Annotated in this window: 54 protein-coding genes and 1 tRNA gene (1 of these 55 only partly in view); 18 read left to right on the forward strand and 37 right to left on the reverse strand. The window is 72.1% G+C overall.

Going from position 1 to position 56,037, the window contains the following annotated elements:
• Positions 1-1,482, reverse strand: a 1,482-nt coding sequence (locus ACWDCZ_RS15100; protein WP_449816136.1) for an MFS transporter, incomplete at its 3' end; no start/stop codon positions are given.
• Positions 1,483-1,686: 204 nt separating this feature from the next.
• Between ACWDCZ_RS15100 and ACWDCZ_RS15105 the strand changes: the two genes are divergently transcribed.
• The gene (locus ACWDCZ_RS15105) at positions 1,687-2,679 is read left to right on the forward strand and encodes an Lrp/AsnC family transcriptional regulator (RefSeq protein WP_449816125.1); all 993 of its coding nucleotides are present in this window, start codon (positions 1,687-1,689) and stop codon (positions 2,677-2,679) included.
• 64 nt (positions 2,680-2,743) lie between these two features.
• On the opposite strand, the gene polA is transcribed toward ACWDCZ_RS15105, so the two are convergent.
• Entirely contained in the window at positions 2,744-5,431 is a 2,688-nt protein-coding gene (gene polA, locus ACWDCZ_RS15110) for a DNA polymerase I (RefSeq protein WP_449816137.1), read from the reverse strand.
• Between the two features lie 224 nt (positions 5,432-5,655).
• Here polA and ACWDCZ_RS15115 point away from each other — a divergent pair, with 224 nt between their 5' ends.
• The 6 genes from ACWDCZ_RS15115 (at position 5,656) to ACWDCZ_RS15140 (ending at position 12,515) form a co-directional block, all read left to right on the forward strand.
• Complete coding sequence (locus ACWDCZ_RS15115) at positions 5,656-6,156, forward strand: PaaI family thioesterase (protein ID WP_259316554.1); 501 nt, start codon at positions 5,656-5,658, stop codon at positions 6,154-6,156.
• Between the two features lie 601 nt (positions 6,157-6,757).
• Positions 6,758-7,984: a branched-chain amino acid ABC transporter substrate-binding protein gene (locus ACWDCZ_RS15120; protein WP_117487391.1), complete on the forward strand. Its 1,227-nt coding sequence runs from the start codon at positions 6,758-6,760 to the stop codon at positions 7,982-7,984.
• Between the two features lie 130 nt (positions 7,985-8,114).
• Entirely contained in the window at positions 8,115-9,044 is a 930-nt protein-coding gene (locus tag ACWDCZ_RS15125) for a branched-chain amino acid ABC transporter permease (protein WP_049651559.1), read from the forward strand.
• A gap of 5 nt (positions 9,045-9,049) precedes the next feature.
• On the forward strand, positions 9,050-10,981 hold the full coding sequence (locus ACWDCZ_RS15130; RefSeq protein ID WP_449816138.1) for a branched-chain amino acid ABC transporter permease: 1,932 nt from the start codon (positions 9,050-9,052) through the stop codon (positions 10,979-10,981).
• An 8-nt stretch (positions 10,982-10,989) separates the two neighbouring features.
• On the forward strand, positions 10,990-11,802 hold the full coding sequence (locus ACWDCZ_RS15135; RefSeq protein WP_449816139.1) for an ABC transporter ATP-binding protein: 813 nt from the start codon (positions 10,990-10,992) through the stop codon (positions 11,800-11,802).
• Positions 11,799-12,515, forward strand: a complete 717-nt coding sequence (locus tag ACWDCZ_RS15140) for an ABC transporter ATP-binding protein (RefSeq protein ID WP_049651557.1) — start codon at positions 11,799-11,801, stop codon at positions 12,513-12,515. The genes ACWDCZ_RS15135 and ACWDCZ_RS15140 overlap by 4 nt, the downstream gene beginning before the upstream one ends.
• Before the next feature lie 59 nt (positions 12,516-12,574).
• On the opposite strand, the gene ACWDCZ_RS15145 is transcribed toward ACWDCZ_RS15140, so the two are convergent.
• Positions 12,575-13,231 carry an ANTAR domain-containing response regulator gene (locus ACWDCZ_RS15145; RefSeq protein WP_049651556.1) on the reverse strand — a complete coding sequence of 219 codons (657 nt, stop codon included), beginning with the start codon at positions 13,229-13,231 and terminating at the stop codon, positions 12,575-12,577.
• A 100-nt stretch (positions 13,232-13,331) separates the two neighbouring features.
• Between ACWDCZ_RS15145 and ACWDCZ_RS15150 the strand changes: the two genes are divergently transcribed.
• A tRNA-Leu gene (locus ACWDCZ_RS15150) sits at positions 13,332-13,404 on the forward strand.
• 74 nt (positions 13,405-13,478) lie between these two features.
• Here the strand turns inward: ACWDCZ_RS15150 and ACWDCZ_RS15155 are convergent.
• The 3 genes from ACWDCZ_RS15155 to pyk form a co-directional block, all read right to left on the reverse strand.
• A complete protein-coding gene (locus ACWDCZ_RS15155; protein WP_117487392.1) occupies positions 13,479-13,778 on the reverse strand; it encodes a helix-turn-helix domain-containing protein in 300 nt (99 codons plus the stop codon).
• Complete coding sequence (locus ACWDCZ_RS15160; protein ID WP_117487393.1) at positions 13,775-14,134, reverse strand: type II toxin-antitoxin system RelE/ParE family toxin; 360 nt, start codon at positions 14,132-14,134, stop codon at positions 13,775-13,777. The genes ACWDCZ_RS15155 and ACWDCZ_RS15160 overlap by 4 nt, the downstream gene beginning before the upstream one ends.
• Before the next feature lie 110 nt (positions 14,135-14,244).
• Entirely contained in the window at positions 14,245-15,675 is a 1,431-nt protein-coding gene (gene pyk, locus ACWDCZ_RS15165; protein WP_049651553.1) for a pyruvate kinase, read from the reverse strand.
• 334 nt (positions 15,676-16,009) lie between these two features.
• Between pyk and ACWDCZ_RS15170 the strand changes: the two genes are divergently transcribed.
• The 5 genes from ACWDCZ_RS15170 (at position 16,010) to ACWDCZ_RS15190 (ending at position 22,040) form a co-directional block, all read left to right on the forward strand.
• Entirely contained in the window at positions 16,010-17,098 is a 1,089-nt protein-coding gene (locus tag ACWDCZ_RS15170) for a substrate-binding domain-containing protein (protein ID WP_049651552.1), read from the forward strand.
• Positions 17,095-18,750: a vWA domain-containing protein gene (locus ACWDCZ_RS15175; RefSeq protein WP_380778192.1), complete on the forward strand. Its 1,656-nt coding sequence runs from the start codon at positions 17,095-17,097 to the stop codon at positions 18,748-18,750. The genes ACWDCZ_RS15170 and ACWDCZ_RS15175 overlap by 4 nt, the downstream gene beginning before the upstream one ends.
• On the forward strand, positions 18,737-19,291 hold the full coding sequence (locus ACWDCZ_RS15180; RefSeq protein WP_380778190.1) for a hypothetical protein: 555 nt from the start codon (positions 18,737-18,739) through the stop codon (positions 19,289-19,291). Before ACWDCZ_RS15175 ends, ACWDCZ_RS15180 begins: the two co-directional genes overlap by 14 nt.
• A gap of 267 nt (positions 19,292-19,558) precedes the next feature.
• On the forward strand, positions 19,559-21,394 hold the full coding sequence (locus ACWDCZ_RS15185) for a bifunctional metallophosphatase/5'-nucleotidase (RefSeq protein WP_380743651.1): 1,836 nt from the start codon (positions 19,559-19,561) through the stop codon (positions 21,392-21,394).
• A gap of 76 nt (positions 21,395-21,470) precedes the next feature.
• Positions 21,471-22,040, forward strand: a complete 570-nt coding sequence (locus ACWDCZ_RS15190) for a Uma2 family endonuclease (protein ID WP_375873966.1) — start codon at positions 21,471-21,473, stop codon at positions 22,038-22,040.
• Positions 22,041-22,095: 55 nt separating this feature from the next.
• On the opposite strand, the gene ACWDCZ_RS15195 is transcribed toward ACWDCZ_RS15190, so the two are convergent.
• The 20 genes from ACWDCZ_RS15195 to ACWDCZ_RS15290 form a co-directional block, all read right to left on the reverse strand.
• The gene (locus ACWDCZ_RS15195) at positions 22,096-23,553 is read right to left on the reverse strand and encodes an aldehyde dehydrogenase family protein (RefSeq protein WP_049651207.1); all 1,458 of its coding nucleotides are present in this window, start codon (positions 23,551-23,553) and stop codon (positions 22,096-22,098) included.
• Positions 23,554-23,603: 50 nt separating this feature from the next.
• Positions 23,604-24,470, reverse strand: coding sequence for a helix-turn-helix domain-containing protein (locus ACWDCZ_RS15200; RefSeq protein WP_049651208.1), 867 nt, complete (start codon positions 24,468-24,470; stop codon positions 23,604-23,606).
• A 324-nt stretch (positions 24,471-24,794) separates the two neighbouring features.
• A complete protein-coding gene (locus ACWDCZ_RS15205; protein ID WP_049651209.1) occupies positions 24,795-26,255 on the reverse strand; it encodes a glutamate synthase subunit beta in 1,461 nt (486 codons plus the stop codon).
• Positions 26,248-30,849: a glutamate synthase large subunit gene (gene gltB, locus ACWDCZ_RS15210; RefSeq protein WP_198959309.1), complete on the reverse strand. Its 4,602-nt coding sequence runs from the start codon at positions 30,847-30,849 to the stop codon at positions 26,248-26,250. The genes ACWDCZ_RS15205 and gltB overlap by 8 nt, the downstream gene beginning before the upstream one ends.
• A gap of 416 nt (positions 30,850-31,265) precedes the next feature.
• On the reverse strand, positions 31,266-31,991 hold the full coding sequence (locus tag ACWDCZ_RS15215; protein ID WP_107418648.1) for a VIT1/CCC1 transporter family protein: 726 nt from the start codon (positions 31,989-31,991) through the stop codon (positions 31,266-31,268).
• Positions 31,992-32,150: 159 nt separating this feature from the next.
• Entirely contained in the window at positions 32,151-33,242 is a 1,092-nt protein-coding gene (gene lgt / locus ACWDCZ_RS15220; protein WP_449816126.1) for a prolipoprotein diacylglyceryl transferase, read from the reverse strand.
• Between the two features lie 50 nt (positions 33,243-33,292).
• A complete protein-coding gene (locus ACWDCZ_RS15225) occupies positions 33,293-34,225 on the reverse strand; it encodes a DsbA family protein (RefSeq protein ID WP_449816127.1) in 933 nt (310 codons plus the stop codon).
• A 51-nt stretch (positions 34,226-34,276) separates the two neighbouring features.
• Complete coding sequence (locus ACWDCZ_RS15230) at positions 34,277-34,786, reverse strand: MauE/DoxX family redox-associated membrane protein (protein ID WP_449816128.1); 510 nt, start codon at positions 34,784-34,786, stop codon at positions 34,277-34,279.
• A gap of 128 nt (positions 34,787-34,914) precedes the next feature.
• A complete protein-coding gene (locus ACWDCZ_RS15235; RefSeq protein WP_049651214.1) occupies positions 34,915-35,118 on the reverse strand; it encodes a hypothetical protein in 204 nt (67 codons plus the stop codon).
• A gap of 260 nt (positions 35,119-35,378) precedes the next feature.
• Positions 35,379-36,188, reverse strand: a complete 810-nt coding sequence (gene trpA / locus ACWDCZ_RS15240) for a tryptophan synthase subunit alpha (RefSeq protein WP_375873970.1) — start codon at positions 36,186-36,188, stop codon at positions 35,379-35,381.
• A 2-nt stretch (positions 36,189-36,190) separates the two neighbouring features.
• A complete protein-coding gene (trpB, locus tag ACWDCZ_RS15245; RefSeq protein WP_074000949.1) occupies positions 36,191-37,459 on the reverse strand; it encodes a tryptophan synthase subunit beta in 1,269 nt (422 codons plus the stop codon).
• 53 nt (positions 37,460-37,512) lie between these two features.
• Entirely contained in the window at positions 37,513-37,662 is a 150-nt protein-coding gene (gene trpM, locus ACWDCZ_RS15250; protein WP_188296911.1) for a tryptophan biosynthesis modulator TrpM, read from the reverse strand.
• 10 nt (positions 37,663-37,672) lie between these two features.
• On the reverse strand, positions 37,673-38,479 hold the full coding sequence (gene trpC, locus ACWDCZ_RS15255; protein WP_049651216.1) for an indole-3-glycerol phosphate synthase TrpC: 807 nt from the start codon (positions 38,477-38,479) through the stop codon (positions 37,673-37,675).
• A gap of 341 nt (positions 38,480-38,820) precedes the next feature.
• Complete coding sequence (locus ACWDCZ_RS15260) at positions 38,821-39,270, reverse strand: DUF2752 domain-containing protein (protein ID WP_049651217.1); 450 nt, start codon at positions 39,268-39,270, stop codon at positions 38,821-38,823.
• 110 nt (positions 39,271-39,380) lie between these two features.
• Positions 39,381-39,644, reverse strand: a complete 264-nt coding sequence (locus ACWDCZ_RS15265; protein ID WP_049651218.1) for an HGxxPAAW family protein — start codon at positions 39,642-39,644, stop codon at positions 39,381-39,383.
• A 156-nt stretch (positions 39,645-39,800) separates the two neighbouring features.
• Positions 39,801-40,388 carry a TIGR02234 family membrane protein gene (locus ACWDCZ_RS15270; RefSeq protein WP_074000947.1) on the reverse strand — a complete coding sequence of 196 codons (588 nt, stop codon included), beginning with the start codon at positions 40,386-40,388 and terminating at the stop codon, positions 39,801-39,803.
• 95 nt (positions 40,389-40,483) lie between these two features.
• Entirely contained in the window at positions 40,484-40,936 is a 453-nt protein-coding gene (locus tag ACWDCZ_RS15275) for a Uma2 family endonuclease (protein ID WP_053111997.1), read from the reverse strand.
• Positions 40,937-40,956: 20 nt separating this feature from the next.
• Positions 40,957-42,480, reverse strand: coding sequence for an anthranilate synthase component I (locus ACWDCZ_RS15280; protein WP_049650355.1), 1,524 nt, complete (start codon positions 42,478-42,480; stop codon positions 40,957-40,959).
• A gap of 40 nt (positions 42,481-42,520) precedes the next feature.
• Positions 42,521-42,892 carry a phosphoribosyl-AMP cyclohydrolase gene (gene hisI, locus ACWDCZ_RS15285; protein ID WP_074000946.1) on the reverse strand — a complete coding sequence of 124 codons (372 nt, stop codon included), beginning with the start codon at positions 42,890-42,892 and terminating at the stop codon, positions 42,521-42,523.
• Between the two features lie 57 nt (positions 42,893-42,949).
• Positions 42,950-43,519, reverse strand: coding sequence for a hypothetical protein (locus tag ACWDCZ_RS15290; protein WP_449816129.1), 570 nt, complete (start codon positions 43,517-43,519; stop codon positions 42,950-42,952).
• A gap of 574 nt (positions 43,520-44,093) precedes the next feature.
• Between ACWDCZ_RS15290 and ACWDCZ_RS15295 the strand changes: the two genes are divergently transcribed.
• Positions 44,094-44,738, forward strand: coding sequence for a TIGR03085 family metal-binding protein (locus ACWDCZ_RS15295; RefSeq protein ID WP_449816130.1), 645 nt, complete (start codon positions 44,094-44,096; stop codon positions 44,736-44,738).
• A 77-nt stretch (positions 44,739-44,815) separates the two neighbouring features.
• Here the strand turns inward: ACWDCZ_RS15295 and ACWDCZ_RS15300 are convergent, their stop codons facing one another.
• On the reverse strand, positions 44,816-45,406 hold the full coding sequence (locus tag ACWDCZ_RS15300; protein ID WP_449816131.1) for a PASTA domain-containing protein: 591 nt from the start codon (positions 45,404-45,406) through the stop codon (positions 44,816-44,818).
• Complete coding sequence (locus tag ACWDCZ_RS15305; protein ID WP_255357401.1) at positions 45,406-45,945, reverse strand: SigE family RNA polymerase sigma factor; 540 nt, start codon at positions 45,943-45,945, stop codon at positions 45,406-45,408. The genes ACWDCZ_RS15300 and ACWDCZ_RS15305 overlap by 1 nt, the downstream gene beginning before the upstream one ends.
• A 219-nt stretch (positions 45,946-46,164) precedes the next feature.
• On the opposite strand from ACWDCZ_RS15305, the gene ACWDCZ_RS15310 reads away from it, so the two are divergent.
• Entirely contained in the window at positions 46,165-46,944 is a 780-nt protein-coding gene (locus ACWDCZ_RS15310; RefSeq protein ID WP_449816132.1) for a VOC family protein, read from the forward strand.
• 71 nt (positions 46,945-47,015) lie between these two features.
• Here the strand turns inward: ACWDCZ_RS15310 and hisF are convergent, their stop codons facing one another.
• Genes hisF through hisD form a run of 8 tightly spaced genes read right to left on the reverse strand, consistent with a single transcriptional unit; the run spans position 47,016 to position 52,891 of the window.
• The gene (gene hisF / locus ACWDCZ_RS15315; RefSeq protein WP_049650364.1) at positions 47,016-47,786 is read right to left on the reverse strand and encodes an imidazole glycerol phosphate synthase subunit HisF; all 771 of its coding nucleotides are present in this window, start codon (positions 47,784-47,786) and stop codon (positions 47,016-47,018) included.
• Entirely contained in the window at positions 47,783-48,331 is a 549-nt protein-coding gene (locus ACWDCZ_RS15320) for a RidA family protein (RefSeq protein ID WP_117487408.1), read from the reverse strand. The genes hisF and ACWDCZ_RS15320 overlap by 4 nt, the downstream gene beginning before the upstream one ends.
• On the reverse strand, positions 48,328-49,053 hold the full coding sequence (gene priA / locus ACWDCZ_RS15325) for a bifunctional 1-(5-phosphoribosyl)-5-((5-phosphoribosylamino)methylideneamino)imidazole-4-carboxamide isomerase/phosphoribosylanthranilate isomerase PriA (protein ID WP_107086387.1): 726 nt from the start codon (positions 49,051-49,053) through the stop codon (positions 48,328-48,330). Before priA ends, ACWDCZ_RS15320 begins: the two co-directional genes overlap by 4 nt.
• Positions 49,054-49,072: 19 nt before the next feature.
• Complete coding sequence (gene hisH, locus ACWDCZ_RS15330; protein ID WP_049650366.1) at positions 49,073-49,708, reverse strand: imidazole glycerol phosphate synthase subunit HisH; 636 nt, start codon at positions 49,706-49,708, stop codon at positions 49,073-49,075.
• A 31-nt stretch (positions 49,709-49,739) separates the two neighbouring features.
• Positions 49,740-49,877, reverse strand: coding sequence for a hypothetical protein (locus ACWDCZ_RS15335; RefSeq protein WP_049650367.1), 138 nt, complete (start codon positions 49,875-49,877; stop codon positions 49,740-49,742).
• A gap of 11 nt (positions 49,878-49,888) precedes the next feature.
• The gene (gene hisB, locus ACWDCZ_RS15340; RefSeq protein ID WP_049650368.1) at positions 49,889-50,482 is read right to left on the reverse strand and encodes an imidazoleglycerol-phosphate dehydratase HisB; all 594 of its coding nucleotides are present in this window, start codon (positions 50,480-50,482) and stop codon (positions 49,889-49,891) included.
• 4 nt (positions 50,483-50,486) lie between these two features.
• A complete protein-coding gene (locus ACWDCZ_RS15345) occupies positions 50,487-51,587 on the reverse strand; it encodes a histidinol-phosphate transaminase (RefSeq protein ID WP_074000936.1) in 1,101 nt (366 codons plus the stop codon).
• On the reverse strand, positions 51,584-52,891 hold the full coding sequence (hisD, locus tag ACWDCZ_RS15350) for a histidinol dehydrogenase (protein ID WP_074000935.1): 1,308 nt from the start codon (positions 52,889-52,891) through the stop codon (positions 51,584-51,586). The genes ACWDCZ_RS15345 and hisD overlap by 4 nt, the downstream gene beginning before the upstream one ends.
• A 91-nt stretch (positions 52,892-52,982) precedes the next feature.
• Between hisD and ACWDCZ_RS15355 the strand changes: the two genes are divergently transcribed.
• The 3 genes from ACWDCZ_RS15355 to ybaK all read left to right on the forward strand — a co-directional run bounded on the left by ACWDCZ_RS15355 (position 52,983) and on the right by ybaK (position 55,911).
• Complete coding sequence (locus ACWDCZ_RS15355) at positions 52,983-54,563, forward strand: hypothetical protein (protein WP_049650370.1); 1,581 nt, start codon at positions 52,983-52,985, stop codon at positions 54,561-54,563.
• Between the two features lie 75 nt (positions 54,564-54,638).
• On the forward strand, positions 54,639-55,376 hold the full coding sequence (locus ACWDCZ_RS15360; RefSeq protein ID WP_181970799.1) for an LON peptidase substrate-binding domain-containing protein: 738 nt from the start codon (positions 54,639-54,641) through the stop codon (positions 55,374-55,376).
• A 40-nt stretch (positions 55,377-55,416) separates the two neighbouring features.
• The gene (gene ybaK / locus ACWDCZ_RS15365; RefSeq protein WP_449816133.1) at positions 55,417-55,911 is read left to right on the forward strand and encodes a Cys-tRNA(Pro) deacylase; all 495 of its coding nucleotides are present in this window, start codon (positions 55,417-55,419) and stop codon (positions 55,909-55,911) included.
• Positions 55,912-56,004: 93 nt separating this feature from the next.
• Here ybaK and ACWDCZ_RS15370 read toward each other — a convergent pair whose 3' ends face one another.
• Positions 56,005-56,037, reverse strand: the final stretch of a protein-coding gene (locus ACWDCZ_RS15370) for an ABC transporter permease (RefSeq protein WP_449816134.1). 765 nt of this gene lie beyond the right edge of the window; only the last 33 of its 798 coding nucleotides appear in the window; the start codon falls outside the window, past its right edge; it ends in the stop codon at positions 56,005-56,007.

Raw genomic sequence — 56,037 nt, forward strand, 5'->3', positions numbered from 1 at the left:
TGCTGCTCGCCGTCGCCCTGGTGGCGGTGGTGGGCCTGGCCAAGGGCGTGTCGCCAGCAGGGCGAGCGAGGCCGACACGACCAGGCAGAGCTGGAGGCCGTCGAGGAAGGAGCCGCTGAGCGCGCTCAGGGCCGGCCTGGTGGCGGGGCCGAGGTCGAGCCCGGCGACGGCGCCGAGGCCCTGTTCCCGGGCGACGGCGAGGACGTGGCCGCCGGTCTCCGTGGGCACGCCGGCGTCGGTGAGGCGGCCGGGCAGGGCGTCGAGGGCGCGGGTGGTCAGCAGGGTGCCGAGGACGGCGGGGCCGAGGGCGCCGCCGAGCTGGCGGAAGGCGTTGTTGCCCGCCGCGGCCATGCCGGCCAGGTGGTGCGGTACGGAGGAGACCGCGGAGGCCGTCATCGGGGTGAGGACGGCGCCGATGCCGAGGCCGAGCAGGACCAGGCGCCAGGCGAGCGACCCGTACGAGGTGGCCGCGTCGACGCCGGTCAGCGACAGCAGCGAGCCCGCCATCACCACCAGACCGGTGGTGATCATGACCCGGGGGGAGACCCGGTGCATCAGCCGTCCGACGGGGACGCCCGCGACCAGGGACGTCCCGGACACCAGGACCATCCGCAGTCCGGCCTCCCACGTGCTCAGGTGCTGCACCAGGCCGAAGTACAGGCTCAGGACGAAGAAGAAGCCGATCAGCCCCAGGAAGCTGATCATGGCGACCAGTGACGTGGCGGCGAAGGCGGGGCTGCGGAACAGGGCCAGGTCGAGCATCGGGCTGTCGCTGCGGCGCTCCACGAGGACGAACGCGACGGCGCTGACGGCGCCGATCACCAGGGCCGCCACCACGGAGGGCGTGCCGAAGCCGTCGGCGCCGCCCTCGATCACGCCGTAGACGACGGCGGTGACCGTGACGGCCGCGCTGATCTGCCCGGGCCAGTCGAGCCGCCGGCCGTGCGGCGCCCGGGAGTCGGGCAGCAGGAAGGCCGCGACGACCAGGACGACCAGGGACACCGGGATCGGCAGGAGGAAGATCCAGCGCACCGCGACGTGCTGCTGCAGCAGCCCGGCGATCAGCGGTCCCATGGCCAGCGAGGCCAGCATGGACATCGCCCACAGGCCGATGAACCTCCCGCGCTCCCGGTGGTCGGGGACGGCGTGGCTGATCAGGGCCAGCGTGGTGGGCAGCAGGGCCGCCGCACCCAGTCCGGAGGCCGCCTGCCCGACCCACAGCGACTGCACCGAGTCCGCGGTCAGCGAGACGGCCGCGCCCAGGGCGCAGAAGGCCATGCCCGCCTGGAACACCCGCTTGCGGCCGTGGACGTCGCCCCACACCCCGGTGGTCAGGATCAGCGCGGCCATCGGCAGCACGAACGCGTCCGAGACCCAGGACAGTTGGGAGGTCGAGGCGCCCAGCACCCGCTGGAGCGCCGGCAGGCTCACGGACACGGTGGTCACGGGGAGGTAGGCGACGAAGACGCCCAGGCAGGCCATGACGAGCGTGACGCCTCGTCCGGCCACGGGGCGCTGCACCGTTGCGGAGTTCACGGGGTGGTTCCTTCGACTGCGGGATGCCGCGCGGGCACCGGTTGCTGGGGCACCGCAAAGCTTCGGCCCCACGGGCGGGGAATCCCCAAGCGATCCCGGCAGACGTACCAGAACCTCCGTTCTGGCCCGCGCCTGTGTCAGGATTCCTCCGTGCCTGACGATCTGGACCGCAAAATCATCCACGGGCTCTACAGCGCCCCCCGGGTCTCCTTCCGCCGCCTCGGCGAGGTCGTGGGGGTGTCCGAACAGACCGTGGCCCGCCGCTACAACGCGCTGCGGCGCGGCGGGATCCTGCGCGTCATCGGGCAGCGGAGCCCGTCCGCCCACGGGCAGGCGGAGTGGGTCGCGCGGCTGCGCTGCCGCCCGGAGGCCGTGGGGCCCGTCGCCGACTCCCTGGCCCGCAGGCCCGAGGTCGGCTACGCCAGCATCGCCTCCGGCGGGTCGGAGATCATCTGCACCATCCGCTCGGCCGCCGGCACCGGGCGCGACGACGTCCTGCTGCGGCAGCTCCCGCGCGCCGCCTCGGTCCTCGACATGAGCGTCGACCTCCTCCTGCACGCGTTCGGCGCCCCGGACGCGGTCGGCTGGGCCGGCGGGGAGCGCTCCCTGACCGACGAGCAGGTGCGACTGCTGACGGCGGAGCGCCCCGTGGCCGCCGGGCCGCCGCTCGCCCCGGCCGACGAGGACCTCCCGCTCTTCGAGGCCCTGGCGGAGGACGGCCGCGCCTCCCACACCCGCCTGGCGGAGGTCACCGGCTGGTCCACGCCCCGGGTCGCCCGCCGGCTGGAGGCCCTGGAGACCTCCGGCTCCCTCGCCTACGGCATCGACATCCTGCCGGAGCGCCTCGGCTACGAGCTCAACGCCGTCCTCTGGCTCCAGGTCGACCTGCCCGGACTCGACCGGATCGGCGAGGAGCTCGGCCGGCACGACGAATGCGCCTTCGTCGCGGCGACCAGTGGCAGGCACAACCTCATGGCCGTCGTCATCTGCCGGGACACCCCCGACTTCTACCGCTACCTCAGCGGCCGCCTGGCCCGCATCGAGGGCATCAGGGGCTACGAGATCAGCATCCGCGTCCGCCGCCTCAAGCAGTCCGTGTCCCTGATCCACCACGGACGGCTGATCCACCCCCCGCTGGGCTGACGCGGGCGCGCCGGAGAACGGGCCCGGACGCCTCGCGCGCCCGGACCCGCCCGAAGGCCACCCGTCAGTGCGCGGCTGCCTCCCAGTTCGGGCCGACGCCGACCGAGACGTCCAGCGGGGCGCGCAGCGGGTAGGCGCCCGCCATCTGCTCGCGGACGACGGCCTCGACCCGCTCGCGCTCGCCGGGGGCCAGCTCCAGCACGATTTCGTCGTGCACCTGGAGCAGCATCCGGGAGGTGAGGCCGGCCGCGCGCAGCGCCTCGTCGACCCGGAGCATGGCGATCTTGACGATGTCGGCGGCCGAGCCCTGGATCGGGGCGTTGAGGGCCATCCGCTCGGCCATCTCGCGGCGCTGGCGGTTGTCGCTGTTGAGGTCCGGCAGGTAGCGGCGGCGGCCGAGGAGGGTCTCGGTGTAGCCGGTGGCCCGGGCCTCGTCGACGACCCGGCGCAGGTAGTCCCGGACGCCGCCGAAGCGCTCGAAGTAGGTGTCCATCAGGCCCTGGGCCTCGGTCGGCTTGATGCCGAGCTGCTGCGAGAGCCCGTACGCGGACAGCCCGTACGCCAGGCCGTAGGACATCGCCTTGATCTTGCGGCGCATCTCGGCGTCCACCGCCGCGCCCGGCACCTCGAAGACCTGGGAGGCGACGGTGGTGTGCAGGTCCTCGCCGGAGGCGAAGGCCTCCAGCAGCGCCTCGTCCTCGGACAGGTGCGCCATGATCCGCAGTTCGATCTGCGAGTAGTCGGCGGTGAGCAGCGACTCGTAGCCCTCGCCGACGATGAAGGCGCGGCGGATCGCCCGGCCCTCCTCGGTGCGGACCGGGATGTTCTGCAGGTTCGGGTCCTGCGAGGAGAGCCGGCCGGTGGCGGCGACCATCTGGTTGAAGGTGGTGTGGATCCGGCCCTTGGGCGAGACGGTCTTGAGCAGGCCCTCGACGGTGGTGCGCAGCTTGGCCTGGTCGCGGTGGCGCAGCAGGATGACCGGCAGTTCGTTGTCGGTCTGGGTGGCCAGCCAGGTGAGCGCGTCGGCGTCGGTGGTGTAGCCGGTCTTGATCTTCTTCGTCTTGGGGAGCGCGAGCTCGCCGAAGAGGATCTCCTGGAGCTGCTTGGGCGAGCCGAGGTTGAACTCGCGGCCGGCGGCGGCGTGCGCCTCCTCCACCACGCGCTGGATCTCGGCGGCGAACTGCGCCTCCAGCCGGGTGAGCCACTCGCGGTCGGCGGCGATGCCGTAGCGCTCCATGCGGGCGAGCAGGGCGGCGATGGGCAGTTCCATGTCGCGCGTCAGCTCGACGGCGCCGACCTCGGCGAGGCGGGTGTCGAAGAGCGCGGCGAGGTCGAGCACGGCGCGGGCCTGGAGCATCAGCGACCGGGCGGCGGCCGTCTCGTCCTCCTCCGGCGCGTCGAAGGAGAGTTGGCCGCTCTCGGTGGCGGGGGCCGGAGTGAGCGAGCGGCCCAGGTACTCCTCGGCGAGCACCTCCAGGGTGAAGGTGCGGCGGCCGGGCTTGATCAGGTAGGCGGCGAGCGCGGTGTCGGCGACGACGCCGTCGATCGTCCAGCCGCGCTCGGCGAAGGCGCGCATGACCTGCTTGGCGATGTGCAGGGCCTTGGGGGCGGCGGCGTCGGCGAGCCAGCCGGCGAAGGCCCGCTCGTCCTCCTCGGCGAGCAGCGCCGGGTCGAACCAGGCGGCCGTCTCTCCCGCGGCGAGGGCGACTTCGGTGACCTCGCCGGTGCCGAGCGCCCACTGGTAGACGGCGGCGAGGGCGACGGTGGTCTTGCCGTCGGAGGCGTGCTCGGCCAGCCAGGCGGCCAGGGTGCCCGGGTCGGTGAGGAGTTCGCCGTCCACCTCGACGCCGGGGGCGAGCTCGGCCTCGGCGGTCTCCGATCCGGTGGACGGGTCGATGCCGAAGACGCGGTCGCGGAAGTTGGCGTTGCGGAACTCCAGCGACTCCATCAGGGTGCCGACGGCGTCCTTGTCGAACGGCTTGCGGTCCAGGTCGGTGACGCCGAGCGGGAGTTCGACGTCGCGGACCAGCTCGGTGAGCACCCGGTTGCGCTTGACCGAGTCGAGGTGGTCGCGCAGCTTCTCGCCGATCTTGCCCTTGACCTCGTCGGCGCGGGCGACGAGTTCGTCGAAGGAGCCGAACTGGTTGACCCACTTGGCGGCCGTCTTCTCGCCGACGCCGGGGATGCCGGGCAGGTTGTCGGACGGGTCGCCGCGCAGGGCGGCGAGGTCCGGGTACTGGCGCGGGGTGACGCCGTACTTCTCGGCGACCTTCTCCGGGGTGTAACGGGTGAGCTCGGAGACGCCCTTGGTCGGGTAGAGCACGGTGACGTGGTCGGTGACCAGCTGGAGCGAGTCGCGGTCGCCGGTGACGATGTCGACGTCGTAGCCGGCCGCCTCGGCGGCGGTGGCCAGGGTGGCGATGATGTCGTCGGCCTCGAAGCCCTCGGCCGTCAGCCGGGGGACGTGCATGGCGTCGAGCAGTTCCCCGATCAGGCCGACCTGGCTCTTGAACTCGTCCGGCGTCTTGGCGCGGTTGGCCTTGTAGTCGGGGAACTCGACGGAGCGGAACGTCTGCCGGGAGAGGTCGAAGGCGACGGCGAGGTGGGTGGGCTGCTCGTCCCGGACGGTGTTGGCGAGCATCGAGGCGAAGCCGTAGACCGCGTTGGTGGGCTGGCCGGTGGAGGTGTTGAAGTTCTCCACGGGCAGGGCGTAGAAGGCCCGGTAGGCCATCGAGTGCCCGTCGAGCAGCATCAGCCGGGGCCGCGGGCCGGCCCCGCCGCCACCCGTCGCGCCCTTGTCCGTACTCTGCGTAGCCACGTCAACGTCCGTTCCTGCCGATTCCACTACCGGCCACCGATCCTATGGCCCGGCACCGACAAAAAGGACGCCGCGCCGGTCCGGCCACCGCTGCTACCTATGAGTAGGACGGTCGTACGATCACAGGCGGCACACCCCCGAGCGGCAGGAGTTCCCCCATGACCGACGCGGTCCCCGACACCGCCCCCGAGACCGTCCCCGACAGCGCGCACGACGGCACGCCCGTCCTGAACGTCCCGCAGGACGTGCTGGACCACTTCGCCAAGCTCGGCGTGAACGCGCAGACCTTCTCCGGCGGCCACCTCGGCGAGAAGCTCGGCATCCGGATCGTCGAGGCCTCCGGCGACCGCGTGGTCGGCACCATGCCGGTGGAGGGCAACCAGCAGCCGTACGGGCTGCTGCACGGCGGCGCGTCGGCGGCGCTGGCCGAGACGCTGGGCTCGATCGGGGCGATGCTGCACGCCGGCCCCGGCCGCTACGCGGTCGGCGTGGACCTCAACGCCACCCACCACCGCTCGGCCACCTCCGGGCTGGTGACCGGGGTGGCGACGGCCGTGTTCAAGGGCCGCACCGCCGCCACCTACGAGATCGCGATCACCGACGACACCGGCCGGCGGATCACCAGCTGCCGGCTGACCTGCATGCTGCGCGACCTCTGACCGAACTCCGAGGCGTGACAACGTCCGCACAGCGGACCGGAGTTCACTCCGGACAACATCAAGTCCCTTTTCCGCCCCCTTGTTTGACCTTCCGCCACCTTGGGCAGGCGTTGGTCTGGACAAGGGGGCGTTCACATGTCCGGGCGCGGTCGGCACACATCCCGCGCTCGTAACGCTGCGTAACAAGTAGGAAATCCGATCAATTGCCGGTTCCGAGGCCTTCAGGCGCCCCGGGACCACTCGGCCGCGCCCCCGTTGTCCGCAATGCGGACGCTCAAGGCCGGAAGCAGGGCATCGGACACGAGCGTCCGATAATCGGCGCTGCCAGCTGCAACCCCCATTTCTGGGCCTTACATCGCCCTACCAGCGCGTAAACGCCCGCCATCTCGGGATCGATCGAACCGGAACGACCACATGGTGAGACAAATACTCCGTGTGCTCATAACAAGAGAATCACAGCCTGCGCCCAGTACTGCCCGAGTCGCCCAAGGGCATCTAGAGTCACGGCCAGTCACCGCGCCATTCGATTGGGCCAGGCCCTCCGCGCACTCCGGCTCCCGCCACTCCGGCGCGGGCGCCTCCTGAACCGAAGGGGACCCTCGTGCGTCACCGTTCAGCAGTTGTCGTGAGCATTGCCGTTATCGGTGCCCTCAGCCTCAGCGCCTGCGGCTCCCGCGGAGAGAAGAAGGCCGACGGCGGCAACTCCAACTCCGGCTCCACCACCGTCGTCATCGGCGTCGACTCCCCGCTCACCGGCGACCTCTCCGCCCTCGGCCTCGGCATCCGCAACTCCGCCGACCTCGCGATCAAGAAGGCCAACGAGACCAACGAGGTCCCCGGCGTCAAGTTCGAGATCAAGGCCCTCGACGACACCGGCAAGCCCGCCCCCGGCCAGCAGAACGCCACCCAGCTGGTCGGCGACCCCAAGGTCCTCGGCGTCGTCGGCCCGCTCAACTCCAGTGTGTCGCAGTCGATGCAGCAGATCTTCGACGACGCCAGCCTGGTCCAGGTCTCCCCCGCCAACACCGGCGTCGCCCTCAGCCAGGGCGAGAAGTGGGCCAGCGGCGAGAAGAAGCGCCCGTTCACGTCCTACTTCCGCACCGCCACCACCGACGCCGTCCAGGGCCCGTTCGCCGCCCAGTTCCTCTACAGCGACGCCAAGAAGACCAAGGTCTTCCTGATCGACGACCAGAAGACCTACGGCGCGGGCCTGGCCGGCACCTTCAAGGGCGAGTTCACCAAGCTCGGCGGCCAGCTCGTCGGCGAGGAGCACGTCAACCCCGACGACCGCGACTTCGCCGCCATCGTCACCAAGGTCAAGAGCTCCGGGGCCGAAGCCGTCTACTACGGCGGCGAGTACCCCGCGGCCGGCCCGCTCTCCCTCCAGCTCAAGGAGGCCAACGTCAACATCCCGCTGATGGGCGGCGACGGCATCCAGAGCGGCGACTTCATCAAGCTCAACCCCAAGAGCCAGGGCGACTACGCCACCGCCGTCGGCCTGCCGGTCGAGAGCCTGGACACCGCCAAGAAGTTCATCGCCGACTACAAGGCGGCCGGCTACAAGGACGCCTACGAGACCTACGGCGGCTACTCGTACGACAGCGCCTGGGCCATCATCCAGGGCGTCAAGCAGGCCGTGAAGGACAACAACGGCAAGGTCCCCGACCGCAAGGCCGTCCGCGACGCCGTCCAGAAGGTCAGCTTCGCCGGCGTGACCGGCACCGTCTCCTTCGACGAGTTCGGCGACACCACCAACAAGCAGCTCACCGTCTACACCGTCAAGGACGGCAAGTGGGCCGTGGAGAAGTCCGGCACCTTCAAGGGCTGACACCCAGTCACCACCATTACCACAGGCGCCACTTCACCACCACCACGCGCGGGGGCGCCACGAGTGCCCCCGCGCGCACCCACATCCACCACCCACGCGGACACCCCGAACGCACTACGGAGGCCCAGCGGTGCACGACCTACCGCAGCAGCTGGCCAACGGCCTGATCCTCGGAGCCCTCTACGGGCTCGTCGCGATCGGCTACACGATGGTCTACGGCATCGTCCAGCTCATCAACTTCGCCCACGGCGAGATCGTCATGGTCGGCGGCTTCGGCGCCCTGACCGCCTACCTCGCCCTCCCCGGCGGCACCACCCTGTGGCTGGCCCTGCCGCTCATGCTGATCGCCGGCATCCTGGTCTCCACCCTCACCGCCGTCGCCGCCGAGCGCTTCGCCTACCGCCCGCTGCGCAACGCCCCACGGCTCGCCCCGCTGATCACCGCGATCGGGCTGTCCATCCTGCTCCAGCAGCTCGTCTTCTCCTTCTACCCGGACGCCAAGAAGGCCCGGGTCTTCCCCAAGATCCCCGGCGACCCGTTCAGCCTCGGCTCCGTCACCATCCAGCGCAGCGACCTCTTCCTGATCATCGCCGCCCCGCTGTGCATGCTCGCCCTCGGCTGGTTCGTCACCCGCACCCGTTCCGGGCGCGCCATGCAGGCCACCAGCCAGGACCCGGACACCGCCAAGCTGATGGGCATCGACACCGACCGCATCATCGTCATGGCCTTCGCCATCGGCGCCGCGTTCGCCGCCGTCGCCGCCGTCGCGTACGGGCTGCGCAGCGGCCAGGTCGACTTCCGGATGGGCTTCATCCTCGGCCTCAAGGCCTTCACCGCCGCCGTCCTCGGCGGCATCGGCAACATCTACGGCGCCATGCTCGGCGGCCTCGCCCTCGGCCTCGCCGAAGCCCTCGCCACCGGCTACATCCAGCACCTGCCCGGCATGCACCTCTTCGGGGGCGGCGCCTGGAAGGACGTCTGGGCCTTCGTTCTCCTCATCCTCGTCCTCCTGATCCGGCCCCAGGGCCTGCTCGGCGAGCGCGTCGCGGACAGGGCGTGACCACCATGACCACCACCCACACCGAGACGACCCCGGTCATCCCGCTGCCGGCCCGCGCCGCCGCCGCCGTCACCGGACTCGGCGCCCTCGCCACCGCCGCCTCCGCCGCCATGTCCTGGACCTGGACCTCCGACTTCCCCGGCGACCTCACCTACTACGGCTCCCCGGCCGGCCTCCAGTGGCTCGCCCTCGCCGCCGGCCTGCTCACCCTGGTCCTGCTGCTCGCCGCCCAGGGCGTCCCCGGCCTGCGCTGGGCCGCCCCCACCCGCAGCAACAACGCCGTCCTGTACGCCGCCACCGGCGCCCTCACCGTCGCCGTCTACGCGGTCGCCGCCATCTCCTCCGAGCTCGGCGGCACCACCAACCTCGAACCCGGCGGCTGGGTGCTCGCCGCGGGCGGCCTGCTCGCCGTCCTCGGCGCCCTCGGCCTGCCCCTCGACCGCCGCACCGCCGTCCCGCTGCGGATCCTCGACAGGCGCCTCTTCCTGCTCGTCCCGGTCGCCCCCGCCGCCTGGTTCGGCGCCCACGCCATCCCCGGCGACAAGCCGGTGGCCCCGGTCATGACCGCCCTGGCCGGCGGCCTCGCCATCGCGGCCGGCGTCGTCCTGCTGCTCCAGCTCGGCCACCTCGCCAACAGCGGGCTGCGGCTGGGCCGGATCGACCGCCCGCTGGCCGCGCCGCGGGCCCTCCCCTCCTGGGTCGAGGTGCTGCTGATCGTCCTCGCCTTCGGGACCGGACTGTTCGCGATCACCTTCGGCATCGACACCGAGTACGGCGAACTCTTCACCGGCTACCTGCTGTTCGTCGCCCTCGCCGTCCCCGCCCTGACCAGGTCCGGCCTGCTCGCCCGGCTGCGCGCGCTGACCGTCAAGCACCGCCCGGTCACCACCGGCGCCGCCTTCGCCGCCGCCGCCGGCTTCCCGTTCACCCAGACCAGCGACCAGTACACCTCGGTCGCCACCAACATCCTGATCTTCGCCACCGTCGCCCTCGGCCTCAACATCGTCGTCGGCCTGGCCGGCCTGCTCGACCTCGGGTACGTCGCCTTCCTCGGCGTCGGCGCCTACGCCGCCGCCCTGGTCTCCGGCTCCCCCGCCTCGCCCATCCACGTCCAGTTCCCGTTCTGGGCCGCGATGCTCACCGGCGCCGTCGTCTCGATGGTCTTCGGCGTCCTGATCGGCGCCCCCACCCTGCGGCTGCGCGGCGACTACCTCGCCATCGTCACCCTCGGGTTCGGCGAGATCTTCCGCATCACCATGCTCAACCTCAACGGCACCACCGGCCCCAAGGTCACCAACGGCTCCAACGGCATCCCGCGCATCCCGGACCTGCAGATCCTCGGCTTCGACCTCGGCAAGCCGCACACCGTGGCCGGCGTCGAACTCGGCCGCTTCTCCAACTACTACCTGCTGATGCTGCTGGTCACCGCCCTGGTCGTGCTGGTCTTCGCCCGGGTCGGCAACTCCCGCATCGGCCGCGCCTGGGTCGCCATCCGCGAGGACGAGACCGCCGCCGAGGCCATGGGCATCAACGGCTTCCGGCTCAAGCTGCTCGCCTTCGCCCTCGGCGCCCTGCTGGCCGGCCTGGCCGGCACCGTCCAGGCCCACGTCAGCTACACCGTCACCCCCGACCAGTACACCTTCGCCGAGGCCCTCCCGCCGAACTCCGCCTTCCTGCTCGCCGCCGTCATCCTCGGCGGCATGGGCACCATCAGCGGCCCGCTGGCCGGCGCCACCCTGCTCTTCCTCATCCCGAAGAAGCTCGAGTTCCTCGCCGACTACCAGCTCCTCGCCTTCGGCGCCGCCCTCATCGTCCTGATGCGGGTCCGCCCCGAGGGCCTCATCCCCAACCGGCGCCGCCAGCTGGAGTTCCACGAGGCCGCCGTCCCGGCCCAGGCCTCCGGCGAGCCGACCGCACTCACCAAGTCAGGGGCGTGACCGACCCGATGACCACCACCACCGCCGCACCCCTGCTCGAAGTCACCGGCGTCACCATGCGCTTCGGCGGCCTCACCGCGGTCAACGACGTCTCCCTGACCGTCGGCGAGGGCGAGATCATCGGTCTGATCGGCCCCAACGGCGCCGGCAAGACCACCTTCTTCAACTGCCTCACCGGCCTGTACGTCCCCACCGAGGGCGCCGTCCGCTACCGCGACACCCTGCTGCCGCCCAAGCCCCACCTCGTCACCCAGGCCGGCATCGCCCGCACCTTCCAGAACATCCGGCTGTTCGCCAACATGACCGTCCTGGAGAACGTCCTGGTCGGCCGGCACACCCGCACCAAGGAGGGCATCTTCTCCGCCATCCTGCGCGGCCCCGGCTACCACCGCGCCGAGGCCGAGAGCCGCGAGAAGGCCATGGAACTCCTGATGTTCACCGGCCTCGTCGAGAAGGCCGACCACCTCGCCCGCAACCTCCCGTACGGCGAGCAGCGCAAGCTGGAGATCGCCCGCGCCCTCGCCTCCGAACCCGGCCTGCTGCTGCTCGACGAACCCACCGCCGGCATGAACCCCCAGGAGACCCGGGCCGCCGAGGAACTCGTCTTCGCGATCCGCGACAAGGGGATCTCCGTCCTCGTCATCGAGCACGACATGCGCTTCATCTTCAACCTCTGCGACCGCACCGCGGTGCTCGTCCAGGGCCAGAAGATCGTCGAGGGCGACCGCGAGACCGTCCAGAACGACGAACGCGTCATCACCGCCTACCTGGGCGCCCCGCTCGAAGGCACCACCCCCGCCGTTACGGAGTCCGACCAGTGACCGCACTTCTCGAGGTCGAGGACCTCCGCGTCGCCTACGGCAAGATCGAAGCCGTCAAGGGCATCAGCTTCACCGTCGAACAGGGCGAGGTCACCACCCTCATCGGCACCAACGGCGCCGGCAAGACCACCACCCTGCGCACCCTGTCCGGCCTGCTCAAGCCCACCGCCGGACGGATCACCTTCGACGGCCAGGACCTCTCGGCCGTCCCCGCCCACCGGATCGTCGCCCTCGGCCTCGCCCACTCCCCCGAGGGACGGCACATCTTCCCCCGGATGACCATCGAGGAGAACCTCCTCCTCGGCGCCTTCCTGCGCACCGACGCGGCCGGCATCACCGCGGACGTCGAACGGGCCTACACCCTGTTCCCGATCCTCGGCGAACGCCGCCGCCAGGCCGCCGGCACGCTCTCCGGCGGCGAGCAGCAGATGCTCGCGATGGGGCGGGCCCTGATGTCCCGGCCCAAGCTGCTCATGCTGGACGAGCCCTCCATGGGGCTCTCCCCGCTGATGATGCAGAAGATCATGTCCACCATCGTGGAACTGAAGTCCTCCGGTACGACCATCCTCCTGGTCGAGCAGAACGCCCAGGCGGCCCTCTCCCTCTCCGACCGCGGCTACGTCATGGAGACCGGCCGCATCGTCCTCTCCGGAACGGGCGCCGACCTCCTGCACGACGAGTCCGTCCGCAAGGCCTACCTCGGCGAGGACTGAGCCCCTGCACGCGGAAGGGCCCGGCAGAAACGTTCTTCTGCCGGGCCCTTCCCGCACGCCTACTCGGGCTTGGCCTCTTCCGCCTTCTTGCGGTCCTGGGCCTCGCCCTCCTCGATGACCGCCTCGGCCACCGCCGCCATCGTCATCCGACGGTCCATCGACGTCTTCTGGATCCACCGGAAGGCCGCCGGCTCGTTCAGCCCGAACTTGGTCTGCAGCACGCCCTTCGCCCGGTCCACCAGCTTCCGGGTCTCCAACCGCTGGCTGAGATCCCCGATCTCCTTCTCCAGCGCCCGCATCTCGGCGTACCGGGACACCGCCATCTCGATCGCCGGCACCAGGTCCGACTTCGAGAACGGCTTGACGATGTACGCCATCGCTCCCGCGTCCCGCGCCCGGTCCACCAGCTCCCGCTGCGAGAACGCCGTCAGCATCAGCACCGGCGCCAGGTGCTTGTCGTGGATCTGCTCGGCCGCGGACAACCCGTCCAGCACCGGCATCTTCACGTCGAAGATCGCCAGATCCGGCTTCAGCTCCTCCACGAGGCGCACCGCCGTCTCCCCGTCGCCGGCCTCACCGACGACGGTGTACCCCTCCTCCTCCAGCATCTCCTTCAGATCGAGACGGATCAGCGCCTCGTCCTCGGCGATCACAATCCGGGTGATCTGGGGCGTATCGGTCTCAAGCGGCTGCGCCTGCTCGTCGGCGGTGCTCACGGGGCTCCTAGTTCCGGCGGGGTACTGCATGCACGAGGGTACCTAGACACGGTATGTTTAGGGCATTCAGGGTCGGGGGCAACCTTCGATTCTGCGGTTGGCCCCGATAGCCCAGCGGTAGAGGCAGTGGTCTCAAACACCATCCAGCGTGGGTTCGAATCCCACTCGGGGTACCTCTCCTTCATTTCGAAGGATCGTCGACATGGCATGCCTTCACCAACTGTGGATGAAGAGCCGCTGATGTGACTCAGCTCGCCTTGTCCAACGGCTCCAGCTCGACAGTGAGCCTCATGCCGAGTGCTTCGGCGAACCTCTCCAGGACCACGATCGTGGGCATCGTCCCGCCCGCCTCGAAGCGGGCCACGGCCGGCTGCTGCATGCCGAGGGCCACCGCCAACTGAACCTGCGTCATTCCGAGGGCCTCGCGGCGCAGGCGGACGGCCTCACCGAGCTCGAAGCGGATCCGGGCAGCCTCGTACGCGGCACCGGCTCCGGGACGGTTCATGATCTCCTCGCGCATGGCCCGCCAGGACGTGCGTTCGCTCATCCCACCCACTCCTCGTCCTCGTCCACGGTGTGCTGCTCGACGACGCACCGACGCATCGCCCGCCTCGCCCGCTCGACCTCGCCGACCTCCCGCATACGCGTCTTGCGGAACACCGTCAGCAGGATGATCCTCCTACCGGTTGCGATCCAGTAGGTGATGCGCATCTCCAGTTCGTTCAGATGGAAGCGCAGTTCCCTCAGCTTTCCGTCCAACTGCCGGGTGTGCGGCTCTCCGAGCAGCGGCCCGCGGACGGCGAGCAGTTCGATGTAGAAGGCGACCGTTTCCTGGTCGTCCTGGCCCATCCCGAGGATCCAGTCCCGGACCTCCGGTTCGAGTTCCACCTCTCCCCAAGTCATAACACGAATGTTATGGACGCACCAGGCGCCTCCCACGCCGTTCCGACGGCGGGCGGGCGACGTCCCGTCGAATGGGGGACGCCGCCCGCGGACAGCCGTACGAGGATCGCTCAGGCGTCCAGCGTCCCCACGTGGTGGACGCGGACGAGGTTGGTGGAGCCGGCCAGGCCGGGGGGTGAGCCGGCGGTGATGACGACGATGTCGCCCTTCTGGCAGCGGCCGAGGGAGAGGAGGGCCGCGTCGACCTGTTCGACCATCTGGTCGGTGGTCGGGGCGAACGGGCCGAGGAAGGTCTCCACGCCCCAGGTGAGGGCGAGTTGGCTGCGTACGGCCGGTTCGTAGGTGAAGGCGAGGACGGGGATGGGCGAGCGGTAGCGGGTGAGCCGGCGGGCGGTGTCGCCGGACTGGGTGAAGGCGATCAGGTACTTGGCGTGCAGGAAGTCGCCGATCTCGGCGGCCGCGCGGGCGACGGCGCCGCCCTGGGTGCGCGGCTTGTTGCCGGTGGTGAGCGGCGGGAGGCCGGCGGCCAGGATGTCGTTCTCGGCGGCCTCGACGATCCGGGCCATGGTCTTGACCGTCTCGACGGGGTACTTGCCGACGGAGGTCTCGCCGGAGAGCATCACCGCGTCCGTCCCGTCGAGGACGGCGTTGGCGACGTCGGAGGCCTCGGCGCGGGTCGGCCGGGAGGTGTTGATCATCGAGTCGAGCATCTGGGTCGCGACGATGACCGGCTTGGCGTTGCGGCGGGCGAGCTTGATGGCGCGCTTCTGGACCAGCGGGACCTGTTCGAGGGGCATCTCCACGCCCAGGTCGCCGCGGGCCACCATGATCCCGTCGAAGGCGTCGACGACGGACTCCAGGTTGTCCACCGCCTGCGGCTTCTCGATCTTGGCGATGACCGGGACGTGCCGCCCCTCCTCCGCCATGATCCGGTGGACGTCCTCGATGTCCCGTCCGCTGCGGACGAACGAGAGCGCGATGAGGTCGGCCCCGGTCCGCAGTGCCCACCGCAGGTCGGCGACGTCCTTGTCGCTGAGTGCGGGGACGGAGACGGAGACGCCGGGGAGGTTGAGGCCCTTGTGGTCGGAGACCAGGCCGCCCTCGATGACGAGGCACCGTACGTGCGGCCCGTCGACGGCGACGACCTCCAGGGTGACCCGGCCGTCGTCGACCAGGATGCGCTCCCCGCGGCCGACGTCACCGGCGAGCCCGGAGTAGGTGGTTCCGCAGCGGTCCTTGTCCCCCACGACGTCCTTGTCGGTGGAGATGGTGAACTCGTCGCCGCGTTCGAGAAGTACCGGCCCGTGGGCGAAGGTGTCGAGCCGGATCTTCGGGCCTTGAAGGTCGACGAGGACGCCGACGCTGCGGCCGGTCTCGTCGGCGGCCTTGCGGACGCGGCGGTAGCGTTCCTCGTGCTCGGCGTGCAGGCCGTGGCTGAGGTTCAGTCGGGCGATGTCCATCCCGGCGTCGACCAGGGATTTGATCTGGTCGTACGAGTCGGTGGCGGGCCCGAGGGTACAGACGATTTTTGCTCGGCGCATAGTGCTGAGACTAGGCATTACCGACGCGTAACCTCGACGCGGGTCCGGACTGCGGGATGACCGTTGCCGTAAGGCGAGTTGAACAATCTGACACATCCTCGGACCGCTGTGCGAACACCCTTCCCCACGCCCCTCCCGCGCTCCCTCCGCACGCCTCCCGCGCCGCCCGCCGCCGCGATGCCGATGCGATTCCGTGAAGGCCTGTTCACCCCTGGTTCATCGCCGCTTCCGCCCCCGCTCCCCGCCCGGCGGGACGCTCGTCACCCCCGGGTCGCGGCCCGGGCGTCCGGGCCACCACCCGGACGAAGGAGCGGGCGAGGGGGAGGCGTTCGGTATGCGACGCGCACTGGGGGTGGTCGCGGCCCTGGTCCTGCTGGGCGGGGTCGGCTACGCGCTGATCGACCACAACGGACCGGACACCAAGACGGTCACCGTCACCGGCCTGATCGGCTCGGAGAAGCGCGCCTTCTTCGAGAACGACGAGGTCAAGGCCGAGTTGGCGAAGCAGGGCCTGCTGGTCCGGGCGGACTCGACCGGCTCCTGGACGATGAGCGACCAGGCGGCCAAGACCCCGGGGCTGGACTTCGCCTTCCCGGCGAGCGCGGCACCGGCCCGGGAGATCCAGCGCATCTGGAAGCTGCAGGACTCCCCGCTGGTGCCGTTCTACTCGCCGCTGGTGATCGTGGCCCACCCGTCGGTGGCCGAGGTCCTGCAGAACAACAAGCTGGCCGAGCTGGACCCCGTCAGCGGCGTCTGGACCTTCCGGATGGACGAGTACGTCAACGCCCTGAAGGGCGGCCGCAGATGGGAGGGCCTGTCCGGCGCCGACAAGCACCCCGAGCTGTCCGGCCAGCTCTTCGTGACCACCACCGACCCGGAAAGTTCGTCCTCCGGCGCGATGTACCTCGCGCTGCTCTCCTACGTCGCCAACAACCACCAGGTGGTGTCGGACGACGCCGGCGTCGCCGCCGTCAAGGACGTCCTGCACACCGCGAACGCGCTGCAGGGCATCCAGAAGAGCAGCAGCGACGAGCCGTTCCGGGACTTCGGCGCGGGGATCGGCAACCCGCTGATCTTCGCGTACGAGTCGCAGGCCGCCACCCTGGCGCTGCAGAACAAGCCGACCGGGGACATGGTGGTGCTGTACCCGGACACCACCGTCTACTCGGACCACACCCTCGTGGCCCACACCGACAGCGGCCGCAAGCTCGCCGACGTCCTCCAGAACGACGAGGTGCTGCGCAACCTGGAGGCCCGGTTCGGCCTGCGGCCGCAGGCCAAGCCGGAGGCCTTCGCGAACCTGATGCGGGAGAAGAAACCGACCTTCGCACCCGATCTGACCGCCGCCAGGATCAAGCAGGCGACCCTGCCCTCGCTGGACAACCTGCAGAAGCTGACCGCCGCGGCGAAGGGGACCAAGTGACCAACCCGACGAGGCGCCGCGGCTGGCTCACGGCCGCGCTGGCCGCCGTGCTCGCCGCGGCCACCGCCTGCACCTCCACCGGCGGCGGCGACCCCGCCCCGAAGCCCACCGACCCGCCCGCCGAGACGGCCCGCCCCGGGGTGCTGCGCGTCCTGGCCGGCAGTGAACTCCAGGACCTGGCACCGGTCCTGGAGGACGCCCGGAAGGCCACCGGGGTGACCGTGCAGTTCTCCTGGACGGGCACCCTGGACGGCGCGGACACCGTCGCCTCGGGCCGGGCCGACGGCAAGTACGACGCCGTGTGGTTCCCGTCCAACCAGTACCTGCGGCTCGATCCGGCCGGGAAGTCCAAGCTGGTCTCGGAGACCCCGGTGATGGTGTCGCCGGTGGCGATCGGGGTGCGCTCCTCGGCGCTCGGCGAACTCGGCTGGGGCGACGGGTCGAAGGTCACCTGGGCGCAGGTCGGCGCCGCGGCCTCGGCCGGCAAGCTGCCGTACGGGATGGCCGACCCGTCCCGCTCCAACTCGGGCTTCTCCACCCTCGTCGCGGTGGCCTCGGCCTTCTCCGGCGCGGGCGCGGCGCTGACCGACGCGGACGTGCAGAAGGCCGCCCCGCAGCTGAAGGAGTTCTTCAAGGGCCAGAAGCTGACCTCGGGTTCGTCCGGCTGGCTGGCGCAGGCGTACACCCGGGCCGAGTCGGGCGTGGTGGGCGCGCTGGTGAACTACGAGTCGGTGCTGCTGTCGCTGAACCGGACGCTGTCGCCGCAGCAGCAGCTGACCGTGGTGCGGCCGGTGGACGGCGTGGTGTCGGCGGACTACCCGCTCTCGCTGATGTCCTCCGCCGCGCAGGAGCAGCGCGACTCCTTCCAGCGGCTGACCGCGTACCTGCTCAAGGAGGACGTGCAGAAGCGCATCTCCGAGCTGACGCTGCGCCGCCCGGTGACGGCGGGCGCGGCCCCGGCCGCCGGGCTGCCCGCGGACCGCCGCCGGGAGCTGCCGTTCCCGGGCACCAGGGCGGTCGCGGACGGCCTGCTGGCCTCGTACCAGAACGAGCTGCGCCGCCCGTCCCGGACGGTGTACGTGCTGGACACCTCGGGCTCGATGGAGGGCTCGCGGATCGCCGCGCTGAAGAGCGCGCTGGGCCGGCTGACCGGGTCGGACGACACCCGCGGGGTGCGCCGCTTCCGGGACCGCGAGGAGATCACGCTGCTCTCCTTCGCCTCCGCGGTGAAGTGGACCAGGACCCACGTGGTGCCGGCCACCGGCGGCAGTCCGGGCCCGGAGGCGGAGCTGGCGTCGATCGACGCGGACGTGCAGTCGCTGGCCGCCTCGGGCGGGACGGCGGTGTACTCCTCGCTGGAGGAGGCGTACCGGGTGATCGAGCGCCAGCAGGCCGCGGCCGGCGACGACCGGTTCACCTCGATCGTGCTGATGACCGACGGGGAGAGCAACGCCGGTGCGACGGACGGCGACTTCAAGCGCTTCCACGACGCGCTGCCGGCCGGGGAGAAGGCGATCCCGGTGTTCCCGATCAGGTTCGGGGAGGCGGCGGTGAACCAGCTCCAGGGGATCGCGGACCTGAGCGGCGGCAAGCTGTTCGACGGGACGGGCTCGCTGGACGGGGTGTTCGAGGAGATCCGTGGCTACCAGTAACGGGTTCGGCCCCCGGGCGCTGCGCTACCTGGAGTCGGCCCGCAACCTGGTCGGCTGCGCGGGCGGCGCGGTCGGCCTGGGGCTGCACTTCGCCGGGCTGGGCGGGGTCTGGTGGCCGGGGGTCGTGGCGGGGCTGTACGGGGTGGGCGCGCTGCTGACGCCCGCCCCGAAGCCCCGGCCGCCGCTCCCGCCGCGGCCGGAGCCGCAGCCGCCCGAGGTCTCCGCGCCTCCGGCCCCCAAGCCGGAGCCGGTCCCCGCACCGGAGCCCGCCCCCGCGCCCGACCCGGAGCTGGTGGCGCTGGCCGCCTACCTGGACACCGTGCCGCTGCCGCCCTCCGCCGGGGTGGACGGCCTGCTGGCGGCGCTGCGCGCGGCCGGCCCGGGCCCGGTGGCGGAGCGGATCGTCCGGGACCGGCTGCCGGTCGCGGTGGCCGGCTACCTGCGGGCGCGGACCTGGCAGCCCTGGGCGGGGCCGGACGATCCGGACCCGGCGGTCCAGCTGGGCCGCGAGGTCGACCGGTTGGCGGGCGAGCTGGCCTGACCCGGCATCGGCCGGCCCGCGCCCTTCGCACCTCCGCCCCTCAGGCCTCCGCGCCTCCGTACCACCCCACGTCTCCCCCACGCCCGTCACGAACGAGTCGCCAAGATCTCACCTCCTGGACAGGTCAGGGGGCTATTCAGCACCCCGGCTCGCACGGCACACTTCTACGCGCGTCCCTCTACGCGCGTCGACGCGTGCACGCACACTTTTGTTCACGAACACCAGTTGACGGTCCATCCGCCGTCGTCCCACTCGGGAGAGTCGTCCATGACCCTGAACCGCCGTGACTTCGTCACCCGGTCCGCCGCCACCGCCGCCGGCGCAGCCCTGGCCGGCGGCGCCGCCCTGGCCGCCGCCCCCTCCGCCGCGGCCGCCCAGCCGGACGCGGCGGCCGCCAAGGGCCAGCAGCGCAAGCCGCGCACGCAGGCCTTCACCGTCATGGGCACCACCGACCTGCACGGCCGGGTGCTCAACTGGGACTACTTCACCGACGCCGAGTACACCGACAAGGCCCACAACGCGGTCGGCCTCGCCAAGATCTCCACGCTGGCCAACCAGGTGCGCGAGGAGAAGGGCTGGGACCGCTGCCTGCTCATCGACTCCGGCGACACCATCCAGGGCACCCAGCTGTCCTACTACTACGCCCGGATCGAGTCGATCGACACCGAGGCCAACACCGTGCCGGACCACCCGATGGCCGTCGCCATGAACCTCATGGAGTACGACGCCGCCGCGCTCGGCAACCACGAGTTCAACTACGGCATCCCGCTCCTGAAGGCCTACGAGGAGCAGCTGGAGTTCCCGCTGCTGGGCGCCAACGCGCTGAACGCGAAGAACGAGAAGCCGGCCTTCAAGCCGTACGTGATCAAGGAGCTGCGCCTGGGCGGCGGCCGTCCGGTGCGGGTCGGCATCCTCGGCCTGACCAACCCGGGCATCGCGATCTGGGACAAGGCCAACGTCAGCGGCAAGATGGTCTTCCCGGGCATCGTGGAGACCGCCGCCACCTGGGTGCCGAAGATGAAGGCCGCGGGCGCGGACGTCATCGTGGTCTCGGCGCACTCCGGCTGCGACGAGGCGACCACCTGGGGCGACCAGCTGCCGTGGGCCGAGAACGTCTCGGTCGCGCTGGCGGAGACCGTCCCGGACATCGACGCGGTGCTGGTGGGCCACGCCCACAAGGAGGTCCCGCAGCGCCTGGTCGTCAACAAGAAGACCGGCCGCACGGTCGTCCTCTCCGAGCCGCTCTGCTACGGCCAGCGGCTGACCTGCTTCGACTTCGAGGTCGAGTTCACGGGCGGCGCCTGGAAGGTCGCCTCGGTCTCCTCCCGGCTGCTGAACTCCAACACCGTGCCGGAGAACCCGGAGATCACCGACGCGATCGCCGGGCAGCACAAGAAGGTCGTCGCGTACGTCAACCAGAACATCGGCACCAGCAAGATCGCGCTGTCGATCGCCGACGCCCCCTTCAAGGCCACCCCGATCATCGACCTGATCGGCCGGGTCCAGGCCGACGCCGTCAAGGCCGCGCTGGCGGGCGGCCAGTACGCCAACCTCCCGGTGCTGGCCCAGGCCGCCCCGTTCAACCGCACCGCCCTGATCCCGTCCGGCCAGGTGAAGCTGCGCGACGCCGCGGGCCTCTACATCTACGAGAACACCCTGGAGGCCCGCATCCTGACGGGCGCCCAGCTCAAGGACTACCTGGAGTACTCGGTCAAGTACTACAACCAGCTCGCCCCGGGCGCCCCGGTCGACAAGGACAAGCTGACCGGCGCCGAGGCCACCCCGGACTACAACTACGACTCGCTCTACGGCCTGAGCTACGACATCGACATCGCCCAGCCGAAGGGCTCGCGGATCGTCAACCTGTCCTTCCAGGGCAAGCCGATCGACCCGGCCGCCGAGTTCGTCCTCGCCGTCAACAACTACCGTGCCAACGGCGGCGGCAACTTCCCGCACGTCGCCAAGGCCAAGATGGTCTGGTCGAACTCCGACGAGATCCGCAACACCATGATCGCCTGGGTGAAGGCCAAGGGCGTCATCGACCCCGCCGAGTTCTTCACCGACTCCTGGCGCCTGGTCCGCGCCGGCCAGCCGGTCTTCTGATCCGCACTCCCCGAGCGAAAGGCCGTCGCCCCGTCCGGCGACGGCCTTTCGGCCTGTCCGGTGGAAGAATGGCGCCATGAGCGAGTTCCAGATCCCCGAGCGCCACGCGAGGCTGCTGGCCTACGCGGAGAGCCTGACGCCTCCGGCCGGGTGGAAGATCGAGATCTCCGGCGACGAGATCATCATGACGGCCGGCCCCTCGGTGATCCACCAGCGCAACCTGCTGCTCGTCCGCGAGCAGTTCGACGCCCACCGCCCCGCCGAAACGATGCCGAGCGAGAACACCGACCTCGCCTCCCCGAACGTCGGCAAGCTCCGCAACCCCGACCTGACCTACATCCCCCTCTCGGCGCTGGAGGAGGGCGGCAACCAGGTCCCCGCCGAGCAGGCGGCCATCGCGGTGGAGATCGTCTCCCCGTCGAACCCGGAGAACGACCTGGTCGGCAAGGTCCGCGACTACCCACTGATGGCCATCCCGCTGTACCTGCTGATCGACCCGCGCGAGGGCGACCTGACGCTCTACGCCGAGCCGTCCGACAGCGGCTACCGCTGGCGCTGGAACGGCAAGTTCGGCGACCCGGTCCCGCTCCCGGCCCCCTTCGGCTTCGAGCTCGCCACCGACGCCCTGCTCCGCTACCCCGCCTGACGCCACGGGCCTCCCGGCGGCAGCCGCCGGGAGGCCCTCGCGTCCGAACCGCGGGTCAGAAGGGGAAGACCGCGCGCTCGTGCTGGACGGATATCCACTTCAGGGTGGTGAAGGCGTCCACCGTGGACTCGCCGTTGAGGCGGCCGACGCCGGAGTTCTTCTCGCCGCCGAAGGGCACGCCCGGCTCGTCGGCGATGGTGCCGCCGTTGACGTGGATCATGCCGGTCTCGATCCGCTGGGCGAGCTTTACGCCGCGCTCGGTGTTCCCGGTGTGCACCGCGCCGCTGAGGCCGAAGGGCGTGGCGTTGGCGAGCCGGACGGCCTCGTCCTCGCCGTCGAAGGGCACCAGCAGGACGACCGGGCCGAAGAGTTCGGTCCGCAGGATCGGCGCGTCCTCGGCCAGGCCGGTGAGGACCACCGGCTCCATCAGGCTGCCGACCGTGTCGCCGCGCAGCAGCGCGGTGGCGCCGGCCGCGACGGCCTGGTCGACCTGGGCGCGCAGGCCGTCGGCCTGGACGGGGTTGATCAGCGGGCCGATGTGGGTGGCCGGGTCCCGCGGGTCGCCGACGGTGAGCGAGGCGACCTTGGCGACGAACTTCTCGGTGAACTCGGCCTCGACGGACCGGTCCACCAGCACCCGGTTGGCGGCCATGCAGACCTGCCCCTGGTGGACGAAGCGGCTGAACACCGCGGCGTCCACGGCGTGGTCCACGTCGGCGTCGTCCAGGACGATCAGCGCGCTGTTGCCGCCGAGTTCCAGGACGGTGCGCTTGAAGTGCCCGGCGGCGACGGTGGCGACGTGCCGGCCGACCTTGTCGGAGCCGGTGAAGGAGATCACCTTGGGCACCGGGTGCTCCAGGAAGCTGTCGCCGATCTCGGCGATGTCGGTGATCACCACGTTCAGCAGGCCGGGCGGGAGCCCCGCGTCCTCGAAGAGCTTGGCGATCAGCCCGCCGCCGACCACCGGGGTCTCCTGGTGCGGCTTGAGGACGACGCCGTTGCCGAGCGCGAGCGCCGGGGCGACGGCCTTGAGCGCCAGGAACAGCGGGAAGTTGAACGGGCTGATCACGCCGACCACGCCGACCGGCAGCCGGTAGAGGCGGTTCTCCCGGCCCTGGGCGGGCGAGGTCAGCAGCCGGCCCTCGGGGGCCACCGACAGGTGCAGGCACTCCCGCAGCACGTCCTTGACCAGCGACAGTTCGAAGCCCGCCTTCAGCGCGGTGCCGCCGAGTTCCGCCATGACCGCCTGGACGATCTCCGGCTCGCGCTCCTCCAGCAGCCGCAGCGCGCGCTCGAAGACCAGCCGCCGCTGGTAGGGGTTGGTGGCGGCCCACTGCTTCTGGGCGCGCTCGGCGGCGCGGTAGGCCAGGTCGACCTCGGCGACGGTGGCGACGGTGATGGTGGCGAGCTTGTCGCCGGTGTAGGGGTCGACGTCGACGATGTCCCAGGAGCCGCTGCCGCTGCGCCACTCACCATCGATGTACTGCAGGGCCAACTCGGAGAAGTACGACATCTGATCCCTCTCATGCACCCGACCTGATGGGGGATCATCGTACTGACGTCTTACAGTTCCTGGCGCACGGAATGCAGCAGGTCGCGGGTCAGTGCCGGGCTCAGACTGTCGGCGACCAGGTCGTCCATCGCGTGCCGGTACTCGGCCACCTCGGCGGGCTTGTCCAGGTAGAGCGCGGTGGTGAACTGCTCCAGGTACACCACGTCCGACAGTTCGGCCTCGGCGAAGCCCAGGACGGTGAACGCGCCGCTCTCGGCGCTCAGCCCGGCGTTGCCCAGCGGCAGCACCTGGAGCCGGACGTTGGGCAGTTCGCTCAGCTCCAGCAGCCGGTCCAGCTGGCCCCGCATCAGCTCCGCGCCGCCCCAGGGCCGGCGCAGCGCGGCCTCGTCCAGCACCGCGACCAGCCGCGGCGCCCGCTCGCCGGTCAGCACCGCCTGCCGCTTGAGCCGTACGTCGACCCGGCGCTCGATCTCCTCCGGCCCGGTGGCGTGGCAGCCGGCGGTGACCACGGCCCGGGCGTAGTCGGCGGTCTGGAGCAGCCCGTGGACGAACTGGACCTCGTAGCTGCGGATCTCGGCCGCGGCCTCCTCCAGTCCCAGGTAGTTCTGGAACCAGCCGGGCAGGACGTCCCCGTACTCGTGCCACCAGGAGCTGGCGTTGGCGTCGCGCAGCAGTCCGAGGACGGTGGCCCGCTCCTGTTCGACCTCGACCCCGTACAGGGTGAGCAGGTCGGCGACGTCGCGTTCCTTGAAGCCGACCCGGCCGAGCTCCATGCGGCTGATCTTGGACTCGGAGGCCCGGATCGAGTACCCGGCCTCCTCCCGGCTGACGCCTCTGGCCTCGCGGAGCTTGCGCAGCTGGGTACCGAGCAGCAGGCGCCGTACCGTGGCGCCCCCGCCTGCCTGAGTCGTGCCCATCGACGTCATCCTCCGCGCTCGCCCAGCCCCCCGGCCGTCGGCCGCAGTCTGCCACCTGGCACCGACGAACAACAGCCCACTGTCCCGGAACCCGCCGGGCGCCGAACAACTCCGGCCGTTTGTCCGAGAGTTGCCGCGGCCCGGGGAGGACTCAGGGGCCTCCGTGCGGGTACGCGACGGCGCCCGCCCTCCAACTGGTCGGGGAAGAGGGCAGGCGCCAGGAGACCGCGTTGGCCCGGCGACTCTGACGGGGGCAGCGGGTTGAGCTCCCGGCGATGCGGCGCCGGGGGTTCGGGGTGGGCCGGTCGGAGCGTCCGGGGCCCGTCAGACCACCAGGGGGCGGTCGGTGGGCCGGATCGGCGCGGGAAGCGGGGTCTTGCCGCCGAGGTACTTGTCCACCGCCGCGGCGGCCGAGCGGCCTTCCGCGATGGCCCAGACGATCAGCGACTGGCCACGGCCGGCGTCTCCGCAGACGTACACGCCATCGACATTGGTGGCGAACCGGCCATCGCGGGCAATGTTACCGCGCGCGTCGAGGTCCGCTCCCAGCTGCTCGACCAGCCCGTTGCGCACGTCCGTCCCGGTGAAGCCCATGGCCAGGGTGACCAGCTGGGCCGGGATGGCCCGCTCGGTGCCGGGGACCTGCTCGAACCGGCCGTCCCTGAACTCCACCTCGACGAGGTGCAGCTCCTGGACGTTGCCGTCCTCGTCGCCGCTGAAGTGGGTGGTGCTGACCGAGTAGATCCGCTCGCCGCCCTCCTCGTGCGCGGAGGTGACCTTGTACGTCATCGGCATGGTCGGCCACGGCTGGTGCCCGGGCCGGTCCTCGCCGGGCCGCGGCATGATCTCCAGCTGGGTGACGGAGGCCGCCCCCTGCCGGTGGGCGGTGCCGACGCAGTCCGCGCCGGTGTCGCCGCCGCCGATCACGACCACGTGCTTGCCCTTGGCGCTGATCGGCGACTCCACGAAGTCGCCCTCCTGCACCTTGTTGGCCAGCGGCAGGTACTCCATGGCCTGGTGGACGCCCTTGAGCTCGCGCCCGGGCACCGGCAGGTCGCGGGCGGTGGTGGCGCCGGCCGCGACGACCACGGCGTCGAAGCGCTCGCGCAGCTGCTGCCCGGTGATGTCCTCGCCGACGTGCACGCCGGTGCGGAACCGGGTGCCCTCCGCCCGCATCTGTTCGATGCGGCGGTTGATGTGGCGCTTCTCCATCTTGAACTCGGGGATGCCGTAGCGCAGCAGTCCGCCGATCCGGTCGGCCCGCTCGTACACGACGACGGTGTGCCCGGCGCGGGTGAGCTGCTGGGCGGCGGCGAGGCCGGCCGGGCCGGAGCCGACGACGGCGACGGTCTTGCCGGAGAGCCGCTCCGGGACCTGCGGGGTGACCCCGCCGCGGTCCCAGGCCTTGTCGATGATGGTGACCTCGACGTTCTTGATGGTCACCGCGTCCTGGTTGATGCCGAGGACGCACGCGGACTCGCACGGGGCCGGGCACAGGCGGCCGGTGAACTCCGGGAAGTTGTTGGTGGCGTGCAGCCGCTCGATCGCGCCGACGAAGTCGTCCCGGTAGGCCAGGTCGTTCCACTCGGGGATGAGGTTCCCGAGCGGGCAGCCGTTGTGGCAGAACGGGATGCCGCAGTCCATGCAGCGGCCGGCCTGCTTGGTGATGATCGGCAGGAGGCTGCGCTCGACGTAGACCTCGTTCCAGTCCCGCAGACGGACGTCCACGGGGCGGCGCTCGGCCAGCTGCTTGGGCGTGGTCAGGAAGCCCTTGGGGTCAGCCATTAGCCGCCTCCATCATCTTGCGAGTGGTCTCGGCCTCGGAGAGGCCATCGCGCTCAGCGGCGTCCTTGGCGGCGAGCACTGCCTTGTAGTCGGTCGGCATGATCTTGGAGAAGCGGGAGACCCCGCTGCCCCAGTCCGCCAGGAGCTCGGCGGCGACGGTGGAGCCGGTCTCCTCGTAGTGCTGCTGCACGGTCTCGCGCAGCCAGTCGCGGTCGGCGGCGGTGGGGGCCTCGATGCCCACCATGCCGTCGTTGACGTTCGCGGGGCGCAGGTCCAGGACGTACGCGATGCCGCCGGACATGCCCGCCGCGAGGTTGCGCCCGGTCTCGCCGAGGACGACGACCCGGCCGCCGGTCATGTACTCCAAGCCGTGGTCGCCGACGCCCTCGACCACCAGGGTGGCCCCGGAGTTGCGGACGGCGAAGCGCTCGCCGGCCTTGCCGCGCAGGTGGACGCGGCCCGCGGTGGCGCCGTAGCCGATGGTGTTGCCGGCGATGACGTGGTTCTGCGCGTCGTTGCCGATGGCGGCCGCCTCGCGGGCCGGTCGGACGATCACCACGCCGCCGGAGAGGCCCTTGCCGACGTAGTCGTTGGCGTCGCCCTCCAGCCGCAGGGTCACGCCGCGCGGCAGGAACGCGCCGAAGGACTGCCCGGCGGAGCCGGTGAAGGTGACGTCGATGGTCCCCTCCGGCAGGCCCTCGCCCCGGTACCGCTTGGTCACCTCGTGGCCGAGCATGGTGCCGACGGTGCGGTTGACGTTGCGGATCGGCAGCTGGATCCGGACGGTCTCGCCGCGCTCCAGCGCGTCCTCGGCGAGGGCGATCAGCTGGTTGTCCAGGGCCTTGTCCAGCGCGTGGTCCTGGGTGGTGGTGCGGTGGCGGGCGGCCCCCTCGGGCAGCGCCGGCACGTGGAACAGCGGGGCGAGGTCCAGCCCGGCGGCCTTCCAGTGGTCGATCGCGGCCCGGGCGTCGATGTGCTCGGCGCGGCCGACGGCCTCCTCGATCGAGCGGAAGCCCAGCGAGGCCAGGATCTCCCGGACCTCCTCGGCGATGAACTCGAAGAAGTTGACCACGAACTCGGGCTTGCCGGAGAACCGCTCGCGCAGCACCGGGTTCTGGGTGGCGACGCCGACCGGGCAGGTGTCCAGGTGGCAGACCCGCATCATGATGCAGCCGGAGACCACCAGCGGGGCGGTCGCGAAGCCGAACTCCTCGGCGCCGAGCAGCGCGGCGATGACCACGTCGCGGCCGGTCTTCAGCTGGCCGTCGGTCTGGACGACGATGCGGTCGCGCAGCCCGTTGAGCAGCAGGGTCTGCTGGGTCTCGGCGAGGCCGAGCTCCCAGGGGCCGCCCGCGTGCTTCAGCGAGGTGAGCGGCGAGGCGCCCGTCCCGCCGTCGTGCCCGGAGACCAGGACGACGTCGGCGTGCGCCTTGGACACGCCGGCCGCGACCGTGCCGACGCCGACCTCGGAGACCAGCTTCACGTGGATGCGGGCCGCCGGGTTGGCGTTCTTGAGGTCGTGGATCAGCTGCGCCAGGTCCTCGATCGAGTAGATGTCGTGGTGCGGCGGCGGCGAGATCAGGCCGACGCCCGGGGTGGAGTGCCGGGTCCTGGCGACCCACGGGTAGACCTTGTGGCCGGGCAGCTGGCCGCCCTCGCCGGGCTTGGCGCCCTGGGCCATCTTGATCTGGATGTCGTCGGCGTTGACGAGGTACTCGGAGGTGACGCCGAACCGGCCGGAGGCGACCTGCTTGATCGCCGAGCGGCGCTCCGGGTCGTACAGGCGGTCCGGGTCCTCGCCGCCCTCGCCGGTGTTGGACTTGCCGCCGAGGCGGTTCATCGCGATGGCCAGGGTCTCGTGCGCCTCGCGGGAGATCGAGCCGTACGACATGGCGCCGGTGGAGAAGCGCCGGACGATCGCGGAGACCGGCTCGACCTCCTCGACCGGGATCGGCTCCCGCTCCAGGCCGTTCAGCCGGAACAGGCCGCGCAGCGTCATCAGCCGCTCGGACTGCTCGTTCACCCGGTCCGTGTACTGCTTGAAGATGTCGTACCGGCGGTTGCGGGTGGCGTGCTGGAGGCGGAAGACGGTGTCCGGGTCGAACAGGTGCGGCTCGCCCTCGCGGCGCCACTGGTACTCGCCGCCGATCTCCAGCGCGCGGTGCGCGGCCGGGATGCCGGAGGCCGGGTACGCCTTGGCGTGCCGGGCGGCGGTCTCGCGGGCGATCTCCTCCAGGCCGATGCCGCCGAGCTTGGTGGTGGTGCCGGAGAAGTAGCCGTCGACGAGGTCCTGGGAGAGGCCGATGGCCTCGAAGACCTGGGCGCCTCGGTAGGAGGCGACGGTCGAGATGCCCATCTTGGACATGACCTTGAGCACGCCCTTGCCGAGCGCCTTGATCAGGTTGCGGATCGCCTTCTCGGGCTCGACGCCCTCGATGAACACGCCCTGGGCGACCAGGTCCTCGACGGACTCCATCGCCAGGTACGGGTTGACCGCCCCGGCGCCGTAGCCGATCAGCAGCGCGACGTGGTGCACCTCGCGGACGTCGCCCGCCTCGACCAGCAGCGACACCCGGGTGCGCTGCTTGGTGCGGATCAGGTGGTGGTGCACGGCCGAGGTGAGCAGCAGCGAGGGGATCGGCGCGTGCTCGGCGTCGGAGTGCCGGTCGGAGAGCACGACGATCCGGGCGCCGTCGGCGATCGCCGCGTCGGCCTCGGCGGCGATCTCGGCGAGCCGGGAGGCCAGGCCCTCGCCGCCGGAGGCGACCTTGTAGAGGCCGGAGAGCGTGACGGCCTTCAGGCCGGGCTGGTCGCCGTCGGCGTTGATGTGGACGAGCTTGGCGAGCTCGTCGTTGTCGATCACGGGGAAGGTGATCCCGACCGAGCGGCAGGACGCGGCCTCGGCGGCCAGCAGGTTGCCCTCCGGGCCGAGGTTGGACAGCAGCGAGGTGACGAGCTCCTCGCGGATGGCGTCCAGCGGCGGGTTGGTGACCTGCGCGAAGAGCTGCACGAAGTAGTCGAACAGCAGGCGCGGCTTCTCGCTCAGCGCGGCGATCGGCGAGTCGGTGCCCATCGAGCCGAGCGCCTCGGCGCCGGTGCGCGCCATCGGCGCGAGGATGACCCGCAGCTCCTCCTCGGTGTAGCCGAAGGTCTGCTGGCGGCGGGTGACGGAGGCGTGGGTGTGGAAGATGTGCTCGCGCTCGGGCAGCTTGGCGAGCTGGATCTGCCCGCCGTCGACCCACTCCTGGTAGGGGTGCTCGGCGGCGAGGGCGGACTTGACCTCCTCGTCCGGGACGATCCGGCCCTCGGCGGTGTCCACCAGGAACATCCGGCCGGGCTGGAGGCGGCCCTTCCGGACGACCTTCTCCTGCTCGATGTCGAGGACGCCGACCTCGGAGGAGAGGACGACCAGGCCGTCCTCGGTGATCCAGTACCGGGCCGGGCGCAGGCCGTTGCGGTCGAGCACGGCGCCGATCTGGTTGCCGTCGGTGAAGGTGACGCAGGCCGGGCCGTCCCAGGGCTCCATCAGGTTGGAGTGGTACTGGTAGAAGGCGCGGCGGTCCGGGCTCATGGTGGCGTGGTTCTCCCACGCCTCCGGGATCATCATCAGCACCGAGTGCGGCAGCGAGCGGCCGCCGAGGTGGAGCAGCTCCAGGACCTCGTCGAAGGAGGCGGAGTCGGAGTGCTCCGGCGTGCAGATCGGGAAGATCCGCTCCAGGCCCTGGCCCTTGCTGTTGGCGGGGATGAGGTCGGTCGCGAGCTGCGACTCCCGGGCGTGCATCCAGTTGCGGTTGCCCTTGACCGTGTTGATCTCGCCGTTGTGCGCGACGAAGCGGTACGGGTGGGCGAGCGGCCAGCTCGGGAAGGTGTTGGTGGAGAACCGCGAGTGCACCAGGCCGATCGCGGACGCGTAGCCGCGGTCCGACAGGTCGGGGAAGAAGGGCTCCAGCTGGCCGGTGGTCAGCATGCCCTTGTAGACGATGGTGCGCGCGGACAGCGACGGGAAGTACACCCCGGCCTCGCGCTCGGCCCGCTTGCGGACCACGAAGGCGGTCCGGTCGAGCTCGATGCCGGCCGTGCCGTCCTTCGCCAGGAAGAGCTGCCGGAACCGCGGCATCACGCTGCGCGCGGTGGCGCCGAGCAGGTCCGGGGTGACGGGGACGTCGCGCCAGCCGAGGACGGTCGTGCCCTCCTCGGCCGCGATCGCCTCGATCCGCGCGACGGCGGCGGCGTCCTTCTCGTCGTCCTCGGGGAGGAAGGCGATGCCGACGGCGTAGGAGCCGGCCGCCGGGAGCTCGAAGGGGACCTTCCCGCGCAGGAAGGCGTCCGGGACCTGGGTCAGGATGCCGGCGCCGTCGCCGGAGTCCGGCTCGGCGCCGGTGGCGCCGCGGTGCTCCAGGTTGCGCAGGACGTTCAGCGCCTGCTCGACGATGGTGTGGTCGGCGATGCCCGTCAGCGTGGCGACGAAACCGACGCCACAGGCGTCGTGCTCGTTCCGCGGGTCGTACAGGCCCTGGGCAGCAGGTCGCGCATCCGGCACGAGCGCGTACGGCTGGCGGGCGGCGCCGGCCTGGGGCTCGTTGGCGGAGTGCATGGATGCAGACAGCATCGGCTCTCCCGTCGTCGTCTTTCGGCAAGGTGGTGCAAGGAGGGACGACGTTGGCCCTGATGCGATGGTGCGGTGTCGTGCGAGTTACATGATGCCCACGATCCCGAGAAGCGGAATATCCCGTCCACATGGCGGGACGGCGCGCAGGTCGGGGGGCGTGTGAGAGGACGTGCCACAGTGCACGTCCCGACGATTGTGCCCAACCGTCCACCGCCTGAAACAGGGGCGAAACCGGGCCGCCACAGAAGCCGATCATGGACGCCTGGGAATCCATCCCGGGAGCCCGTCCGCGGATGCGAATCCGCGGCTCGGAGGCCCGGATGGTGAGACACTGCCAGGCGCCGTCCGAGGCCCATGTGTGAAACGTCACCCACTCACCAGCATAACCATGCACTCCATGGTCACCCCAGATGGCCGCCGATCAGCCACCCGAGCAGGTAGGTCACCCCGGCCGCCGCACCGCCCAGCACCAGCTGCCGCAGCCCGCTGAACCACCAGCTGCGCGCCGTCACCCGGGCCACCACCGCGCCGCACAGGAACAGCCCGGCCCCCGCCAGCAGCATCGCCGGCAGCAGCGCGGTCGCCCCCAGCAGGTACGGCAGCAGCGGCAGCAGCGCACCGAGCGCGAAGCACAGGAACGACGAGCCGGCCGCCACCAGCGGCGAGGGCAGGTCGGTCGGGTCGACGCCCAGCTCCTCGCGGGCGTGCACCTCCAGAGCCAGCTCCGGGTCCGCGGACAGCTGCCGGGCCACCTCGTGGGCCAGCTCCGGGTCCACCCCGCGCGAGACGTACAGCTGGGCCAGCTCGGCCAGCTCCCCGTGCGGGTTGCGGCTCAGCTCCAGCCGCTCGGCCTCGATCTCGGCCTGCACCAGCTCCCGCTGCGAGGCCACCGAGGTGTACTCCCCCGCCGCCATCGAGCAGGCACCGGCCGCCAGGCCCGCCAGCCCGGTCAGGATCACCGTCCCGTTGGACGCCGCCCCGCCGACCACGCCGGTCATCAGCGCGAAGTTGGACACCAGCCCGTCCACCGCGCCGAACACGGCCGGCCGCAGCCAGCCGCCGTTGACGTCCCGGTGGTGGTCCGCCGCGGGTATCCGGGGCTGGTGCCCGGCGTCGGCCTCCATCATGGTCGCACTCATCGTCGTTCCCCTCCGTCGTCGTTCGTCAGCCCTGAACGTAGCCCGTCTGACCTGGGCATTTCCAGCAAAGTAAGGCTGTCCGAACACCACTGAGGCCACCCTTCGCGAGCCTCGCGAAGGGTGGCCTCAGCCGGGGGAACTCCCAGGTCAGATCGGGTTCTTGACGTCCTCGCCGGCCGTCTCGGCGGCCGGCTTCCCCTCCACGGGCCCGGCCGGCTTCCGCAGAACCGGCTTCCCGTCGGCCTTTTCCTCGGCCTTGCCGTCGGCCTTCTCCTCGGCCTTCCCGGCCTTCCCGGCCTTCTCCTCGGACTTCTCGGCCTTCTTGCCGCCCTTGCCCTCGCCCCGGGCGGCCTCCGTCGCGGCACCGCCCGTCGCGGCGGCCTCCGCTGCGGCGTCCCGCTCCTCCTGCGCGGCCGGATCGATGCTCGCCGGGTCCTCCCGCCCGGGCCGCTTCCTGCCCACGATCACGAAGTACGCCACCGCGCCCACGAACACCGCGATGGACACCCAGTCGTTCAGCCGCAGGCCGAAGTAGACGTGCGCGTCGTCGATCCGCAGCCACTCGATCCAGAACCGGCCCACCGTGTACGCGGCCACGTACAGCGCGAACGCCCGGCCGTGGCCCAGCGTGAAGCGGCGGTCCGCCCAGATCACCAGCAGCGCGACACCGACGCACCACAGCGACTCGTACAGGAAGGTCGGCTGGTAGACGCCCTTCACGACCTCGCCGTTGGGCAGCGTCTTGTCGATCTCCAGGCCCCACGGCAGGGTGGTCGACCGACCGTACAGCTCCTGGTTGAAGTAGTTGCCCCAGCGGCCCAGCGCCTGCGCGAGGGCGATGCCCGGCGCGATGGCGTCGGCGTACGCGGGCAGCGGCACGCCCCGGCGGCGGGCGCCGATCCAGGCGCCGACCGCGCCCAGCGCGACCGCGCCCCAGATGCCGAGGCCGCCCTCCCAGATCTTGAGGGCGTCCCAGGGGTTCTTCCCCTCGGCGAAGTACAGGCGGCCGCCGTCGGTGATCACGTGGTAGAGGCGGCCGCCGACCAGGCCGAACGGTACGGCCCACACGGCGATGTCGCCGACGGTGTGCTTGGCACCGCCCCGGGCGACCCAGCGCTTGCTGCCGAGCCAGACGGCCACGACGACACCGAGGATGATGCAGAAGGCGTAGGCGCGCAGCGGGATCGGTCCGAGGTACAGGACGCCCCGCGACGGGCTGGGAATGTAGGCGATATCCATGGCAGTTCCGACGCTACAGGGTCCGAAGGCCCGCTCGGACACCCTTGGGGTCACAGAAACCGAACAACGGGCCGCGCCGCCGCCTCCGGACGGGGAGGGGCGGCGCGGCCCGGCGGGCTCAGCCGGCCGTCGGCGACGGGTTGTTGGCCTCCGAGGCGGTGCCGGTCGGCGCCGGGGTCTGCCCGTGCGAACCCCGCCGTGCCCAGCTGCTTGCCCTGGTTCGCGGCGTCCACCCACTTCGCCAGGTTCGCCGGGGTGATCTCCTCGCTGCCGTTCTTCGGGTAGACCGGCTGGCCGTTGAGCAGCACCGTCGGCGTGGACTTGAAGCTGGACTTGTCGAAGTCCTGCTGCACCGCGGACACCCAGCCGCCGAACCTGCTGTCCTTGACGCAGGACTGGAACGCGGGCGTGTCCAGGCCGTTGACCTGCTTGGCCAGGCCGAGCAGCACGGCCTTGTCGCCGAAGGCGTCGTTGGTCTCGTCCGGCTGGTTGCGGTACAGCACGTCGTGGAAGTCCCGGAAGTGCCCGGCGTCCTGGGCGCAGCCCAGCGCGTTGGCGCCGTTCCGGGAGCCCTTGCCCGCCACGGCCCGGTCGATGAACGACACGATGTGGTAGTTCGTGTAGATCTTCCCGGCGTCCTCCAGCTGGTCGATGGTCGACGAGAACTCGCGCTCGAAGGTGCCGCAGGCGGGGCAGCGCGGGTCCTCGTAGACGGTGAGGACGGAGGGCGCGTTGTCGGCGCCGACCGGGATGACCAGGTTCTTGTCGCCGATCGTCCCGGCCGGGGCGGCGACCGGCGTCTCCGGCTTGGAGCGCTGGTTCTGCACCACGACGCCGACGATCACCGCGGCGGCGATCACCGCGAGCACGGAGCCGCCCACGATCAGCTTCTTCTTGCGCCGGGAGGAGGCCTCGTCGGCCGCCCGCTGCTCCAGCATCCGCTCACGGGCGGTGCGCTTGCCTTCTCGGTTCTTCTCGCTCATTGCGTTGACATCCACGGTCGGGGCCTTCGTCGGGGTGCAGGGATGTGGGGGTCAGCTCGCCAGCCGGCCGTCCGCCGACAGCCGGGTGCGGGGCCGCCACAGCAGCCACCCGGCCAGCAGCAGGAACCCGGTGTCGCGCAGGATCTCCTGGAGGTACTCCGTCTGGGACGCGTCGACGTGCCCGCCGCCGCCGAAGCAGCCGCAGTCGATCGAGATGCCGCGCGCCCAGGCGGAGGCGATCCCGGCGATGAACGCCAGCAGCAGGAGCGCGGAGACCCCGGCCACCAGCCGGACGCCGAGGCCCACCACCAGCAGCAGGGCCAGCGCCAGCTCCAGGAACGGCAGGCCGTAGCCGATCGGCTTGACCAGGCCCTCGGGGAGGATCTCGTAGGCCCGGACGGCCTGCGCGGCCTCCGCCGGGTCGGAGATCTTCGCCAGCCCGGCCCACCCCCAGACCACCGCGAGGCCGAGCCGGACGACCGTGCCGAGCCACTCGCTCCAGGCCGGCACCGGCCGCCCCGCGGTCGGCGTGGGCGCGGAGCCACCGGGCTGCGCGGTCATCAGGGAACCCCCCTCGGGAAACTCGTTCACTCCCTGAGGAACCGTCGGGGGCGGAGGGGGGTTTCTCCGCGGTCGGGAATGACGCCGGATGAGTGACGTTCCGTCCGAACAGTCCGAACACCCGAGCGTCAGCGGCACCCCGCCAACCACCCCGCCTCGAACAGATCGGGATGCCGGGCCGCCTCCGCGCACGCCACCGCCTCCCGCTCCGCCCGCTCGGCACCCCGCTTCGCCAACGCGTGGCCCACCTCCACGTGCACCCCGACCGCGCCGACGAGCACCACCACGGCCGCCGCCGCCCGCAGCAGGACGGCCCGCTGGACACTCCGCACCGGCTCACCCCTTCCCGCTCGCCCCGGCAACCGTTCGTGCACTCCTCCCTCCACTCAACGTCCGCCAACCCCGCCTGATGCGTGTCCCCACCCCTTGTTCACCCGTTCGGGTCCGCACTCCGGTCGGCGCGCACGGCAAATGCCGCGCGCCCGGGGCCGCGCCCCTCAGGAGCGCGGCCCCGGAAACACACCCACGAAAGACCGGCGGCCCCCCACTCCCGAGGAGTGGAGGGCCGCCGGCCTGATGGTCCTACCGCGCGTCAGCTCCGCCGCACGCCCGAGGCCAGCTCCCCGGCCAGGGCCCGCACCGCGTCCAGCGCCGCTTCCTCGTCCTCGCCCGCGGCCAGGATCCGCTTCACGAACGCCGACCCCACGATGACCCCGTCCGCGAACCGGGCGACCTCCGCCGCCTGCACCGCGTCCGAGACCCCGAGCCCGACGCAGACCGGCAGGTCGGTGGTGGCCCGGGTCCGGGCGACCAGGTCCTCGGCCATCGAGCCGACGGCCGACCGCGTCCCGGTCACGCCCATCACCGCGGCCGCGTACACGAACCCGCTGCCCGCCGCCGTGACCTCCGCCAGCCGCGCGTCCTTGCTGCTGGGGGCGACCACGAACACGGTGTCCAGACCGTGCTCGTCCGCCGCCTTGCGCCACTCCTCGGACTCCTCCACCGGCAGGTCCGGCAGGATGCAGCCGGCCCCGCCCGCGGCCGCCAGGTCGGCGGCGAACCGCGCCACCCCGTAGCGGTCGACCGGGTTCCAGTACGTCATCACCAGCACCGCCGCCGCGGGGTGCGCGGAGGCGACCTCCTGGACGGTGCGCAGCACGTCCTTGATCCGCACACCGCCCCGCAGCGCGATGTCGTCGGCGGTCTGGATGACGGCGCCGTCCAGCACCGGGTCGGAGTGCGGCAGCCCGACCTCGACCACGTCGCAGCCGCCCTCGATCAGCGCGTTGACCGCCCGGATGCCGCCGTCCACGGTCGGGAACCCGGCCGGCAGGTAGCCGATCAGCGCGGCCCGGTCCTCGGCCTTGGCCGCGGCCAGGATGTCGCTCAGCTTGGAAGCCATGATCACTTACCCCCCTCGGCGGAGTCGGCCGGCCCGGCGGACCCGGCCCCCGGCTCGTCGTACAGCCCGAAGTACTCGGCCGCGGTGTGCATGTCCTTGTCCCCGCGTCCCGACAGCGAGACCAGGATGGTCGCCTCCGGCCCGAGCTCGCGCCCCAGCTCCAGCGCCCCGGCGAGCGCGTGGGCGCTCTCGATGGCCGGGATGATCCCCTCGGTGCGGGACAGCAGCCGCAGCGCCTGCATCGCGGCGTCGTCGGTGACCGGACGGTACTCGGCCCGCCCGGTGTCCTTCAGCCAGGCGTGCTCCGGCCCGACGCCCGGGTAGTCCAGCCCGGCCGAGATCGAGTGCGACTCGATGGTCTGCCCGTCCTCGTCCTGGAGGACGTACGTCCGGGAGCCGTGCAGCACACCCGGGTCCCCCTTGGTGAGGGTGGCCGCGTGCCGGGGCGTCTCGGCGCCCTCGCCAGCCGCCTCGCAGCCGATCAGCCGCACCCCGGCGTCCGGGATGAACTCGTGGAAGATCCCCATCGCGTTGGAGCCGCCGCCGACGCAGGCCACGACGGCGTCGGGCAGCCGGCCGGTCCGGTCGAGCACCTGCTGCCGCGCCTCGACGCCGATGACCCGGTGGAAGTCCCGGACCATCATCGGGAAGGGGTGCGGCCCGGCGACGGTGCCGAACAGGTAGTGGGTGGAGTCGACGTTGGCGACCCAGTCCCGGAACGCCTCGTTGATGGCGTCCTTGAGCGTCCGGCTGCCGGACTTGACGGCCACCACCTCGGCGCCGAGCATCCGCATCCGGGCGACGTTGAGCGCCTGGCGCTGGGTGTCGACCTCGCCCATGTAGATGGTGCAGTCGAAGCCGAACAGCGCGCAGGCGGTCGCGGTGGCCACGCCGTGCTGGCCGGCGCCGGTCTCGGCGATGATCCGGGTCTTGCCCATCCGCTTGGTGAGCAGCGCCTGGCCCAGCACGTTGTTGATCTTGTGCGAGCCGGTGTGGTTGAGGTCCTCGCGCTTGAGCAGGATGCGCGCGCCGCCCGCCTCGGCGGAGAAGCGGTGCACGTCGGTCAGCGGGCTCGGGCGCCCGGTGTAGTCCTTGAGCAGCGCGTCGAGCTCGGCGGTGAAGGCCGGGTCGGTCTTGGCCTTCTCGTACTCCTCGGCGACCTGCTCGACCGCGGCGACCAGCGCCTCGGGGATGAAGCGGCCGCCGTACGCGCCGAAGTAGCCGCGCGCGTCCGGCACCTGGGCGCCGGGCAGGTAGTCCTTTTCGGACATGGTGGTTTCCCTTGAACGGAGATGGACGACAACGACGTCTTCCCGGCTGGGCTTCAGCCGGACGTCACGCGCCATCGCCGTCCCGGCACCTGCCCGGGCTCGCACCCGATGACGTACCGCACCCGACGCCCCAGCACCCGGCGTGCGGGTGCGCGGCAGCCGCGCGGGCGGCAACCGGGGGCGAGTCGGGCGGCGATCTTCATGGGGTGGGGGTCAGTCCTTGTGCCGGACGGCGGGGTGGGCCCCGGCGGCGACCAGGTCGGCGACCGCGGCACGCGGGTCCTTGCCGGTCACCAGGGACTCGCCGACCAGCACCGCGTCGGCGCCGAGGTTGGCGTAGTTGATCACGTCCAGCGGGCCGCGCACACCGGACTCGGCGATCTTGACGATGCCGTCCGGGATGGCGTGGGCGACGTTCTCGAAGGTGTTGCGGTCCACCTCGAGCGTCTTCAGGTTGCGGGCGTTGACGCCGATGATCCGGGCGCCGGCGTCCACCGCGCGCTTGATCTCCTCCTCGTCGTGCACCTCGACCAGCGGGGTGAGGCCGATCGACTCGGCGCGCTCGATCAGCGACACCAGGGCCGGCTGGTCGAGGGCCGCGACGATCAGCAGCGCGAGGTCGGCGCCGTGCGCACGGGCCTCCCACAGCTGGTAGGCGGTGACGATGAAGTCCTTGCGCAGCAGCGGGGTGTCCACCGCGGCGCGGACGGCGTCCAGGTCGGCCAGCGAACCGCCGAAGCGGCGCTGCTCGGTCAGCACGCTGATCGCGGCGGCACCGCCGGCCGCGTAGTCCACCGCCAGGGCGGCCGGATCGGCGATCGAGGCCAGGGCGCCCTTGGACGGGCTGGAGCGCTTCACCTCGCAGATCACCCGGACCCCGTCGCCCCGGAGGGCGGCGACGCCGTCCTTGGCCTCCGGAGCCTTGGCGGCCAGCGCCTTGAGCTCGTCCAGGGAGACCCGGGCCTGCCGCTCGGCGAGGTCCTCGCGGACCCCTTCGATGATCGAGTCGAGCACACTCACTCAGGAGCCCCCATCTTTTCTGCCAGTTGGCCGGCGTGAGCCGGCGGGCGACAGCCCACCGACTCTTCGATGGTATCGGCACCCGGGGGCGGGGGGCGCACCGGTTCGAACCGCGTCTCGCGGACCGGACTCCCGCTCCGGCGGTCCCCAGCTGCGGCTTCACCGGGGGTGCACCGGTTTTCGGACGGTCTTCGCACCGGTTTTCGGACGCTCTCCGAGCCGGCCTCGACCGGTGGCCGGGACGTGGCGTCACGGCGTACGGGAAGCGGCGGCCGCGCGGCCGAGGACCACGGTCAGGGGCCGCGGTACGGCAGCAGGGACGCGGCGGTCGCGCGGCCCGGTCAGACCAGCGGCGGCGCCAGCCCGGCACCGACCCCCGAGTTGCGCACCACTGTGAACACCAGCACCAGCAGGGCGATCAGCGCCCACCGCCGGCCCCCGACGGTGATCCTGGGCGGCGGCCCGCCGGTCAGCGCGGCCCAGCCCCAGCGCAGCCACAGCACCGCCAGCACGCCGAACAGCAGGACCACGACGGCGTTGTCGTGCAGGGCGCCGGTGAGGTCCCCGTGGCTCAGCGCGTGGACGCAGCGCAGCCCCCCGCAGCCGGGGCACCACCAGCCGGTGGCGGTCAGGAACGGGCACTCGGGGTAGTGCCCGGGGGTGTTCGGGTCCACCACGGCGACGTACGCGGCGGGGACGGCCACCGCCGCCAGCGCGGTCAGCGGCGGGCTCAGCCGGCGCCGCACGGGCGGCGGGGCGGAGGCGGTGGAAGCGGTGGGGGCGGCGTTCACGCCCCGATTCTGCCCGGGTCGGGCCCGGACACGACGAAACGGCGGGCGTGGCGCGCCCGCCGTTCCGATGTACGACAAACGTGTGGTCGTGTGGTGCGACGAGCCCGTCGTCAGGCGGCGACGGCGGCGCGGGCCTCACGGGCCGCGAGCTGCTCCTCGGCCGACTTGTAGACGTTGGCGCTGGGCTGCTTGCCCATGCCCGCGAGGGACATGGCCTTGCCGACCACGCCGCCGGCCAGGATGACCGCCAGGCCGACCCAGACGAGCAGAACCGACGGCAGGATCATGGCGACGCCCGCGACGCCGAAGCCGACGAAGGAGATGACGACGCCGGTCCAGGCGGCGGTGGTGTGGCCGTGTGCTGCTGCTGCCATCTGAGTGGTGCTCCTTGGCTCTCGGGGCCCGGCCGGGCCTGCGGGGCCGCCGGCGGGTTGACGGGTTCCATTGTGCCGGGCCACACACCGACGGCCCAAAGCGGGTGGCGGGTCTATCGCGTCACATGCGCGCGGGCCGCGTCACGTGCGCGCGGCTCACACCGCGGTCGGGTCCTCGCCCCGGTCCAGGGCCTTCCACAGGTCGCCCGGCGTCTCGGTCCGCGCCGGGGCCTTGCGGGTCGGCGCCTCGTAGCGGCTGCCCATGGCCGGCCAGCCCCGGCCGTAGCGCAGGGTGAGCAGTCCGGCCAGGGCCAGCAGGACCCCGCCGACCAGCGCGACCCAGGGCCAGGCGGTGTGCGAGACCTCGGTGGCCGCCGAACCGGTCAGCGCCAGCTTGCGGGCGGCCTCGGCGTCCAGCGCGGCGGTGTCGCCGGCCCCGGCCACCGAGGCGGCGGCCGCGCCGAGCCCGGCCAGCAGGGTCAGCGCGCCGACCGCCAGCCGGCCGGCGCCGCGCACCGCGAACACCGCGACGGCCGCGGCGAGGCCCACCAGGGCCAGCCCGCCGGGCAGTTCGGAGATCCTGCCGCCGGTGACGGACACGTCCAGGGTGCCGGCCCGGCCCTCGGCCCAGGTCCGCCCGACCGCGGTCAGCACCAGCACGGCGCTCAGCACGGTCAGCAGCAGCATGATGCCGAGGGTGCGGCGGCTGGGGGCGGCGGGGGCGGGGGTCTGCTCAGCGGTCACCCGTCCACTATCCCCCGACCGACGCCGGGGTCCGTACCCGGGGTGGGGAACGGGCCGGCCGGCGGGGCGGCGGGCGGGTCGGCCGGCGGGGTGGGTTACGGCGTGGGGAACCCGTCCGTCCGCAGCACCACCGTGCGACCGCCGAGCGGCAGGAACAGGTCGTTGCCGAACGGCACCCGCTCCGCCTCCCGGTACACCCCCTCGGGGGACGGCGCGGTGTGCACGGTGCAGACCGCCGCCGCCGGATCGACCACCACGTACAGCGGCACGCCGCTCTCCGCGCAGGCCCGCGCGAAGACGTGGTCACGGCCCGGGTGCGCCACCTCCAGCACCGCCTCGGCGTCCGCGGCCCCGTACCGGCCCCGGGCGGTGCGGGCGGCGCCGGGGGCGACCACCACCAGGTCCGGGGCGAGCGGGCCGTGCGCGGCCGGGAAGTCGATCAGGACCCCGGACAGCACCCGCCCCGCCCCCGCGAGCCCTTCCCGGATCTGGGAGGCCGTCCCGAAAACGGCCTCCCAGCGCAGCTCGTCGTACGGCGCCTCGGGCATCCCGGCCGCCTCCTCACACGTCAGGACAGTTCCGGCGTCCGCAGCGTATTGGCGGTGGCGACCGCCCGCAGCACGGCGGCCGCCTTGTTGCGGCACTCGGTGTCCTCGCCGTGCGGGTCGGAGTCGGCGACCACGCCCGCGCCGGCCTGCACGTACGCGGTGCCGTCGCGCAGCACCGCGGTGCGGATCGCGATCGCGGTGTCCGAGTCCCCGGCGAAGTCCAGGTAGCCGACGCAGCCGCCGTACAGGCCGCGGCGGGTGGGCTCCAGCTCCTCGATGATCCGCATCGCCCGCGGCTTGGGCGCGCCGGAGAGGGTGCCGGCCGGGAAGCAGGCGGTCAGCACGTCGAAGGCGGTCCGCCCCGGGGCGACCGTGCCGGTCACCGTCGACACGATGTGCATCACGTGGCTGTAGCGCTCGATGTGCATGAAGTCGACCACCTCGACGCTGCCCGGCTCGCAGACCCGGCCGAGGTCGTTGCGGCCGAGGTCCACCAGCATCAGGTGCTCGGCCCGCTCCTTGGGATCGGCGAGCAGCTCGGCGGCCAGCTCCGCGTCCTCCTGCGGGGTGTCGCCGCGGTGCCGGGTGCCGGCGATCGGGTGCAGCATCGCCTCGCCGTCGGTGACCTTGACCAGCGCCTCCGGGCTGGAGCCGACCACGTCGAAGCCGCCCTCGGCCCCGCCGTCCGGCCCGGGGAAGCGGAACAGGTACATGTACGGGCTGGGGTTGGTGGTGCGCAGCACCCGGTAGACGTCCAGCGCGGAGGCCGGGCAGGGCGCCTCGAAGCGCTGCGAGGGCACCACCTGGAAGGCCTCGCCGGCCCGGATCCGCTCCTTGATCGTCTCCACCGCGGCCCGGTACGGCTCGCCGCCGAACGGCGAGTGCACCTCGCCGGGGCCGGCCGGGGTGAAGGTGGCCAGGCCCGGGTCGACCGGCTTGGACAGCTCGGCCTCCATCGCGTCCAGCCGGGCCACCGCGTCCGCCCAGGCCTCGTCCGCGCCGCTGGCCAGGTCGTTGTGGTTGACGGCGTTGGCGATCAGCAGCACCGTGCCGTCGACGTGGTCGAGCACCGCGAGGTCGGTGGCGAGCAGCATGGTCAGCTCGGGCAGGCCCAGGTCGTCCGGGTTGAGGTCGGGCAGCTTCTCCAGCCGGCGGACGATGTCGTAGCCGAGGTAGCCGACCAGGCCGCCGGTGAGCGGGGGCAGGCCGTCGTCCTCCAACCGCGGGGTGTGCAGCGCCTGGAGGGTGGCGCGCAGCACCTCCAGCGGGTCGCCGGCGGTGGGGATGCCGACCGGCGGGGTGCCGAGCCAGCGGGCCCCGCCGTCCGGGCCGACGGTCAGCGCGGCGGCGCTGCGCACCCCGACGAAGGAGTAGCGCGACCAGCTGCGGCCCTGCTCGGCGGACTCCAGCAGGAAGGTGCCGGGCCGCTCCTCGGCGAGGGTGCGGTAGAGGCCGATCGGGGTGAGACCGTCCGCGAGGAGCCTGCGGGTGACCGGGATGACCCGGGTGTCGACGGCGAGCTTGCGGAAGGCTTCGAGATCCATGACGGGCGGCACCTTCTTGAGTTCTTCGAGTGGACTGGGGTCAGGAGAGCGGAAGCACGTCGGCGTCGAAGCAGGTGCGGTCGCCGGTGTGGCAGGCCGCGCCGCTCTGGTCGACCCTGACCAGCAGGGTGTCGCCGTCGCAGTCCAGGGCCACCGACTTGACCGCCTGGACGTGGCCCGAGGTGTCGCCCTTCACCCAGTACTCACGGCGGCTGCGGCTCCAGTAGGTGCAGCGGCCCGTGGTCAGGGTGCGGTGCAGCGCCTCGTCGTCCATCCACCCAAGCATCAGCACCTCGCCGGTGTCGTACTGCTGGGCGATGGCCGGGACCAGCCCGTCCTCGGAGCGCTTGAGCCGCGCGGCGATCTCGGGGGCGAGGGCGGTGCTGCCGGGAGCGGCGGGTGTGGTGGACATGCACCCCATTGTGTCAGCCCGCCCCGCCGCACCCGCCTCGCTCCCCTGCCGGAGCCGCTACGGGCGCAACTGCCCGGTGAGCTTGGGGCCGCCCTGCTTGTTGCTGGCGGCCAGGGTGCAGGTGTAGTCGCGCCAGCCCTGCTGGTAGTTGGCCATCGCCGGGCCGAACTGGCGGCCGTAGTAGGTCTTTCCGTCGCCCTGGCGGGCCTTGGCGGCTGCTTCGACCTCCTTGCAGCCGTCGCGCATGGCAAGCGCCAGCGGGATGTCTCCGGTGATCCCGTCCGCGAGCTTGAGGTCGGCGATCACCTCGCCGTCGTGGTCCCCGGCGCAGGGACGCTCCTCGGGCTTGGTGATCACCGGGCTCAGCTGCGGGTGGTCGAAGCAGGCGCCGACCGGGAAGAACGCGTACGGCGGCTGCGGCGTGGGCGTAGGGGTGGGTGTCGGCGTCTGGGTGGCCGTGGGAGTCGGCGTGGGCGGCGGCGGCGCGGCGGCCGGCTTCTTGTCGTCCGGCCACAGCACCGCGGTGGCCACCACCGCGAGCAGGACGACCAGCACGGCGGCAACGGTGAGGACCAGGCCGCGGGACGGGCGGGAGCCGACTGCGGACGGCGGCTGCTCGGAGGTCATGGCCACGAGGATGGCCCACCCGACCCCCACCTGGCAGCCGCTTCGCCAAACTCGCCCCGTACGGGCGGCCGGAAGCGGCACTGCAGGACATCATCCCAGAAACAAAAGAAACGTAAATACAAATGGAGAAATAGCCACTCCACCCCTGCCGGGGGGAGACCTACACGCCCCTACCGGAAAAGTCATCAATGGCGCCCGCCTCGCCGGTGCGGCGAGGCGGGCGCAATCAAAAAGAAGTAGCGAAACACAGAACGAACCGCATGACGAAAAATTGGGTGTGGCCTCTCGAAATGTCGAGAGGCCACACCCAATCCAACCCAGTCCGATCATCCAGTCGACGATGGCCACCCTCGATGCACCTCACGGGCCCCTTGATCCCGCGCAAGCCAGGACGAGAAGTTCACCCGGAGCATCCGCCTGCTCTGCACCAGCTTCACGGCGCTCATCTGATGACGGGGACCGGAGCACAACGAGACTGCTCCATGCAGTATTCGAAGGGCCCGCATCCGAACGGGTCGGCGCTGCGCCGCAACCGACCGGGCCCGGTGGGCAGATGAGCCCATAGGCTTCCACCATGTCGAACCACGCCCTCGCCGAACGCCACCGGCTCGCCCAACTCCTCACCGCTGCCGGGCCGGACGCCCCCACCCTCTGTGAGGGGTGGACGACCCGGGATCTGGCCGCGCACCTGGTAATCCGGGAGCGGCGGCCCGATGCGGCGGCGGGGATCCGGGTCGGGGCGCTGGCCGGGTGGACGCGGCGGGTGCAGGACGGGTACGCCGAGCGGCCGTACGAGGAACTGGTGCGGCTGTTCCGGGCCGGGCCTCCGGTCTACTCGCCGTTCGCCCTGCCCGGCGCCGACGAGGCGGCGAACACCGTCGAGTACTTCGTCCACGCGGAGGACGTGCTGCGCGCGGCCGACGACTGGACCCCGCAGCCGGTCCCGCCCGGCCGCGCCGAGGCCCTCTGGCGACGCCTCCCCATGATCGCCCGCCTGGAGGCCGGCCGCCGCTCCCCCGTCCGGCTGGCGCTCGTCCACCCCGACGGCCGTTCCCTCACCGTCGGCCCCGCCGGCTCCCCCACCGTCCGCCTCACCGGCGAACCCGCCGAACTCGTGCTCTTCACCTACGGCCGCGGCGCCCTGACCACCCTCACCGTCGACGGCGACCCCGACGCCCTCGAAGCCCTCCGCCACGTCCTGCCGCTGCCCCCGAAGTAGCAGAGGGGCGGAAGCCGATGTGGCCTCTCGGCATACCGAGAGGCGACCCTCGCGGGCGGGACCGCGGGCGCGGGCGGTCAGCTTCCGGGGCGGCCCTTGGAGATGAAGAGCTGGACGGGGGTGTCCGTCGCCGTGGTGTGCCCGGGCAGGGGCGCGGAGTTGATGACCGAGCCGGCGGGCAGCTTCCAGTCGGTGAGTTCGTGGACCTCGTAGTGCAGTCCGGCCGCGTCGAGCAGCCGGGTGGCGGCGTCCCGGGTCAGGCCGGCGACCGGGGGGACGGTCACGGTCGTGGCGCCGGGTGCGGGCGGGGCGGCGGGGGACGGGGTGCCTTTGGTCGCGGAAAGGGAGGAAGGGGAGGCGGAGGGGGACGGGGGCGCGGAGTGGACGGCCGGGGCCGGCGCGGTCCCGGCCGGGCGGTCGCCGCCGCTCGGCGATCCGGGCAGGAGCAGGGCCGCGCCCGTGGCGATGGCGGCCACCGCCGCCACGGCCGCGGCCCCGGTGAGGGCGGTGCGCCGGCGGACCGTGCGCCGGATTCCGGCGGCGTCGATCACGGGGGTGGCGGTGGTGTCGGCGAACGCGGTCATGGCGGCGAGGAGTTCCTTGTCGAAGTCGGAGTCGGGGTCGGGGCCTGGGGTGGGGACGGGGTCCTGGGGCGGGAAGCGGATCATCACGCACCTTCACGCGGGGTCGACGACGCGGACGGGGCGTCCTGCCGGGGCAGCGCGGCCCGCAGTTTCGCGAGCCCGCGGGAGAGTTGCGAGCGCACGGCGCCCGGGGAGATGTCGAGGGTCTGCGCGATCTCCCGGTCCCCCAGGTCGTGGAGGTAGTACAGGACGACCACGGTGCGCATCCCCATCGGCAGGGTGTGCAGCGCCGCGACGAGTTCGGCGCGCAGTTCCACCGACCGGTAGGCGTCGCGGGGGTCGGGGTGTTCGACGGCGGGCTCCGGCGCGGGGCGCTCGCCCGAGCGGTGCAGGCGCCGCCAGCGGTCGTTGGCCAGGTTCACGAGGATCCGGCGCACGTACGCCTCGGGCACCTCGGCGCGCGCGACCCGCCGCCAGTGCCGGCAGGCCCGTTCCAGGGCCTCCTGTACGAGGTCCTCCGCGGTGTGGGCGTCCCCGGTGAGCACGTACGCCGTGCGGAACAGCGCGCCCGAACGCTGTTCCACGAACTCGACGAAGTCGATCCCGGGACTGCCCCTGCGCAGCCTCACCCGTGGCCTCACTCTCTGCCGCCGTCTTTTCCACCCTCTTGACGGCGCCCGCCCGCCGGCTGCTGCACGGCGGGCGGGGAAGTGACGCGGCTCACAGCGGGCCCCGGCGGCCTCCCCCGGCTGCGGATGTCAGACCCCGGGTGCAGACTCGCAGGTGGCCGGGGTCCGACCCGGGCACGCCCGGCCGTCCCTCCGTCGAAGGGCACCCCGCACATGCTCACCACCGACTTCCCCATCGGCTCGCCCTGCTGGATCGACCTGGGCAGCCCGGACATCCCCGCCACCGCCGGGTTCTACAACAGGGTGTTCGGCTGGACGTTCCTGGAGATCCCCGGGACCGGCGGCTACGGGTTCGTCCAGCTGGACGGCAGGACCGTCGGCGCCATCGGCCACCTCGACGAGGGCGCGCGGTCCGCGTGGACGACGTACTTCCGCACCGCCGACGCGGACGCCACCGCCAAGGCGGCCGAGCAGGCCGGTGCCGGCGTCCGGGTGCCGCCGTCGGACGTCATGCAGGAGGGCCGGTTCGCCGCGCTCACCGACCCGCAGGGCGCCGATTTCGCCGTCTGGCAGGCGGGGAGCACCAAGGGGCTGGACGCGGTGTCCGAGGAGGGCGCCCTGGTCTGGGCCGAGCTGCACACCTCCGCCCCGGACGTCGCCTTCGCCTTCTACGAGAAGCTGTTCGGCTGGCGGGTGGAGAACTTCGAGCCGTCGCCGGGGATGAGCTACCGGGTGGTCTCCACCGCCGAGGGCGACCAGCAGGCGACCAGCTTCGGCGGCATCGCGCCGACCATGGCCCCGGCGCAGCCGTCCGCCTGGACGCCGTACTTCGCGACCGCGGACGTGGACGCGCGGGTGGCCAAGGCGACGGCGGCCGGTGGCTCGGTGCTGATGGGGCCCGAGAACGTGAAGAACGTCGGCCGGATCGCGTGGGTCGCGGACCCGAACGGCGCCCCCTTCGCGCTGATCAAGGGCGACCCGAACCAGGCCTGAGCGAAGGAACAACGGACACGGTGCCTGTTCGCGTTCGCAAAACGCGCTCGCGAACAAGCACCGCGAAAAACTCACCGCACCGGGTGCCCGGCCTCCCGCAGCGCGCCCTTGACCTCGCCGATCCGCAGGTCCCCGAAGTGGAACACGCTGGCGGCCAGCACCGCGTCCGCGCCCGCGTCGACGGCCGGTGCGAAGTCCGCGAGCTTGCCCGCGCCGCCGGAGGCGATCACCGGCACCGAGACGCTCTTGCGCACGGCCCGGATCAGCTCCAGGTCGTAGCCGTCCTTGGTGCCGTCCGCGTCCATCGAGTTGAGCAGGATCTCGCCGGCGCCCAGTTCGGCGGCGCGGCCCGCCCAGGCGACGGCGTCGAGCCCGGTGCCCTGCCGTCCGCCGTGGGTGGTGACCTCGAAGCCGGACTCGGTCTCCGTCCCGGGCGGGCAGCGCCGGGCGTCCACCGAGAGCACCAGGACCTGCCGTCCGAACCGCTGGGCGATCTCGCGGACCAGCTCCGGCCGGGCGATGGCCGCGGTGTTGACGCCGACCTTGTCGGCGCCGGCCCGCAGCAGCTTGTCGACGTCCTCGACGGCCCGGATGCCGCCGCCCACCGTGAGCGGGATGAAGACCTGTTCGGCGGTGCGGCGGACCACGTCGTAGGTGGTCTCCCGGTCGCCGGAGGAGGCGGTGATGTCGAGGAAGGTCAGCTCGTCGGCGCCTTCGGCGTCGTAGAGCTTGGCCATCTCGACCGGGTCGCCGGCGTCGCGCAGGTTCTGGAAGTTGACGCCCTTGACCACCCGCCCGGCGTCCACGTCCAGGCAGGGGATGACACGTACTGCGAGGGTCACGGCTGTTCGCCTTCCACAACTTCCAGGGCTTCCGAGGCTTCCGGGACGTCCGAAACTTCCGGGGCGTCCGGGATTTCCGGGGCTTCCAGGGTCTTTGCCAGTCCGGACCGGTACGCGTCGAGTTCGACCTCGACCAGCATCCGGGAGTCGATCAGCCCGTCGACCACCACCATGGTGGCCACCGGGCGTGCGGCGTCGAAGAGTTCGCGGTGGGCGCGGCCCACCTCCTCGGCGTCGCGGACGTGGGTGATGTACATCCGGGTGCGGACCACGTCGTCGGTGGTCAGACCGTACGCGGCCAGGGCGGTGAGCCCGACGCCGAACGCGGCGAGGGTCTGCCGGTACGGGTCGCCCTCGTGCTCGATCCGGCCGTCCACCCAGGCGGTGGAGCCGGCCACGTGCACGTGGTCGCCCGCGGCGACGGCCCGGGAGTAGCCGAACTCGTCCTCCCAGGGGGAGAATCCGCCGACCCGACCGGCCACGACCTGCCCGGCGACGACCCGACCGGCTACGACCTGCCCGCGTACGATCCGACCGTCCGTCATCCTGAAACCGCCTCCAGGGCCTCTTCGAGGGTGAACTTCTGCTCGTAGAGTGCCTTGCCCACGATGGCGCCCTCGACACCCTCGCCCACGAGCGAGGCGATGGCGCGCAGGTCGTCGAGCGAGGAGACGCCGCCGGAGGCGACCACGGGCCGGTCGGTCGCGGCGCAGACGTCGCGCAGCAGCTGGAGGTTGGGGCCGGTCAGGGTGCCGTCCCGGTTGACGTCGGTGACGACGTAGCGGGCGCAGCCCTCCGCGTTCAGCCGGGCCAGCACGTCGAAGAGCTGGCCGCCGTCGCGGGTCCAGCCGCGGCCGCGCAGGGTGGTGCCGACCACGTCCAGGCCGACGGCGATCTTGTCGCCGTGCTCGGCGATGGCCTTGGCGACCCACTCGGGGGCCTCCAGGGCGGCGGTGCCGAGGTTGACCCGGGTGCAGCCGGTGGCGAGCGCGCGGGCGAGCGACTCGTCGTCGCGGATGCCGCCGGACAGCTCGACCTTGACGTCCAGCTGTCCGGTGACCTCGCGCAGCAGCTCGTAGTTGCTGCCGGTGCCGAAGGCGGCGTCGAGGTCGACCAGGTGCAGCCACTCGGCGCCGGCGTTCTGCCAGGCGAGGGCGGCGGCGAGCGGCTCGCCGAAGGAGGTCTCGGTGCCGGAGGCGCCCTTGACCAGGCGGACGGCCTGGCCGTCACGGACGTCGACGGCGGGCAGCAGTTCGAGGCTCATCAGAGATCCAACTCTCAGAAAGTCAGAGGGTGTTGACCCAGTTGGTCAGCAGGGCGGCGCCGGCGTCGCCGGACTTCTCGGGGTGGAACTGGGTGGCCCACAGCGGGCCGTTCTCGACGGCCGCGACGAACGGCTGCCCGTGGGTGGCCCAGGTGACCAGCGGCGGGTTGATCCGCGCGCTGTGGGTCTCCAGCTCCCAGTGCCGCACCCCGTAGGAGTGCACGAAGTAGAAGCGGGTCTCCGGGTCGAGGCCGGCGAACATCCGGCTGCCCTCGGGGACGTCCACGGTGTTCCAGCCCATGTGCGGGACGACGGGGGCCTCCAGCGGCTCGACGACGCCCGGCCACTCGTCGCAGCCGGCCGTCTCCACGCCGTGCTCGACCCCCTTCTCGAAGAGGATCTGCATGCCGACGCAGATGCCCATGACCGGTCGGCCCCCGGCGAGCCGGCGGCCGATGATCCAGTCCCCGCGGACGGACTTGAGCCCGCGCATGCAGGCCTCGTAGGCGCCCACCCCGGGGACGAGCAGGCCGTCCGCGGCCATCGCGGTGTCGTAGTCGGAGCTGACCGTGACGTCCGCCCCGGTCCGCTCCAGGGCGCGCTGCGCGGAGCGGAGGTTGCCGGAGCCGTAGTCGAGGACGACGACGTTCTTGCCCATGTTCAGGTGTCCAGTCTCTCTACGGCGGGTGTTACAGGCGCATGAGGCCGGAGGCCAGGCACATCACGGCGCCGAAGGCCAGCACCAGGATGACGCTCTTCGACTGCTTCTGCTTCCAGAAGGAGATGACTCCGCCGGCCAGGAAGAGGCCGACGAAGATGAGGATCATCGCAGTATTGCTCACAGCGCACCCTTGGTGGACGGGAGGATTCCGGCCGCGCGCGGGTCGCGCTCGGCGGCGTAGCGCAGCGCCCGGGCCAGCGCCTTGAACTGGCACTCCACGATGTGGTGCGCGTTGCGCCCGTACGGCACGTGGACGTGCAGCGCGATCTGCGCCTGGGCCACGAAGGACTCCAGGATGTGCCGGGTCATCGTGGTGTCGTACGAGCCGATCATCGGGGCGATGCCCTCGGGCTCGGTGTGCACCAGGTACGGCCGGCCGGAGAGGTCCACGGTGACCTGGGCGAGCGACTCGTCCAGCGGCACCGTGCAGTTGCCGAAGCGGTAGATGCCCACCTTGTCGCCGAGCGCCTGCTTGAAGGCGGCGCCGAGCGCGAGGGCGGTGTCCTCGATGGTGTGGTGGGTGTCGATGTGCAGGTCGCCGTCGGTCTTGACGGTGAGGTCGAACAGGCCGTGCCGGCCGAGCTGGTCGAGCATGTGGTCGTAGAAGCCGACGCCGGTGGAGATGTCGGTCCTCCCGGTGCCGTCGAGGTCTATCTCGACCAGGACCGAGGTCTCCTTGGTGGTGCGCTCGACGCGTCCGATGCGGGACATGGGGTTAGAGCTCCTTGATCACAGAACGGACGGCGTCCAGGAAGGCGTCGTTCTCGGCGGGCGTGCCGGCGGTGACGCGCAGCCACCCGGGGACGCCGTTGTCGCGGACCAGGACGCCCTGGTCGAGGATGGCCTGCCACACCGCGTGGGTGTCGGCGAAGCGGCCGAACTGGACGAAGTTGGCGTCCGAGTCGGTGACCTCCAGGCCCATCCCCCGCAGCGCGTCGACCAGCCGGTCGCGCTCCTGCTTGAGCCGCCCGACGTACCCGAGCAGGGTGTCGGTGTGCTCCAGGCAGGCCAGCGCGGTGGCCTGGGTGACGGCCGACAGGTGGTACGGCAGGCGCACCAGCTGGACGGCGTCGACCACGGCCGGGTCGGCGGCCAGGTAGCCCAGGCGCAGTCCGGCCGCGCCGAAGGCCTTGGACATGGTGCGGCTGACCACCAGGTTGGGGCGGCCCTCGATCAGCGGCAGCAGCGAGGCGCGGTGCGAGAACTCGACGTACGCCTCGTCCACCACCACCAGGCTGGGCCGGGCGGCCTGCGCGGCCTCGTACAGCCGCAGCACGGTGTCGGCGTCCACGGCGGTGCCGGTCGGGTTGTTGGGCGAGCAGATGAACACCACGTTCGGCCGGTGCTCCGCGATGGCGGTGACGGCGGCGTCCACGTCGATGGTGAAGTCGTCGTTGCGCGGGCCGGAGATCCAGGCGGTGCCGGTGCCCCGGGAGATCAGCGCGTGCATCGAGTACGAGGGCTCGAAGCCGAGCGCGCTGCGGCCGGGGCCGCCGAAGGTCTGCAGCAGCTGCTGGAGCACCTCGTTGGAGCCGTTGGCGGCCCACACCTGCTCCCGGGCGACCGGGAAGCCGGTGGTCTTCCCGAGGTACGCGGCGAGGCCCTCGCGCAGTTCGACCGCGTCCCGGTCGGGGTAGCGGTTCAGCCCGCGGGCGGCCTCGGCGACGCGCTCGGCGATCCGGGCGACCAGTTCCTCGGGCAGCGGGTACGGGTTCTCGTTGGTGTTCAGCTGGACGGGCACGTCCAGCTGCGGCGCGCCGTACGGGGACTGGCCGCGCAGCTCGTCCCGGATCGGCAGGTCGTCGATGGCAGTCACGATCCCGGAACCGTCCAGTCGAAGCGGGCCTTGATGGCGTCCCCGTGCCCCGGCAGGTCCTCGGCGTTCGCCAGGTTGACCACGTGCGCGGCGACGTCCGCCAGCGCCTCCCGGTCGTACTCGACGACCTGGACGCCGCGCAGGAAGGTCTGCACCGACAGCCCGGAGGAGTGGCAGGCGCAGCCGCCGGTCGGCAGCACGTGGTTGGAGCCGGCCGCGTAGTCGCCCAGCGAGACCGGGGTCCAGCGGCCGATGAAGATCGCGCCGGCGTTGACCACCCGGGCGGCCACCGCGTGGGCGTCGCGGGTCTGGATCTCCAGGTGCTCGGCCGCGTACGCGTTGACCACGGCGAGGCCCTGCTCCAGGTCGTCGACCAGGATGATGCCGGACTGCCGGCCGCCCAGCGCCTCGGCCACCCGCTCGCCGTGCTTGGTCCGCGCGACCTGCACGGCCAGCTCGGCCTCGACCGCGTCGGCGAGCGCCGGGGAGTCGGTGACCAGCACCGAGCCGGAGGTCGGGCCGTGCTCGGCCTGGCTGATCAGGTCGGCGGCGACGTCGGACGGCAGCGCGCTGTCGTCGGCGAGGACGGCGATCTCGGTCGGGCCGGCCTCGGAGTCGATGCCGATCCGGCCGGCGAAGTAGCGCTTGGCGGCGGCGACGTAGATGTTGCCGGGGCCGGTGACCACGTTCACCGGCGCGCACTCCTCGGTGCCGAGGGCGAACATCGCGACCGCCTGGGCGCCGCCGACGGAGTAGACCTCGTCCACGCCGAGCAGCGCGCAGGCCGCCAGGATGGCCGGGTGGACGCTCCCCCCGAACTCCTTCTGCGGCGGCGAGGTGACGGCGATGCCCCGGACGCCCGCCTCCTGGGCCGGCACCACGTTCATCACCACGGAGGACGGGTAGACCGCCAGCCCGCCCGGCACGTAGAGGCCGACCCGCTCGACCGGCACCCAGCGCTGGGTGACCGTGCCGCCCGGCACCACCTGGGTGGTGTGCCCGGTGCGGCGCTGGTCGGCGTGCACGGCGCGGGCCCGGCGGATCGACTCCTCCAGGGCGGCCCGGACCTTCGGGTCCAGCGTCTCCAGGGCCTCGGTCAGCTGCTCGGCCGGGACCCGGGTCGACTCCAGCCGGACGCCGTCGAAGCGTTCGGTGATCTCGATCAGCGCCGCGACCCCGCGATGGCGTACGTCCTCGGCGATCGGCCGCACCTTCTCCAGGGCGGCCGCGACGTCGAACTCGGCACGGGGCAGCAGGTCACGCGGGTCGTCCAGCGAGCCGCGGAGGTCGATTCGAGAGATCACGCCACCCAGTGTAAGGAGTGGCCGGAACCGCTGGTCCCGCATTTCAGTCCGTGATACGAAAGGCGAGACGACCGGGGGGACGGGGAAAACCATGGCGGAGCGCGCTCCAGAGGGCTGGACGGACACGGAACGCGCGCTCTGGGAGGCCTACCGCCAGGGCGAGATCCTGGACCTCCGCAGTGGCGAAGCCAACACCGACGACCCCTTCGGCGACGCCCCCTGGGGCCCCGACCGCACCGTCCGCGCCGAGGTGCTCGCCCATCTGCTGCTGGTAGGACCGGAGCCCGCCCCCGGGCGGGTCGCCTCGCTGCGGTTCAGCGGCGTCCTGGTCACCGGCGCGCTCAACCTGGCCGGGGGCGCCATCGACGACTACGTCGAGCTGCACGACTGCCGCTTCGCGCACAAGATCCTCATCTCCGAGGCGGCGGCCTCCACGCTGCGCTTCGTGAACTGCCTGATCCCCCGGCTGGAGGCCTCCCGGCTCTCCACCACCGGCGACCTCCACCTCGCCCGCTGCCGCGTCCCCGACGGCATCCGGCTCACCGACGCCCGGATCGGCACCGACCTGCTGCTCAACCAGACCGTCGTCGGCGGCGACCGCCACGGCCGCGCCGTCTCCGCCGACGGGATCACCGTCAACCAGGACTTCGAGGCCGAACGTCTGGAGACCCGGGGCGAGCTGAGCGTGCGCACCGCCCGGATAGGCGGCCGGCTCTCGCTGCGCGGCGCCCAGCTGCGCGCCGACCGGCGGCACAACCCCACCTGCCTCAACGCCGTGCGGGTCACCGTCGGCCATACCCTCTACCTGACCGGCTCCGCCGACCTCGGCTGGGTCGGCTCCCGCGGCTACTACGGCTCCGGCTACGGCGAGAACCCGCCGCCCGACGGGCCCGTCACCCCGTTCCGCGCCTTCGGCCGGGTACGGCTGTCCGACAGCCGCTTCGACGGCGCCTGCCTGGTCTCCGGCGAGTTCCACCTGGAGGACGAGGACGAGCTCTCACTGCGCCGCATCCACACCCCGGAGCTGCGCTTCACCTGCAAGGTCCGCCCGACCGGCACCGTCTCGCTCTCCCGGGCCCGGGTCGGCAACCTGGTCGACACCCCGGAGGCCTGGCCGCTCGGCAAGCACCTGGGCCTCACCGGCTTCGTCTACGAGAACCTGCGCCCGGTCGGCGCCTTCCCCGTCCAGCAGCGGATCGCCTGGCTGGAGGGCTCCTCGGTGGACTTCCAGCCCGAGTCCTACGAGCAGCTCGCGGCCGCCCTGCGCCGCGACGGCGCCGACGACGACGCCCGCGAGGTGCTGTACGCCAAGCAGCGCCGGCGCCGCCGCACCCTGCCGCTGCCGGCCCGGGTCTGGGGCGCCGTCCAGGACGCGACCGTCGGCTACGGCTACCGCCCGGGCCGGGCGGGCCTGTGGCTGCTGCTCGCCTGGATCCTCGGCAGCCTCTGGTTCGCCACCCACCCGCTGGATCCGCTCAAGGCCGACGAGCGCCCGCACTGGAACCCGGTGCTGTACACCCTCAACCAGCTGCTGCCGATCGTGGACCTCAACCAGGGCGGCTGGAACCCCGGCGGCCTCACCCAGTGGATCTCCGCCGGGCTGGTCGTGGTCGGCTGGCTGCTCGCCTCCACGGTCGTGGCCGGCGCCACGCGGATGCTCCAGCGCGGTTGAGCCCTCCGGTGGACGGGCCCGGCGAGCGGCCGGGCCCGTCAACCGTGCGACAAGGCCCCCGTCCGGGGAACTACGCTGTCCGCCGTGACAGAACGGCTGCCGCTCTTCCCGCTGAACACCGTGCTCTACCCGGGCCTGGTGCTGCCCCTGAACGTCTTCGAGGAGCGCTACCGCCGTCTCGTCGCCGATCTGCTCGAACAGCCCGAGGACACCCCCCGGCGGTTCGGCGTGCTCGCGATCAGGGACGGCCGGGAGGTCGCCCGGGTCAGGCCCGAGGAGGGCCCGGCCGGTCCGCTGGACGGCCTCGGCACCGTCACCGGGGACCCGCTGGAGGCGGTCTTCCAGGTCGGCTGCGTCGCCGACATCGCCTCCGTCCAGCACCAGCCGGACGGCCGCTACGAGCTGCTGGTCACCGGCACCACCCGGTTCCGGCTGCGCTCGGTGGACGTCTCCGGCCCGTACCTGACCGGGGAGACGGAGCTGATCGAGGAGCGCCCGGGCGAGGGCTCCGGCGCGCTGGCCTCCGAGGTCGAGCGGGCGTTCCGGGTCTACCAGAAGCGCCTGGCCGGCGCCCGCGAGGCGAGCACCGTCGGCCACCAGGAGCTCCCGGACGACCCCCAGGTGCTCTCCTACCTGGTCGCCGCCGCCTCGGTGTTCGAGACCCCGGTCAAGCAGCAGCTGCTCGCCTGCCCGGACACCGCCCAACGGCTGCGCGCCGAGCTCGACCTGCTGCGCCGCGAGTCGGCCGTCCTCAGCTGGCTGCCGTCGCTGCCCGCCGTCGACCTCACCCGCCAGTCCTTCAGCCCGAACTGACCGAGGACCCCAAGGACCTCAAGGACCCCGAGGACCCCGCATGGCCAAGAAGACCAGGAAGGGCGGCCAGGGCACACCCGCCACCGTCGCCCTGGAAACCGCCGCCGTCCCGTTCACCGTGCACGCCTACGACCACGACCCGGCCGCCGCCTCCTACGGCGGCGAGGCCGCCGAGGTCCTCGGCATCGCCCCCGAGCGGGTCTTCAAGACCCTCGTCGCCGACGTGGACGGCACCCTCACCGTCGGCGTGGTCCCGGTCGCCGGCCAGCTCGACCTCAAGGCCCTGGCGGCGGCCGTCGGCGGCAAGCGCGCCACCATGGCCGACCCGGCCGCCGCCGAGCGCAGCAGCGGCTACGTCCTCGGCGGCATCTCCCCGCTGGGCCAGCGCCGGCCGCTGCGCACCGTCGTCGACGTCAGCGCGCTCGGCCACCCCACCGTCTACGTCTCGGCGGGCCGCCGCGGCCTCGAAGTCGAACTGGCCCCCACCGACCTCGTCGCCCTCACGAAGGCCGACACCGCCCCCATCGCCCGCTGAGCCCCCTCCCCGGGGGAAAGCCCCTCCCCGGGGGAAAAGCGAGGGCGCGGGGCCGGCGCGGGACGACCCGCACCACCCCGCGCCCGACCACGCTCAGCGCCCCGTACCGCTCCCCGGACCGTTTCC

The organism is Kitasatospora sp. NPDC001225 (assembly GCF_053597855.1).

What these genes read in the sequence shown, in the direction of transcription:
- ACWDCZ_RS15195 (WP_049651207.1), bottom strand. Translation starts at nt 23,553, where the DNA reads ATGTCGTACTTCTCCGAGTTGGCCCTGCAGTACATCGATGGTGAGTGG.
- ACWDCZ_RS15200 (WP_049651208.1), bottom strand. Translation starts at nt 24,470, where the DNA reads ATGGGCACGACTCAGGCAGGCGGGGGCGCCACGGTACGGCGCCTGCTG.
- ACWDCZ_RS15355 (WP_049650370.1), top strand. Translation starts at nt 52,983, where the DNA reads ATGGCGGAGCGCGCTCCAGAGGGCTGGACGGACACGGAACGCGCGCTC.
- gltB (WP_198959309.1), bottom strand. Translation starts at nt 30,849, where the DNA reads ATGCACTCCGCCAACGAGCCCCAGGCCGGCGCCGCCCGCCAGCCGTAC.
- ACWDCZ_RS15225 (WP_449816127.1), bottom strand. Translation starts at nt 34,225, where the DNA reads ATGAGCGAGAAGAACCGAGAAGGCAAGCGCACCGCCCGTGAGCGGATG.
- hisH (WP_049650366.1), bottom strand. Translation starts at nt 49,708, where the DNA reads ATGGGCAAGAACGTCGTCGTCCTCGACTACGGCTCCGGCAACCTCCGC.
- lgt (WP_449816126.1), bottom strand. Translation starts at nt 33,242, where the DNA reads ATGGATATCGCCTACATTCCCAGCCCGTCGCGGGGCGTCCTGTACCTC.
- ACWDCZ_RS15190 (WP_375873966.1), top strand. Translation starts at nt 21,471, where the DNA reads ATGAGCGAGTTCCAGATCCCCGAGCGCCACGCGAGGCTGCTGGCCTAC.
- ACWDCZ_RS15160 (WP_117487393.1), bottom strand. Translation starts at nt 14,134, where the DNA reads ATGACTTGGGGAGAGGTGGAACTCGAACCGGAGGTCCGGGACTGGATC.
- hisI (WP_074000946.1), bottom strand. Translation starts at nt 42,892, where the DNA reads ATGTCCACCACACCCGCCGCTCCCGGCAGCACCGCCCTCGCCCCCGAG.
- trpM (WP_188296911.1), bottom strand. Translation starts at nt 37,662, where the DNA reads ATGAAGATCGCCGCCCGACTCGCCCCCGGTTGCCGCCCGCGCGGCTGC.
- ACWDCZ_RS15215 (WP_107418648.1), bottom strand. Translation starts at nt 31,991, where the DNA reads ATGATGGAGGCCGACGCCGGGCACCAGCCCCGGATACCCGCGGCGGAC.
- ACWDCZ_RS15335 (WP_049650367.1), bottom strand. Translation starts at nt 49,877, where the DNA reads ATGATCCTCATCTTCGTCGGCCTCTTCCTGGCCGGCGGAGTCATCTCC.
- ACWDCZ_RS15290 (WP_449816129.1), bottom strand. Translation starts at nt 43,519, where the DNA reads ATGACCTCCGAGCAGCCGCCGTCCGCAGTCGGCTCCCGCCCGTCCCGC.
- ACWDCZ_RS15310 (WP_449816132.1), top strand. Translation starts at nt 46,165, where the DNA reads ATGCTCACCACCGACTTCCCCATCGGCTCGCCCTGCTGGATCGACCTG.
- trpB (WP_074000949.1), bottom strand. Translation starts at nt 37,459, where the DNA reads ATGTCCGAAAAGGACTACCTGCCCGGCGCCCAGGTGCCGGACGCGCGC.
- ACWDCZ_RS15320 (WP_117487408.1), bottom strand. Translation starts at nt 48,331, where the DNA reads ATGACGGACGGTCGGATCGTACGCGGGCAGGTCGTAGCCGGTCGGGTC.
- ACWDCZ_RS15155 (WP_117487392.1), bottom strand. Translation starts at nt 13,778, where the DNA reads ATGAGCGAACGCACGTCCTGGCGGGCCATGCGCGAGGAGATCATGAAC.
- pyk (WP_049651553.1), bottom strand. Translation starts at nt 15,675, where the DNA reads ATGCGCCGAGCAAAAATCGTCTGTACCCTCGGGCCCGCCACCGACTCG.
- ybaK (WP_449816133.1), top strand. Translation starts at nt 55,417, where the DNA reads ATGGCCAAGAAGACCAGGAAGGGCGGCCAGGGCACACCCGCCACCGTC.
- hisB (WP_049650368.1), bottom strand. Translation starts at nt 50,482, where the DNA reads ATGTCCCGCATCGGACGCGTCGAGCGCACCACCAAGGAGACCTCGGTC.
- ACWDCZ_RS15205 (WP_049651209.1), bottom strand. Translation starts at nt 26,255, where the DNA reads ATGGCTGACCCCAAGGGCTTCCTGACCACGCCCAAGCAGCTGGCCGAG.
- ACWDCZ_RS15265 (WP_049651218.1), bottom strand. Translation starts at nt 39,644, where the DNA reads ATGGCAGCAGCAGCACACGGCCACACCACCGCCGCCTGGACCGGCGTC.
- ACWDCZ_RS15185 (WP_380743651.1), top strand. Translation starts at nt 19,559, where the DNA reads ATGACCCTGAACCGCCGTGACTTCGTCACCCGGTCCGCCGCCACCGCC.
- ACWDCZ_RS15230 (WP_449816128.1), bottom strand. Translation starts at nt 34,786, where the DNA reads ATGACCGCGCAGCCCGGTGGCTCCGCGCCCACGCCGACCGCGGGGCGG.
- ACWDCZ_RS15280 (WP_049650355.1), bottom strand. Translation starts at nt 42,480, where the DNA reads ATGGATCTCGAAGCCTTCCGCAAGCTCGCCGTCGACACCCGGGTCATC.
- polA (WP_449816137.1), bottom strand. Translation starts at nt 5,431, where the DNA reads ATGCTGCTCGACGGGCACTCGATGGCCTACCGGGCCTTCTACGCCCTG.
- ACWDCZ_RS15295 (WP_449816130.1), top strand. Translation starts at nt 44,094, where the DNA reads ATGTCGAACCACGCCCTCGCCGAACGCCACCGGCTCGCCCAACTCCTC.
- ACWDCZ_RS15170 (WP_049651552.1), top strand. Translation starts at nt 16,010, where the DNA reads ATGCGACGCGCACTGGGGGTGGTCGCGGCCCTGGTCCTGCTGGGCGGG.
- ACWDCZ_RS15300 (WP_449816131.1), bottom strand. Translation starts at nt 45,406, where the DNA reads ATGATCCGCTTCCCGCCCCAGGACCCCGTCCCCACCCCAGGCCCCGAC.
- trpA (WP_375873970.1), bottom strand. Translation starts at nt 36,188, where the DNA reads ATGGCTTCCAAGCTGAGCGACATCCTGGCCGCGGCCAAGGCCGAGGAC.
- ACWDCZ_RS15275 (WP_053111997.1), bottom strand. Translation starts at nt 40,936, where the DNA reads ATGCCCGAGGCGCCGTACGACGAGCTGCGCTGGGAGGCCGTTTTCGGG.
- ACWDCZ_RS15130 (WP_449816138.1), top strand. Translation starts at nt 9,050, where the DNA reads ATGACCACCACCCACACCGAGACGACCCCGGTCATCCCGCTGCCGGCC.
- ACWDCZ_RS15135 (WP_449816139.1), top strand. Translation starts at nt 10,990, where the DNA reads ATGACCACCACCACCGCCGCACCCCTGCTCGAAGTCACCGGCGTCACC.
- ACWDCZ_RS15115 (WP_259316554.1), top strand. Translation starts at nt 5,656, where the DNA reads ATGACCGACGCGGTCCCCGACACCGCCCCCGAGACCGTCCCCGACAGC.